The following is a 55,877-nucleotide window of genomic DNA, read 5'->3' as shown; positions in this document are numbered from 1 at the left end:
TCAGCGACGTCCGACTGTCAAGCGAGCGCCAAGCTCACTGCCTTCGGTATCGCAGAAAAATGCTGTCGACAAAACAAAAATCAGCATTATAGTTTTAAGTGAATGGGGCCGAACGAGTCTCGGGAACCAGATGACCAGGCCCGGTCGATTGACCGGATTTGCGCGTAATCATTGGGAGAATGCAGTGAACCGCAGACCTTTGAATAGGTTAGGTACCACAGGCTGGCGGCGAGAGACGAAACGGTGACTCGCGGCTCGACGATTGCCCGCGGGGCCAAACTCTCTTTCATAGAGCGCATCAGCTACGGCTTCGGGGATTTCGGCTACAGCCTACCGTATAACGCCGTCGGCGCGTTTCTGCTCTATTATTACACCGTAGTTGCAAAGATGCCGGCAGCGGCCGTGGGCACAATCTTCCTCACCGCAAGGCTTTTCGACGCCGCCGTCGACATGGGAGTAGGCGTTCTTGTAGACAAGACGCGCACGCGGTGGGGCCAGGCCAGGCCCTACATTCTGTTCACTGCTGTGCCCTACAGCCTTGTCTTCATCATGATCTTCATGGTGCCCGACTGGGGTGAATACGGCAAGCTCGCCTGGGCATTCGTCTCGTTCAATCTTCTGGGCATTCTGATGTCCTTCGGTTCGATACCTTATACTGCCCTGCTTCCGATGATGACGCCGGACACGGGAGAGCGCTTGAAGCTCAGTTCCATGCGCTCGATCGGGACTTCGATTTCCGTCATCATGGGCACCGCGGCAACGATGCCGCTCGTCTCGCTGTTCGGCGGCGGGGATGAACAGAAGGGCTTTCTTTGCGTTGCGCTGCTATTTGCGGCACTGTCGCTGATTGCACTGCTTTCACTGTTCCGTAACTGCCATGAGCGCCATGAACGTGCCGAGGCGCCCGACTTTCCCATCCTGCCGGCCGTCCGCGATATGCTGCGCAACCGCGCCTGGTTGGTCGCCTTCGTGTTCACCCTTCTCTATTTCGTGCGCTTCGGCGCCATGATCTCCGTCACGGCCTTCTTCGCGATCGATGTCCTCAGAAAGCCCTGGATGATCTCTTTCATGCTGCCGGCCATTTCGGGAATGCTTCTGCTCTCAGCATTCATCGCGCCGCCCATCCTGTCACGAACGGGGATACGGGCAGGCTGCGTCGGCGCGCTTCTCGTATCGATTGGCCTTTTTGCACTACTGCCGTGGCTCGAAGCTGCGCCGTTTGCTTTTCTTGCCGTCTATTTTACCGCTTCCATCACGACTTCCCTTACGATCACCGCCATTTTCACGATGATCGCGGAGGCCGTGGATTTCCATGAGCTTCTCTTCGGCGTACGCTACGAAGGCCTGCTGTCAGCGGGGGTGAGCCTGGCAACCAAGATCGGCATGGCAGTGGGATCGGCGGCCATCGCCTACTGCCTGGCTTGGGCCAGCTATTCGCCCGATGCAGTGAGCGAAGAAGCGCGCAGCGTGATTCGCTGGTCTTACTATGGTTGGCCAATCCTGCTTCTCACCCTGCAACTCATCTGCATCCTGTTCTGGCCCATGGGCCGGGCGAACAAGCCACATGGCGAAACCGCCGAGTACGACCAATTGGACTACGTTTCCGCGCAGTCCTGAGATTCCACTATACGGGAGAATCGAGTGAACCTTCTGAAAGGGGCAGCAACCGCGGCTATCATTGCGATGCTCGGTGTTCCGGCCATGGCACAAGTCATCGTCCATCCGCCTTATCGCCCCCCCGAGACCGTGCAGCGCGTCGCGATCCCGGTCGATCCGGCGGAAAAGCGGCTCAAGGTCCTGATCATCAGCGGGCAGAACAGCTATGAGCACGACTGGACCGGCGTTGACAACATGCTGCGCACACTGCTTCAGGACAGCGGCCGCTTCGACGTAAGGGTAACCGAGGATTTCGATCATGGCAGCCTTGCCTTGCTGAAGTCCTACGATGTCGTTCTCCTCAACTATTCCTCGCGATGGGTTTACGACGACAAGGAGGAGCATCGCTGGTCGCCCGAGGCTGAAAGGGCTCTCTTCGATTATGTGAGGCAGGGCGGCGGCCTGGTCGCCTATCACTCGTCATTCACATGGGGCTACAATTGGCCCGAGTACCGCGAACTGGTCGGCGCCGTCATGGAGCCGGGCACGAGCAGGCGATCTCCACCCGGGGCATTCCCGGTGCATATTGTCGACAGGCAGCATCCGATCACGGCAGGCATGCGCGAGTACGTCTGGACCTACAACGATGACATGTACACCAACATGAGCTTCGCACCCGGCGCCAAGATCCACGTCCTGGCTACTGCGCACGATGCCGCGGCGAGTTACGACCCGAAGCTGGCTGGCCCAAAGTATCCGGCAAGTGCCTACACCAAGGAAAAGCTTGCAAAGATGGAGGGCATCGATGCCGATCATCCTCAAGTGTGGACGCAGGACTACGGCAAAGGACGCGTCTTTTCGATCACCATCGGTCATGACGAAGTATCCCTGCATTTCGCCGGACTTCAGACACTGATCCTGCGCGGAACGGAATGGGCCGGAACTGGCAAGGTGACGCTTCCCGTGCCTGAAGATGCGGCGGACTATTCAACCACTCCGTAATACAGGGGCAATGTCGCATCCCACACGTGGGGGTTCCAATAAAGAGAGGCCCACCCTGCCACACAAGGCAAGGTGGGCCTTTTCCGCAAACGCCCCTCGAACTCTTAGTACGCGAAGGTTTCGCTAAACGTGCGATAGGGTTCCGGAGGCCTCGCTTCCAATTTCTGCGCGGTGTCGGTGCGGTAGGTATTGTTGAGAACCGAGGCCGGGCCGTCAGGCTTGGGCATGAATACCGGCTTGCCATCATCACCCATGTACATGAGATCGAAATTGAACGGGTCGTCCTGGGCTGCTGCGGCAAAAGGGATCCAACCCATTCCATAGGGCGCTCGCGCGACCTCGAAACAATGGAAATGCCAGATCTTCCACTGGCCGTCCTGCTTTATGAAGTCGATGCCGTACTTGAGGTAGACGTTGTGCATCCAGACTTTCTTGCCGTCGACCATATCCTTTTCAAACATCCAGTCAGGCATGTTCTTGGCATGCTCAGGATCGGTCAAGCCGGACTCGAGGCCATTGACAATCCATAGGCCCTTGGCCGTCTGACCATCGCCGGCCACTTCGATGATTGGCGTCGTCACATAGTGGAACAATAGCTTCCCGATCGGAGACGGCCGGTCACGGTGGTAGGAGATGATACTGTCCCAATTGGTGTAAACACCAAGGTTCGAATACTGCGCCCGGATGTCAGGAGTGCCCTTCTTGGCCCACAGATCGACAATCTGATTGTCCTGGAAAGCGTTGTGCAGGTACATGTACCGGGAGAACAGGTTCTCGACAGCCGACCGATCCGCATTCGCCTGCGCTGTCTTCTGCAATTGCGCGACCTGGGCTTCGAGAGCGGCAACCTGCCCTGGCTCGGTGCCTGCAGCCCATGCCATCTGGCCGGCAAGGCAGGTTGACGCGAGCATGCTGTACGCCCCGATCCGCCACATCACTTTCTGCAACATTCAAAATTCTCCCTCTTTGACAATTTTCATTCGCCTCGCGCCTAACAGCCCGAATACGCCAAGCAGTGCGAGCGAGAGGACACCGTTCTGCGGAAGAGCACCGAATTCTTCGTGAAGCGCATGAAAAAGCGCCGCGATCACTTGGTTTAAGACGAGCAATATGGCTGCCGCGCGGGCCACTCCCCGAGTGCGCACAGAAATCGCCCCGAGGAGAAGAATCGCGAACAGGATCTCACTAACGCCGACCACACGCCCAAGCCATTCAGGCAGCCAGATCGTCCATGCCCCGTATCGTCGCAAGTCCTCCAACGCTGTGAACGTCTTGTTCCAGCCAACGAAGATGAAGAACGCCGCGAGCGGCAATGCCAGGAGGACTGCGAGCAGGTGGCATACAGGCAGACGGTAAGACTTCATCGTTGGTTGCAAGTCCCGTGCGCTGATTTCGAGTTGCCCCCCACTTCCAGATGGGTTGCTTGCTCTTGCAGGCGACGTGGCGCGGACGTCACGTCCAATCCTTTGCGCATATGCATCCCGGCCCTCTCACACAGTAATGCTATAACTATGATTTTAGTTCAACGCGTTCGACCATTCCTGTCAATCGAAAAGCGCGTCGGCGCACGCATCCGACGGTTTGCGTCCCTTAAGATCGGCTTGATCGGCCCCAAAGCCGGTGGCGCACGGCGAAAAGCCGATCTTGGGGAATCAATATAAATTGACGTTATAGTTATAATATTGTTTGGTCGGCGCATGTCCGATCAAGCCGAAGTCGCAAAGCGCCCCAGAAAGACCACGAGCCGAACTCCACAGCAAAGCCGGAGCAAGGCGGCGCTTGAAAGAATGCTCGCTGCCGCACGCGCACTAATGCTGGAGCGCGGAAGCGAAGAGTTTACCCTGATGGATGTGGAAAAGCTCGGCAACGTCTCCATCGGTTCGATCTATCTGCGCTTCAATTCGAAGGAAAATCTGGTTCGCGCAGTCATTACCGACGCCCTGGCCCAGATCGAGGCAGCAGAAGATCTTCTGATGAACCAGTTGATGTCCAAAGCGACCAACCTTGGAGAATTCATTCCGCCATACACCGATGGGTTTGCCGAAATCCTGAAAGGCAATGCGCCGATACTGCGACTCAGCATGCAGAAGGCAGCCAATGATCCCTTGATTGCGGAATCCGGCCAGTCCGCGGCCCAACACTCAGTCATGCGATGGACGCAGGCGATCACGAATTTCTCCGATGAGATCGTGGGCCAGGCCGACATGAAGATCTTCGCGGCATATCAGATCATATATTCCGTCCTGGCACGCGGGCTGAACCTGTCCCCGAATGGTGGAGCCGAACAGCACTACCAGTGGGACATGCTCAAGCGTGAACTGGGCAAGATGGTCTTGGCCTATCTACACACGGACAACTGATCAACAGCCCCTGAATAGTCCCGTTTACGAGGGACCTCGCCCTGTCGCATCTCGCTGGCAATCAACGGGGCCGTCCTACAGGCCGTACTGACAGGACGATCACGGGATTTCTTGACCTGCAGCCCGGCGCATCTGCCATTTAGAGCAAGCACAACGCCTTGAGCTGCGAATACACTTGTTTTCACATTGCATGGGGCAAGGCGAAGCCCGGATCGCGCGCGAAGAGAAGCGTCGCGCCCAGCACGATACCCCCTGCCAGCAGTAGCGGAACGGCTAGGCCGACCTGAAGCAGAAGAAGAGCGCCCACGGCCGCTCCGGCGAAGATCGACAGTATTGCGCCGACACGGCGCTTGAGGTTTGGAGACCTTCCACCTGTCTGGTCGGCTGCGATACCGGTAATGGTAAGCGTCAGCACGGTAGTTGTCAGGTCTGGCACCTTGAGTGAACGAACCGTGGCGTTGCGCAGGCCCATCGCAAAGCCAGTCAGCGCTATTACCGAAAGCACGGCGATTTCGGGAGTCTGAGCCGCCACGTCGATCTTGGTCGAAATGGCAGCGGCGATCCACAATAGTGCTGCCTCAATTACGGCTGCCCAGAGCAGCCAACGGCGCAGCGGCAATGCGGCGTGCGCCCGCGCAAGATGGCCTGCGCACCACGCGCCGACCATGAAGGCAAACAGTGCCATGACTGCGGGCAACACCTTGAAACCCGGCGTTCCCACCGCTGCAAAGCCGAGGAAGACGACGTTGCCAGTCATGTTGGCCGTGAAGACCTTGCCAAGACCGAGCACCGAAGCGGCGTCCACGAGGCCAGTCGTGGCCGAAAGCAGCAGCAACAAACGGGGTAGAGCGAATGACTTTATGTCGGATGGTGCAATCATATCAATCTCCGAGGCGAGGCTTTGCGAGTGGCGAGTGTCGCGGTCGTTCTTGCAGGCACCGGAAATAATAAAGTCGATCTTTCACAGCGCAGGATAAGTAAGTCAGAATCGGAAATTGCTCTCCAGGCCAAGCATATGGATGGTCTTCGCAGATCCTGTGGCGCGGATGAAGGCGCCCGGCGCAAAGGCCGAAATCGAAGCGGAAAGTTCAAGTTCGGCATTGGCCTGCCACGAGACCACGCCTTCGATAAGGGTACCGATGAAGCGCGCGCGGGTACCGCCGGCGGCGCGAACCAGGTTCCCGGGAATGTCGTAAATGCCGTCCGCCGTCGAATAGCGCCAATAGGCTACCCCTGCGAGGCTGGCGGAAACCTTTGAGGAAAGCCTGAGCCCAAGCGCGGAGTAGGCGTTGACGATATTGTAAGGGCCGACCGGAGAAAGTTCCCCGAAGTACTTTCCCTTGGGAAACATCGCGTTGAAAGTGCCCAGGCGGTCGTCGCTCCGATTGCCGTCACCGCTGATGGCGTTCACACGCAGGGTAAGGTCCGGCGAGAGCGGCGCCTCCGGAAAGGCGTGGCCGATTTCGGTGCCCACCGTCCATGCGGAGATGGGGCCGCCGGCGAAGCGACCGAACTGGTAAACGCCCTCGATATTCCAGTGCCAGTCGTCGCGACTGCCGTGAAAACGGGCGCCCAGGCTGTGGCGGGCCTCCGTGCCTTCACGGTTTCCCCAGCGGGCGGCATCGCTGCGATAGCCGAGGTAATAGAGGTCGAGGCCCGGCAACACGGCATAGGCGCCCCATAGCGACTTGTCGTGCGAGGTACGGTCGTTGATGTCGCCCTTTCGCGCCTGTACCGGCTTCACCGCCAGCAGGCTAACGGTGACTGCTGCGCCCAGCCTTATGTTGGCGCGCAGGCCGTCGAAAGCAAGCGGCACGTTGGGGCCATAGCGCGTACCGATCAGGCGCTCGGTGCCCAGCGAGAGCATCTGCCGTCCGCCGCGCAAGATGACCGGGCCGAACTCGGCCTCGACAAAGCCCTGCAGCAGGTCGATGCCCGTCTGGTCGATTGGCCCCGGTGTGGGGGCGACGCTGGCCGAAGTCGAGGCGATAGGTTGCACGAAAGCGCGCAGCTTGCCAACGTGGAGATCGGCATAAGGCAGGGCGCGAAACCAGACATAGCTATCGCCGGGTGCTTCGGCATCGCCCCACAGGTTGTTATCGAGGTTCTCGTGGCGCACCCGCAGTTCGATTCCGGTCGAGAGCCAGGCATCTTCGCTGATCGGGATGTACTTGAACTGCCCTGTCCAGTGCTGATCACGCACGTCGGAGGCGGCAACGACGGACCAGTCTTCGTCGTAGCGGGTGATCGAAAGAGTTGGTGCCTGCCAGGCTTCGGTGGGCTCGGCATGCGCGGCCGCAGGCAGGAAGATCGCGGCAAGTAACACCAGCAGAAAAGACCTAGGCACTGCGCTGCGACCTGAATGCAAGGATTGCCACAAGCATGAATCCGCCGACCAGCCCCATGTGCTCGAAGAAGGCATTGGTGGCGCCGAAGCGCTCGGGTCCGGCGGGCATGGTCCAGAAGGCATTGGCGACAAGCGCGGCGAAGAAGGTGAACACCCCGAGCATGCCCGCGCCGAGCCAGACAAGGCGGTTCGTCAGGATCAGCAGCGGGCCGGTCAGTTCCAGCGCGATGGTGAGCGCCGCCCAGAGCGTGGGCGGGGTCAGGCCGAAGTGAACTTGTTCCGCGACCGCGCCCTGCCAGTCGGTCAGCTTGGTGAGCCCGCCGACGAGGTAGGCGCCCACCAGCAAGAGGCGGGCGAGGAACCCCGTCGGCGCGAAGTCCAGTACCGATGAAACGAATTTGGGCGTGTCGGTGCCGGACATGGCTCAGTCTACCCCATTCGAGTTCACTTCCGCGGAGTGGATCTCGGCGATGTAACCGCCAGGGAAGCGGACGATGGCGGACTGGCGCTTGCCGGTATCGAAGGGGGCGACAAGCGTCTCCACGCCCGCGGCCGAAGCCCTGGCGAGCGTCGCCGAAAGGTCGCTGACCGTGTAGCCGGTCATGTCGCGGCCATAGGGCCAGGGAAGTTGCCCGTCAGAGACGAAGACCACCATTTTGCCATAGCCGCTGGTGATCGCGACGCGGCGGATGGTCTTGCCGGGCTCGCCGATCTCTCCGCCATCGGCCGCCTTGTCGTCAGCGGTGACCTCGCCGTGGGAGTAACCGGTCCAGCTCTTGATAAAGCTGTCGGCAGCGTCCGCCGTCAGGTAGATGCGGTTCTCCGGCACGGTCTGGAGCGGGGTGTAGCTGGGCTTGGCGGTGTGCCAGTAAAGCTGCATGTTCACGCCGCCCGGCCACTGGATCACGGAATCGCGACCGATCGGATCGGGAAACGTTGCCAGCCGTCGTACCGCGCCGTGGCTCCGTGCCGATTTTACGGCAGCGTCGATGTCGGTCACCAGATAGCCGGTGCGCTCATCGCCGAAGGGATAGGGGATCGGCGTCTTGAAGCCGAATACCGATACGGTGCCCGCTGGCGTCAACACCAGTTGCGACTTGGTGAGGCTCTTGGTCGGCGTCACCTGAAATTCGCCCTGCTTGCTGGTGTTGCCTCCGAACGTGGCGACGAAGCTGGAGACGAACGTGTCGAATTGGCCCTCCGGGACGTAGACGTGGGTGGTGTCATACTGCGGCCCCACCGAATAGTCGGCGGCTGGTGCAGCCACGGCAGGAACGGTAATCGGATTCGCAGCCAGCACGGCGGCGAGGAGGAAGGTAAAACGCTTCATTGAAGGTCTCCTTGGGGGGAATCTTAACGTTGTTTCGGCCTGGTCCTGCTCCCGGTTGCCGAGGCCTCGCTGCGCGGAAGGGCCTTGCGGGATCACACCGCCCAGCAGCCGCAGCCCAGCGATCCCCAGAAGGTCTGGACATCGGCGGCGGGCACGTTTGCGCCGAGCGCGGCGGCATGGTCGTGGCCGTGGACACCGCAGGCGCTGACACACCCGCAGGCAGAGGCCAGCTTCTGCTTGGCTTCGGGCGTCTGGTAATAGCCGCCGAAGGTAGCGACCGGCGACCAGTCGGGCATCGGACGGGGCAATTCGGGGGCGAGCGGGCGATAGTCGCCCTCGCCATGCACAACCTTTCCGCCCAGCACGGTCAGCACCGAGCGGATGTGGACGATGTCGTGCTCGGGCACTGCGAAGTAGTCGTCCGACAGTAGCGCGAGGTCGGCCAGTTGACCCGCCTTGATCTGGCCCTTCTTGCCCACTTCGTTCGAAAACCAGGTGTTCTCGTGCGTCCACATGCGCAGCGCCTTTTCGCGGCTGACGCGGTTATCGCCCCGGTAGAGCGAGAGGCCGCCCACGGTGCGCCCGGTGACAAGCCACGAAAGCGAGACCCAAGGGTTATAGCTGGCGACACGGGTGGCGTCGGTCCCCGCGCCCACCGGAATGCCGGCAGAAAGCATCCTGGAGATCGGCGGCGTGCGTTCGGCGGCCTTGTTCCCATAGCGCTCGACAAAGTATTCGCCCTGATAGGCCATGCGGTGCTGCACGGCGATGCCACCCCCTAACGCGGCGATGCGGTCGATATTGCGGTCGCTAATCGTCTCGGCGTGGTCGAAGAACCAGTTGATTCCCTCGAGCGGGATGTCGCGGTTGACCTTTTCGTAGACGTCGAGCGCGCGGCCGATCGTCTCGTCATAGGTGGCGTGAAGGCGCCAGGGCCAGCGGTGTTCGGCGAGCAGGCGAATGACGGGTTCCAGGTCGCCTTCCATGCTTGGCGGCATGTCGGGGCGCTCGACGCGGAAATCCTCGAAGTCGGCGGCGGAATAGACCAGCATCTCGCCCGCGCCGTTGTGGCGGTAGGTGTCGTCGCCCTGTCCGGGGCTGACCTGCGAGACCCAGCCGGAAAAGTCTGCCAGTTCCTCTTTCGGCTTCTGTGTGAAAAGGTTGTAGCTGATGCGCACGGTCAACTGGTCTTCGGCGTGGAGCTTCTCGATGATCGCGTAATCGTCGGGATAGTTCTGGAAGCCGCCGCCCGCATCGATCACCCCGGTCACGCCCAGTGCGTTGACCTCGCGCATGAAGTGGCGGGTGGAGTTGAGCTGATAGTCCTGCGGCAGCTTGGGGCCCTTGGCCAGCGTCGAATAGAGGATCGTCGCGTTGGGCTGGGCAAGCAGCAGACCGGTGGGATTGCCCGCGGCATCGCGTACGATCTCCCCGCCCGGCGGGTTGGGCGTGTCCTTGGTATAGCCGACCACGCGCAGCGCGGCGGCGTTCAGCAGCGCGCGGTCGTAGAGATGGAGGATGAAGACCGGGGTATCGGGCGCGACGGCGTTCAGTTCCTCGATCGTCGGCAGGCGCTTTTCGGCGAACTGGTGTTCGGTGAAGCCGCCGACGACGCGCACCCATTGCGGGGCGGGCGTGTTGTCGACCTGCTGCTTCAGCATCGCCATCGCTTCGGAAAGCGATGTCACCCCGTCCCAGCGCAGCTCCATGTTGAAGTTCAGGCCGCCGCGAATGATGTGCATGTGGCTGTCGATCAGCCCGGGGATCAGGCGGCGGCCCTTGGCGTCGATCACGGTGGCGCCGGGGGCGGCAGCCTCGCGCGCTTCCTGTTCGCTGCCCACCGCGAGGAATTTACCGTTGCGGATCGCCACGGCTTCGGCCACGGGGTTTTCGCGATCCAGGGTCGAAACCTTCGCGTTGACGATGATTGTGTCGGTGGGGTGGGCCATGCGAATTTCGTCCTTGCTTCGACCCGTTCGGGCCGTGAGGGTTGTGGGCAGAAGCGACGCAGCAGCGGCTCCCAGTAATGTGTGGCGGCGGGTTATCATGCCTCGCGCTTGTCTGTGTCGTCGCCCGGCAGCCGACCGAGTACGTGTTCGCGACAATCGGTCATGACGAATTCTGCTACGTCTTTCTTTGTCATGAACCGGCTCGCCAATGGAATGATCTGCTCGCCGAGCAGGATGCCCAGCAGTCCCAAAAGGGCGATCATCGGTGGCGCAGGCGAACGCACGCCAAGGAGACTGTAGACGACGCCAACCAGCAACCCGGCGGCGATGGAGAGAAGGTAGGCTTTCATGTGTGGTCTCCTCGGCGTGCGCTCTTCGCTCCGGGTGTCCCTTGTTACCGGCAAGCGCGCACGGGGGTCCGCAAATGCCGGAAAAGCCGGAGGGAAGGCGTTCGGATCAGGCCTTTACGAAGGCGAGCAGATCGGGATTGATGGTCTCGGCGTTCACGGTGAGCATGCCGTGCGAGAAGCCCTCGTAGATCTTGAGCGAAGCGTTCGGCAGGATTTCAGCCTGCAGTACGCCAGCGTTCCTGTAAGGCACGACCTGATCGTCATCGCCGTGGAGGACGAGAGTGGGAATAGTGATCGCCTTGAGGTCGTCTGTCTGGTCGGTTTCCGAGAAGGCCTTGATACCGTCGTAATGCGCCTTGGCGCTGCCCATCATGCCCTGGCGCCACCAGTTGTCGATCACCGCTTCCTGCACGTTCGCGCCTTCGCGGTTGAAGCCGTAGAACGGACCTGATGCGACATCGCGGAAGAACTGCGCCCGGTTGGCGGCAAGCCCGGCGCGAAGGCCGTCGAACACGTCTATCGGAAGACCGCCGGGATAGCGATCGGTCTTGAGCATGATCGGGGGCACGGCGCTGACCAGCACGGCCTTGGCAACGCGGCCCTGGGGGATGCCATGGCGCGCGACATAAGCTGCCACTTCGCCGCCGCCGGTCGAATGGCCGATGTGGACCGCGTTGCGCAAGTCCAGGTGCTCCATCACGGCTGCGGCGTCGGCGGCGTAGTGGTCCATGTCATGGCCTTCGCTGACCTGCGTGGAGCGGCCATGTCCACGACGGTCATGGGCAACGACCCTGAAGCCCTTGGAAAGGAAGTAGAGCATCTGCGTGTCCCAGTCATCCGAAGAGAGTGGCCAGCCGTGGTGAAATACGATCGGCTGGGCATCTTTCGGGCCCCAGTCCTTGTAGAAGATCTGGGTGCCGTCCTTGGTGGTAACATAAGCCATGATGCTGATCCTTTGGTGCGAGGGAGAGAGTGCTTGGCTGGAAGTGAATGGGCGGGGACCGACGGCCAGCGGCAAGGGGGCTTGGCCCGCCGGTCCCGAAATGACCTCAGTGCGCGCCTTCGGAAGCGCCGAACATGGTCTTGGCATACTTGATGCCAAGGCCGTAGGCGCCGCCCCATTTGGCTGCGATGCCCGTCGTGCTGTCGTAAGTTTCGGTCCGGGCCCAGTCGCGCTGCAGTTCGAGCACGTACTGAAGCGAGGTCATCGGTACGGCACCGAGCTGGATCATGCGTTCCACAGCCCGTTCATGCGCCTCGGGCGAGATGTCACCGCAGGCATCGGTGATGACATAGGCTTCGAAGCCCTGATCGATGGCCGAGGCGACGGGTCCGACGATGCAGACAGACGTCCACAAGCCGGCGAATACGAGGCGCTTCTTGGCCAGACGGTTGATCTCGGCGATGACAGCTTCGTCTTCCCAGGTGTTCATGCTCGTGCGGTCGAGCATCGCCTGGCCGGCAAAGGCTTCGGTGATTTCGTCGAACATCGGGCCCGAGAAGCTCTTCTCTGCAACCGTGGTGAGAATGGTAGGCACGTCGAACGACCTGGCACCGTTTGCGATCAGCGCGGCATTGTTGCGAAGCAGCTCAGGCGCGATCGACTTGCTGGCGAATGCCATCTGCGACTGGAAGTCGATCAGGACGAGCGCATGGTTCTGAGGCGAGATGAGAGACTTGCCTGGCGTGGCAGTAGCGGTCGGGATTGCAGTTGAGGTCATGGGTCAGGTCCTGTCGTTGCGTGGTGAGAAAAGGGTTAGACGGAAGCAGAATTTCGAAAAATTCACATAAATCGGTCCATTTTGTTCTACCAAATAGAACAAAACCATTTCAGTGCAGGCGGACAAAAACAGCGGTATTTTTGGAGACGGGGGCTCCCGGGGGCAGCAACGCATCCGGTGCTTCCTTATAGAACACTTGTGCCCACATCGGAAATGATCTCCGATAGGCTCGCAAGACCAAGGCACAGCCGCGCATGAATACTGGCAGTAAAGCCGGACGAAGAGCCAGTACTCCTGAAAAACGGCAGCAAACCGGCGCTCATCAGCATTCACGGGTTCCCGCCGCGGTCAACTTCGCACGCGGGCGAAGGGAATCGACGATCAGGGCGAGCGCCGCAATCGTGGAAATTGTGTCGAGGGGGGCCGCCCCCTCCCGACCCGAGTCGGGACAGGGTCTGCAAGACGAGCAAGGCACGCGTGGATTCGATCTGCCGGTCGAGGAATGACTGCATATACGTGCCGAGGACCGACAGTCCGCGGCCCAGGGAGAGAACGATCTGCTTGTCTGGCGCAGCGATATTTGGGAAAGAGGTCATTCCAGCTCTCCAAGGGCCTAAAGCGTTCGGGCCTGCTGTAATGACAATGACGCACTGCGTGCCGAAACGTGAGTGAACGCTTGTGAAGAATTATTAAGAGGCTTCTGCGCCAGTTAAATTCCGGGAAGCCCCGCGAACCAGCGAAGAAGCGTGTCAACCCGGCCAATCCCGCTGCCGCGGCCTGCTGCGATGGCCGCCGAATGCTCCAGACCGTTACATCCGGTATCGACCACGCTCAAAGCCCCTGACTTATGACGGGGCGAACACAGCGTGTTTCAGGCAATCTACAATTGCATCAGCTATAATGAGGAGTGAATCCCGGCACTTCGGTCTTCACGACTGCATTGAACCTTATATCGGTAGTGTTGTTTTCTCGTATTTTCCGGATAGAGGCATCGGAAAACGACGAGATCCCGAAATCCTCCCGGATATGATCGGAAATGGTCGAGGTGGTGAGCAATGCCGTGCCGCAATCCACGACCAGAAAAGGGCCAGCTTTGCCGATGCCTGCCCTGTGCGACGCAAACGCCGGCACGACATGCGATTACTTAAGGCCCTCCTCGAAGCACATTCAACCGCAGGAAAAACTGAAGACACGCAATACCACGGAGCACCGTCAATACCGGTCCACTCCTCCTATTGCCGCCCCTCGACGACCGCCCTTTCCATCCGCCTGTCAGGCACAAACCACAGGAGCGCGAGCGCAATGAAGAATGCCATGCCGATCCAAGGCCGAAAACTCACGGCAAAAGCAATGCCGAGGAAATAGAACAAGGGCGAAAGCCAACCCTTGGCGTCGCTTCCCACCGCCTGCGCGATACGGCTATCTTTACCCGCAATACGAATGAGCCGACCCTGGAAGATCTTGTAGGCTATTGCCGCAAGCAAGAGATTGAGGCCATAAAGTGTGACTGGCCAACGGTCGAAATGATTTTCCCCTATCCAGCCAGTAGTGAACGGCAGCAGCGACAGCCAGAACAACAAGTGAAGATTTGCCCAAAGCACGGCCCCGTCAACCTTCTCGGCCACCTGCATCAGATGATGATGGTTGTTCCAGTAGATACCGACATAAATGAAGCTCAGAACATAGCTGAGAAACACTGGCCACAATTCGGCGAGTGCAGCGAGATCGGCGCGATGCGGCACCTTTAGTTCCAAAACCATTATAGTAATGATAATTGCGAGAACACCATCGCTGAATGCTTCAAGCCGGTTCTTTTCCATGTCTTGCCTTGCCGCTGCTGATCTGGCTGAATGATAGGCGACTTTTCCGACGTCTCAAACTCATATCCCCGTCCCGAATGTCGCACAGTCTCACCCCGTGCCCGCCCGTCGGACACGGCATCTCGCTCCCCTCAGCCTATAGTTGATGGCTGGAAGCGGTCTCCTTCAGCGCAGCCTTGTCCCGAGCCAGTATGTTGTGGAAAGTCCGGCTCAACATGCCTATCCAACCGCTGCGCGCCGGGAGTGCACCTGCGCCCATAGCAAAGGTGGTTTCATGTCTTTGACCGACTTATTGGTCCCCACGTACAAGCAAATGCTGAACGCGCTATCCGGATGGATTGACAAGGCCCGCACAGAATTGCCCGCCGACCAGGCGGAAGCCCTGCTTGCTGCGCGACTTGCTGACGACATGTTTCCTTTGTCCACACAAGTCCGGTTTGCCTGCGTGCAGGCTTACGAGGGCATTTGCCGCCTCAAGGGCGAGGAATTTCCCGCATCCGTCGCGATCCTACTGGACGAAGGGCGCGCTGCGACCGAGCAGCCCGGATCGCTAGCCGATGCGCAGGCCAGAATCCGCGAAACCATCGAAATGCTCGACGGCGTTGGCCCGGGGGCCTTGGACCTCTCGTCCCACCAAGCGATAGCACATGCATTGCCGAACGGCATGATTTTCGATCTGACGGCGGAGCAGTATGCCAGGGACTGGACCTTGCCGCAGTTCTATTTTCACCTGATGATCGCCTATTCGATCCTGCGCAGCGCCGGCGTCAATCTCGGCAAGGCAGACTACGTCACGCATATGTTCGCTTGTCTGCGACCGGGCACAATTCCCTCTCATTGACCTGGGGCAAGCCTCGTCGAATATTCGTACTTTCAAGGTATCGTGAGTTCTTTTCCCTGCCTGCCGTTCCCCCCGGCCACCGCGCAACGGCCGCAATCTGCGGGAGTGGACGTTCTGGTCATCGTTTGAGGCTGCTTTCGGCTGACCGCTCAGCGAATTGATGCAAGGTATTCTTCAATCGGTGCTATTGCCGCCGCATCGCGAGGCATCGGAACCGAGTCCCTCGCGGCTGAGGGATAAAATGTGCCCCCGCTTGACGCAGGAGGGCAGGTTGTGTGTCTCAATGAAGCATTCAAAGATAAGCAACTGGCCATGATGCGTCCATGCCGGACGGAAAGCGCCCGCGACATCGCTGCAGGCCAAGAGCATCTCGCCGATCTGAAGGCCAGATTCCGGTCGTCCCCCTAGCCCCATCACCCATTTTTCTGGCCGGAGCTGCAGGCGATGCCTGCAGCAATCACCACCATCCCTACGGTTTAACGACTGCCCGAACCGGGCACCAAACAGGAAGCATTCTGACATGGCGAAATCGCAAAAGCGCAGCAACCGAGAAATCCGGAAACCCAAGGCATCCAAACCGAAGCACCCGGTTGGGCTCCCACCGGTCGAGGCATCGCCGGTCCTGGCCACCACACGCAGACCCAAAGAGCGGCTCTAGGACAGTCTTTCGCCTTCCAGCCGACGGATTGCTTTCGTCGGCAACGCGTTGGCAGGTCGCTGCAGCATTGCCACGTTTGGAACCGAACCTGAACTTGCCGTGCGCGGCCTCGACGATGCCCCGCGCCTGCTGGTCCCTGCGCAGGTGAATTCGTCCGAAGGCCGGCGATATCACGCACACGGCATGCCGAACATTTGCACCTCGGTTTCCATAATCACCGATGATCAATGACATTCACGGATGGAATCTTCATTCCCGCGAATGTATTCATCGTATTTATCGCTCCGAACCCGCGACCCGCCTCGACCCAAACACCATACACCGCGGCGATGATTGACGATTTGCGCCATCGTTTCGAGTTTCGCTCATGCAGCTCACAGCCAAAGGGAGAGCCACATGAAGTTCAGCACACGATATGGGATTTGCGCGACTATCGGCGCCCTAACGATGACGGCGGGATATGCCCAGGCGCAAGTGCCCGGCGCCGGCGATGCACAGTCGCAGATGTCGGGTCCGGCGGCGCCGGCGCAGCAGCCATCCACTGAGGCCCAGCCTCCCGCGGGCGCTCCAGCACAAGCAGCCGGTTCGTTCAGCGATACCGAACTCGCGCAGTTTGCCGAGGCGGCAAAGGCGGTTCACGACATTCAGGCCGATGCCAGCATCGCCGCAAAGGACAAGCAATCCAAGGCCGCCGCAGCCGTGCAGGAAACGGGCTTGAGTCCGCAGAAGTTCAACGAAATTGCAATGGCATCGCAGTCCGACCCCGCGCTCATGCAGCGCATCCAGTCAGCCGCTGCCAACGGCCCCACTTCGGGCACACCCTGACCTTGTTGGGGACTTCCGGGATGCGCATAGCATCGCATCCCGGAATGCAATCTTCAGCGTAATCTGGGCCGAAAGGTCGGGATAGCGCGGAAGAATGCAGTTGGGTCCTTAGACGACACCTTCTGTGGCGAGCCTTGCAATTTCATCGGGCTCCATCCCCAGAAGCGCGCCGTAGATTTCTTCATTGTCCTGCCCCGGATGGGCTGGTGCAGGTCGACGTATCGATGAAGGCGTTTTCGAAAACTTCGGAAACGCATTCTGCATTCGGATCTTGCCGCGTTCCTGCGTCTCCACTTCCACGATTGCCTTACGCGCTGCGAAATGCGGATCTTCGAGCATATCGGCAGCGGTATACACGCGGCCCGCCGGGATAGAATGCTCGATCATCAGCGCATCGACTTCTTCGATAGTATGGCGGGACGTCCACGCGTTGATCAGGTTGTCCAGCTCCGTCTGGTTTCTGCCGCGCGCCAGGTGCGTGGCGTACCTTTCGTCCTCGGCGAGTTCCGGTCGCCCCATCGCCTTGGCGAGCCGTACGAAGATTGCATCCTTGTTCGCGCCGATCATGAACGGCCCATCCTTGCACGTGTAGACGTTGGAAGGTGCAATACCGGGCAGGATCGAGCCTGAGCGTTCGCGGACAATCCCGTTGTAGTCATATTCGGCGACCAGTCCTTCCATCACCTGCAGTACCGCTTCGTATAGAGCGGTATCGATGACCTGGCCCTCGCCGGTCCGTTCACGGTGATGCAGCGCAGCGAGAATGCCCATGCACCCGTAAGTCGCGCAAAGTGTATCGCCAATGGAGATGCCCATGCGCGAAGGGGGCCGGTCCGGCTCACCCACGACGTAACGCCAGCCGCCCATCGCCTCACCGACTCCGCCGAATCCGGCGCGATCGGAATAGGGACCATCCTGCCCGTAACCTGACATGCGCGCGATGATCAGTCCCGGCTTTTCCTTGAGGAGGTCTTCGGGTGCCAGCCCCCATTTTTCGAGCGTCCCGGGCTTGAAGTTCTCGACCAGAACGTCAGCGGTCAGAATCAGCCTGCGCGCCAACGCCTGTCCTTCAGGAACACGCAGGTTGCAAGTCACCGAGCGCTTGTTGCGGGCAATGACTTCCCACTGGACCTTTTCTTCGCCCTGCCCCCATTCGCGCATAGGATCGCCCTTGCCCGGCGGCTCGACCTTGATGACGTCGGCACCAAGGTCGCCCAGGAGCTGGCCGCAGAACGGTCCCGCCAGAAGCTGGCCCAGCTCGACCACGCGAATACCGGCAATGGAGCCGGAATTGCCCGCTATCATTGCCTCGCCTCCGGCATGGTGCAGTTAGGCCACACCGGTTGAACCGGCGCATCGAGGCCCGTTTCCTGCTTGCAGTGCTGTCGAAGTTCCTCGATCGAAGGGCCGAAATTGAATATCCGGCCCGACCCGCGCTCGCTGCGCATCGTATCGCGCAAGTTCGCCGTCGCTTCGGCGTCGATCTCACCCGCCGCGCTGGCCACGACGCCATAGGCGCGCGCGCCTTGCATGCTCACCAGACCTTCGCGGATTTCGCGTGCGACAACCGCGGGATCGCGTTCAAGCGGATCGCCCCAGCCGCCGCCGCCCCAGGTTATGAAATGGAGCTGGTCTCCTGCCTGCACTTTCACTTCATCGACCTTGTTACCGATGATCTCGGTGCTCCCGTCGGCGCGTTCGAGTATCTTGCGGGCGCGCTTGCCCGGCTGGCCGTCATTGACGCCCCATGGCGGGACGAACCAGCGATCGTCATGGATGGCAATCTGGCCATCGGCAAGGAATCGGTATGTCATGTGGATGCCGTTACCACCGCGATGCAGACCAGCGCCACCGCTGTCTGGCTCGGTTTCGTACCGTTCGATGCGCAGGGGGAAATAGCGCTCGAGGAACTCGTTCGGCACGTTGGTAAACCCCGGCCAAAGCGAATGTCCGTCCGGTCCATCGCCGAGCGGCCTGCCGGGGATGCCCCCGAAGCCGATCTGGAACAGCTGGAACCATTCCCCGCCCCGCCCCGGCCGATTGTCCCAGCCCGAATAGAACAGGTGCGGGGACGAGCTGAAACCCGCGGCATTGAGGAATTCCGGGGTCTTTTGCCCCAGCAATCCACCGAGAATGTCGAAAATCCGCCCGAGCGCATGGGTGCGACCCGACAGGGCTGCGGGAAATTTCGGCTTCAGCAAGGAACCTTCGGGAATGCGGACTTCGATGAGATCGTAGAACCCGTCGTTGAACAGGATCTGCGGATCGAAGACCATGATCATGTAGATGCCGAAGAACATCTTGAACATGTTTTCATTGAGATAGAAATTGATCGAGGCTGCGCTTTGCGGATCGGTGCCCTCGAAATCGAGGACGACCTTGTCTCCCTCGCGCCACATGGTGCACCTGATCCGATAGGGGCCATATCCCAGACCGTCGTCGCAGACATAATCCTCGAAGCTGACTGGTTCCTCGGCCACCGCCTGCGATATCAGCGCCTTCATCGCCCTGTGGTTACGCTTGAGCAGGTCCTGGGTTGCCGAGATGAACACATCGTCCCCAAAGCGGTCGGCAATTTCGGCGACCCGCCGCGCGGCCACTCGGCATGAGGCGATGATCGCATTGAGATCTGCCTGGCACCAGTCCGGCTTGCGGGTCTGGTGCATCACCAGCTTCACCAGGTCCTCGTTGTATTCGCCCTTGCGCCAGATCTTCACCGGAGGAATGCGCACGCCTTCCTCGAAAATGGAGCCGGCATCGATCGGCATCGAGCCCACCACTTTCCCGCCGATGTCCGACTGGTGCCCGAACATCGCCGTCCAGGCCAACAGGCGCCCGTCCTTGAATACCGGCAGAAGGACAAGCCAGTCGTTCGAATGACTGATGGCGCCATCGCAACTGTAGGGATCGGACAGGAAGATCATGTCGCCGTCTTCCAGCGTTCCGTCATAGGACTTGAGGAAACCGTCGATGAAGCTGCCGAACTGGCCGACGATCATCTTGCCGTCAGGGTCCGCGATCAGCGGGAACGCATCGCCCTGCTCGCGTATGCCTGGCGACATGGCCGTGCGCACGAGGGTTGCGTCCATTTCAATGCGCGCGTTGCGAAGCGCGTTCTCGATGATGTCCAGCGTCACCGGGTCGATTGCGACGCTATCGAAGGCCCTCGGGTTTTCCTGGATGATCCTGGCAGGCATAGGTTCACTCCTCAGGCGGGATTGATCAGGATGTTGCCGACAGCGTCGATCACGCCAACGCAGCCGCTTTCAATCAGCGTGGTCGAATCCATTTCCGTGACAATGGCGGGACCGGGAATCGTATCCCCCTGATGCAGGCGCGCGCGGTCGTAGATGGCCGCCTTCTGCTCGCGTCCGTCCATCCACAGTGTGTGATCGCGGATTTTCGCCGCTTCGGGATTGCCATTGCCTTCGGGCAATTCGGCAGCCGGCAATTGCGGCGCTTCACCCAGGGCGACCGCGCGCAGGTTCACGATCTCCTGCGGGGTATCCATGTTGAAGGTGAAAAGGCGATGATGCTCCTCATCGAAGCGCTTGAGGATCCCTTCGATCCCTTCCGAACGCAGCGTGGCCTGATCGATAGTAAGCGGCACTTCGAAGGCCTGCCCGGCATAGCGGACATCGACTTCAAAAGCGCTTGAGATCTCGCCTTCGGGAATGCCGTCCTCGATCAGCTCGGAACGGGTCTGGACGGCCATCTCATCGAGTATGGTCACCAGCTCCTCAATATCGGTGTCACCGGCGAGGCGACTGAAACTGCGGGCCGTTTCGGTCCGCATTCGAGTCGTGGCATCGCCCAGAGCGCACAGGACGCCCGGAGAGACGGGAGAGACCGCAGGCCAGCTTCCCATCAGCTTCGCCACGGCATTGACATGGAGCGGCCCGGCACCGCCGAAGCCCATCAGCGCAAAGTGGCGCGGGTCGTAGCCCTGCTGCACGCTGATCATGCGCAGTGCGCCGAACATATTCTCGTTGACGATGTCGATGATGCCGCGCGCCGCGTCCATCAGCTCGATGCCAAGGGCATCGGCAATTGTCTGCACCGCAGCCTTCGCACCTGCCCGGTCAAGCTTGAACGATCCGCCCAGCAGGTCCTCCGGCAAATAACCGAGCACGACATTGGCGTCGGTGACGGTCGGCTGCACTCCGCCCTTGCCATAGGCGACCGGCCCGGGCATCGCGCCGGCCGATTGCGGACCCACGCGCAGCGCTCCGGTCAGTTCTGGGACATAGGCGATCGATCCACCGCCTGCGCCAACCGTTTTCACGTCCAGCGAGGATGCCCGCACCGACAAGTGCCCCACCTCGGTCGTGCGCACGCGTCGCGGCTCGAGGTTCTCGACCAGCGCCACATCGGTCGAGGTCCCCCCGACATCGAGCGTGAGGATATTCTTCAGACCCGCATTCTTCGCGACCCAGAGCGCACCCGTCACGCCCCCGGCCGGCCCCGACATGAGGATATTGACCGGCTCCTCTTCCGCCTTTTGCGAACTCATCAATCCGCCGTCGGAGCGCAGCAGGGACAGCTTCCCCTTCACCTTGGCGAGCGAGAGCTTGTCGCGCAGACTGGAGACGTACTTGCCCACGACCGGCCGGACCGAAGCGTTGGCAACTGTCGTCAGGGTCCGTTCGTACTCCTGCATCTCGGGCAACACTTCATGGCTGAGCGAGATCGGAATGTCGGGCATCATTTCACGCGCAATCTCACCGATCCGCGTCTCATGGGCGCCATTGACGTAGGCATTGATCAGGCTGACGGTTATCGCCTCCACCCCGTCATCACGCAAGCCCGCCAGCTTCTCGCGGATCTCGGTTTCGTCGAGCGGCCTGATCTCCTTGCCGTCCGCGTCCATGCGTCCCTTGACGGTCACGGTATCCTCGAGAGAGGCGAGAGGCTGCGGCTTGGGCCAGACTATCCAGGCTGCCAGACCCCCGGGCACGAAACTGCGCCCGATCTGCATGATGTCGCGAAAGCCATCGGTTGTGATGAGACCGACGCGCGCGCCCTTACCTTCCAGCACGGCATTCGTGGCCACGGTCGTACCATGCAGGAAGTATTCGATCTGACCGGGATCGACATTGGCCGCACGGGTAATTGCATCCACACCGGTGAGGATGCCTTCCGAGCTGTCGCTGGGTGTCGATGGCGTCTTGTGCCGCCAGAAATTGCCCGTTTCGTTGTCGAACAGAAGCAAGTCGGTAAAGGTTCCGCCAACATCGACGCCCAGCCGATAACGCATCAGGCAAGCTCCTTGGGTTGTTGATCACGCGGGGGAAAGAGCCGCGCCTTGGCGACCATGGCTGGGAGCTGCTTTTCCATGACAGAGGCCAGCCATCCGTTGGTCTCGATCAGTGCTTCGAGATCCAGACCTGTCGAAATCCCCGCCCTTTCGAGCATATAGACGACATCCTCGGTCGCAACGTTACCGGCCGCGCCGGGTGCGAAAGGGCATCCGCCCAGTCCACCGATCGATGCATCGACGATACCGGCGCCTGCCTCGATGGCGGCCCAGACATTGGCAAGGCCAGTGCCGCGGGTATTGTGGAAATGAACGCGCACCGGGAGGGGATCGACAAGCTTGCCAATTCGTCCCACAAGCCGTGCGACATGTGCCGGATTGGCCACTCCGATGGTGTCCGCCAGGCAAATTTCCGTCGGGTTCGCCTCGGCAATGGCCTGCGCCATGGCGACCACGCGATCTTCAGCAACCTCGCCTTCGAACGGACAACCGAAACTGGCAGCGATCGTGGCCTGACCGGTCAGGCCGGCCGCCTTCGCCGCAGCGATGATGGTTCGGCATGCCTCGACCGAACCGTCGCTGGTCTGCCCCTGGTTCGCCATGGCGAACCGGTCTGTCGCCACGGCGACCGCACCGAGCTGGTCGATCCGGCCCGTGGCAATGGCCCGATCGGCACCGCGCCGGTTCATGACCAGCCCGATGTATGTCACATCGTCACGCTGCGGCAAGCCGGCGCAAACCTCCTCCGCATCGGCCATCTGGGGCACGGCGCGCGGGTTGACGAAGCTGGTCGCCTCGATACGGCGCGAACCGGCGGCAATGGCCCGATCGATCAGCGCCAGCTTGTCCGCAGCAGAGACCTGCAGCTTCTCGTTCTGGAGTCCGTCTCGCGGACCGACTTCGACCATTTCAATCGATTTTGTATACATCACTCAGCAGCCTCTTCCAGAGCATCGGCCAACAGCGCGCCCTTGTGGGCATCGGCGTAGGCATGGAAGGCGCGCCGCACATGAGCCGCCATGATGGCCTCTGCCCAGCCCCCATCCGCTCTTTCGAATGCCGCGATTAACTCGTCATGTTCGTGGTGCGAGCGCATCAATTCCTCGCGCCCGTAATGGTGCGCCGTGCGCCACACCACCGGCTGCTCGATCAGCGTACCGAGCAGGGCCGCCAGACGGGGCGAATCGGCCGTCTTGAGTATGATCGCATGGAACTCCCGATTACCGTCAAGGAATCCCCCGACATCGGGCTTCTTCGCGCAGATCGCCGCTTTAATCGCGAAATTGCAAGCACGAAGCTGCTCCAACGTCTGCGAATCGATTCGCTCGGCAGCGCGCCGCGCAACCATGCTTTCGAGGACCGCGCGCAAGTCGAAAGCTTCGGCTACATCGTCCAGAGACCAGTCCGCGACGTACATGCGCTGGGTGGCGCTGCGCTTGACGAGAAGCTCTGCCTCCAGCCGCCGCAGGGCCTCTCGAACAGGGGTTCGCGACACGCCGCAACGCTCCGCCAGAACCTCCTCGACGAGATGCGCGCCCGAAGGAAGCTCGCCGGATAGGATCATTTCGCGGACTTGTGCGTATGCCCGGTCCGAGGCGCGTGACATGCAGACTCCCAAATCACTTGACCAACCCAGTTTGTATACAATACAACTAGCGCCACGCAAATTGCAAGTTCCTTGAGGTGCCAGAACTACGCTCGATTACGAACCAACAGGGGGTCCGTTCATGCGTCCGATCAATCTGCTTCTTTCCACTTCCGTCGCCAGCCTCGCTCTGTTGAGCGTTCCGGCCATCGCCCAAGAAAGTGCGAACGACACAAACGCGAACAGTTCGGGCGACACGATCATCGTCACCGCACGCCGCGTGAACGAACGACTTCAGGACGTCCCGGCATCGGTTTCGGTTCTCACCGCTGCGGATCTTGCCAAGACCGGCGCCGAAAGGGCGCAGGATTTCGTATCCCTAACCCCGGGCGTGACGATCGTCACCGGTACCGCGGAAGCGGGCGACACCCAGATCAACATTCGCGGCATCAACGGCGCACGCGATGCCGAAAGCTCGGTTGCACTGGTCGTCGACGGCATTCTCAAGACGAATACCGCGCAGCTCAATCAGCAACAGGGAACGCTGCAGCAGGTGGAGATCCTGAAAGGACCGCAGGGCGCGCTCTATGGCCGCAACGCAGCGGCCGGCGCCATCGTGATCCAGACCCTCAAGCCCGGCAACTATTTCGAAGGCGGCGGCCGTGCCTCTTACGGCGAAAACAACACCTGGTCTGCAACGGCCTATGTTGCCGGACCGGTCACGAGCAATATAGGCGCGGTTCTGTCCGGCTACTACGCAAAGTCAGACGGCTTCTTCAAGAATATCCTCACAAACAATTCGCATACGATAGACGACAAGGAAGACTGGTCCGTCGACGGCCGCATCATGGTCGGTCGCGATACCGCAACCCAGTTGGACATAAAGGCCCGCTACGGCGAATTCCACGGCGCCTCCCTGCCCTTCAACGCCGCCTTCCACCTGCCCGGTTTCGCCGCTGTGAACCCGGCTTTCAACGAAGACGTGAACAGGCATCCGTTCAGCTTCTACAACAACATCCGTGCCACCAATGACCAGTCGAGCTTCGATGTCTCGGCCAAGGTCGATCACGATTTCGGCAACATCAAGTTGGTTGCCTGGGCGCTCTATTCGGACATCAAGCAGGATCTGGTCGCCGACGGAACGTCCGCGGACTTTGCACGCTATACCAGCGCCGTCGACCCGGCAGTGGCTTCCTCGGTCGCTTCGTGCTTCAGCTCCACTGCCGCGCTCACCGGTTTCCCGGTCAATCAACCGGGATTCATCGGCACGACGCCCATCCCTTTCATTTTCGATCCCGCGAATGGATCGACTTTCGGCCCCTATAGCCCGACCACTTGCGACGGCACGCAGTACCAGGTGCGAAACCAGAAGGACGTGAGCGGAGAAATTCGGCTCATGTCGGACAGCGGCGGGCCACTCGAATGGCAGGTCGGGGGCTACTTCTTGCACATCGACCGCAAGGTGGGTGTCAGCCTGGGCGCAGATACCGGCAACGGAGTGATCAAGCAGCTCTACAATGCGCCGGACTCGGCCAATCCAACCTCGCTGCTACTTGCCGACAAGTTCAAGACCGACGTCTATGCCGCATTTGGCTCGCTGGAGTGGAAACCTACCGATCAGCTGCGTACGGGGCTTGCGCTGCGCTATGATGTCGAGAAGCGCAAGTCGTCGTCGCTCGTACCCGGCGCGGCCGATCCGTTCACCGGTGGCCCGATCAATCCGGGCCAGGCTTTCGGTCCTCTGACACCGCAATCCGCGACATTCAAGCAATTGCAACCCAAGGTCACCGTGAACTGGGAGCCGACGCCGGATATCAACCTCTATGCCAACTGGGGCATCGGCTTCAAATCGGGCGGCTTCAATAACCAGGGGTCGGCCGCACTGATCGACCAGAACTTCAACGCCTTCATCAATGCCGATGTGACGATCAGGGACCAGTACGACAAGGAATGGTCGAGCGCATGGGAAGCGGGCGTCAAGGCCCAGTTCCTGGATAGCCGACTGACTTTCGACCTCGCCGGCTACTATACGCGCGTGCACGACATGCAGTTCTTCGAATTTTTCGTGGGCAGCTTCGGTCTGCTGCGCGTGGTTTCGAACATCGACCTTGTCGAGATAAAGGGCGCGGAGCTGAACGTGACGGCCAAGGTACTGCCGACCTGGAAGTTCTACGGCTCGCTCAACGTCACCGATAGCGAGATCAAGAGGAACAGTTCGCGCACTTATACCGTGGGCAACAAGTCGCCCTACACCGCAGACTATACGATCAACCTCGGCACCGAGATCAATGCCCCGCTCAACGACACGTTGAATGTCCTGGTCAGGGCCGACTACCGCATTACCGGTCCCACCTGGTTCAGCACGGTGCAGGATCAGACGCGGCCAACCCTGTTCTCCGGCCTCCTGCCGATCTCCGCGCTGGGACTGCCCGCCGCAGTTGGCGACGCGAACTACTCGACCGCCAAGCGCGACGCGTTCGGCGTCCTCAACTTGCGCGCGGGGATTCAATCCGACCGCTTCAGCATCGCCGTCTTCGCGGACAATATGCTGAACCGCAAATACCTTGCCGAAGTCATCCCCGCGATCGAGTTCGGCGGATCGTTCATTTCACCGGGAGCGCGCAGGGTCGTCGGCGTCGAGGCCGGTTTCAACTTCTGAGGAGAAGCGTGCCGGCTGGCTCGTAACGGAAAAGCGGGCCGGCAGGCACTTCATTTCGCATGTCCAGAGCCCGGATAAGTCTCAACCAACGAAATGAACGAGTGGATGGCGATCTTCCCTATCGCCGGCATGCGGGGCTCGAATGGCTTCTCATGGCCTGCGAAAGGGGTCGTGCCTTCCATCGAGACCGAGATGAACAGGGCTATGCATTCACGATCTTCCTGATGAAGATCGGGCCGCATTTCGCCGATAATCTCGATAAGAGGCGCGCGGGCCCTTCGATAGAGGTCCTGGACGCGGGCAAGGACGAAAGGATCGTGGTTGGAAAGGGCCCATAACTCGGGGAAGATCCGCGTCGTCTTCTTCGTGCGAATGTCCTCAAGGATCAACTCGCACATCTCGGTGAGGCGCTCGCGCGGATCAACGCCAGGCCGATGTGATATCTCGTCGAAGGCAAGCTCGTAGCTGCTGATCACAGCGTCCAGCAATTCGCGCACGAGATCTTCGCGAGTGGGAAAGTGGTATGTCAGGTTTCCGAACTTCATGCCGCACTCGGTCGCGACTCGACGCATGCTCATGGCCCGGTACCCTTCGTCGACCAGGATCTGAAGCGCCGATCGCAGGATTTCCTCGCGTGTTTCGTGGCCCTTGGTGTAGCCGCCCAGTCGCGGCGGGAAGGCCAGATCTTCGACAGTGATAGTCAATTTATTGCTATCGGCCATGCACTTAATCCCCCTTAATGATTTGCAGCGAATACACCTAACCTATACAATTTAGGTCACTTGACAGATTTTGTCAAAAAGCAGCACTATTCGAGCAACACAGAGCATGAGCTCGTATTTGAGGGGGGTTGAATAGATGCGCCTGACGCATGCCTCGATTGCACTTGGCTTATTGTCGCTAACGCCTTCTCCAAACGCCTCCGCCCAGGACCCGGGCAAGTTCGCGCAGCCGCTGCCGGTGGAAGAGGTTCCCAGCGTTCAGTCATTGCCTCCCCTCTATCCGAAGGACTGGGTCCTTATTCAGGATTTCCACTTCAACGCCCTGATCGACGGGCGCCTGGCGATTGTCGATACGAAATCGCCGGACTTGCCACTCAAGGGTACTTTGCGGGCTGCGCAGTTCGCGAACGTTTTGTATTCACGCTCGAAGAACGAGATCTACACCTCGGAAACCTTCTATTCGCGGCTTACCCGTGGCGAACGCACCGACGCGATTACGATCTGGGATACGGCTACGCTGCAACCGAAAGGTGAAATCGTACTGCCAGGCGGCAAGCGCCAGCAGTCGGTGACCTATACCGGGGTCTTCCAGTTCACCAACGCCGAGAAATGGGCACTCATCGCCAATTTCACGCCGGCACAATCGGTCACGGTAGTCGATCTCGACGGCCGCAAGGTCCTCGGAGAAATCGACCTTCCCGGCTGCACGCATATCTACCCAACGGGCAACCGCGGCTTCAGCAGTCTTTGCGCCGATGGCTCGATGATCTCGGTCGCCCTCGACGAGAACGGCAGCGTTGCCAGCTCGGCGACGATCGCAAACGTCCAGGACATCGACAAGCAGCCGCTCTTCGGAATGCCAGCCATGGTCGGGCGCACGGCGTGGTTCGTCAGCTACTACGGCGAACTGCGCGGGTTCGATCTGTCGGGCGATGTAGCCCGACCGACCGGCTCGGCCAGCGTCGGCACTGCTTCCGGCGGCGATCCAGAGTGGCGTCCCGGCGGCTGGCAGGTTATTGCCAGCGATGCCAGGGGTCTGCTCTACGTCCTGATGACCCCCCATGGCCGCGAAGGCAGCCACAAGGACGGCGGCACGCAGGTCTGGGTGATCGATCCCGCGACCGGCACGCGGGCACGCCGGATTGACCTTGAGGGCATGGCAACATCGATCGCGGTTACCCGCGAGGACGCGCCGCAACTTGTCATTGCCCGGCCCGATGGCGCAATTGCCGTGTTCGACGCTGCAACCGGAAAGCCGGTGCGCAATCTCGGCGCGACCGTTGCCTTCAACCCGCTCGTCATCATGCCGGTGCAGTGATGAGTACGCTGACCCTGTTCCTCGCAATCGTGCTAGCCGTATCCGCCGGGCACAAGTTTGCGTCCCCGCACCGATTGGGGCAAGCGGCAGCGCGCCTCATCGGCATCCCGGAAGCAATGGCGATCGTTGCGGCCTTCGCTGCCGCAGGCCTTGAAGGGACGGCAGCTGTGGCGCTACTGCTCGAACCTACCCGCACTGGCGGCGCCATGGCCGCAACTGCACTGTGGTGCGGCTATGGCGCCCTCCTTTTGAAACGCCGCGGCCAGACTCTCGACTGCGGCTGCGACCTTGCCCGGCGCGCCAAGCGGATCGACGTATTCTCGATCTGCCGCCCCTTCTTCCTGGCTGGCCTGGCCCTCTTCGTCGCCGCGCAGCCCACTCCCTTCCTCTGGACCGTCGATGCGCCGTTTGCAGCCCTCGCCATGCTGGCGCTGTGGTTTGCCTCGGCCGAACTCGGCGCGCTCCCTCTTAGTGCAAGGACCCGGTGATGATATTGACATCGCAAATCCTGCTTTGGGCCGTCGTAATCGTGCTCGCCGTCATGGTTGGGGCCCTGGCCCGACAGGTCGGAATTCTCCATGAACGCATTGCCCCGGCCGGCGCCCTGACGCTGCACCAGAAGGTTTCCGTCGGGGAAGTTCCCACCGCGCTGACCCTGCAGGCTATCGACGGCAGTGCCGTTACCGTCGGCGGCAAGCGACAAGGCAGGAGCCAGCTGGTATTTTTCGCCGCGCCCGATTGCCCGATGTGCAAGTCGCTGCTGCCGGTGCTGCGCTCTGCCGCCCGGGCCGAGAAGGATTGGCTCGATGTCGTGCTGGCCGGGGACGGCGATGCAGGCGCCTATGGCCGCATGGCTTCCGAGCACGGCCTGGCCGGTACGCCGATGGTCCTTTCGGAGGCACTGGGCCGTTCCTTCGGGGTCTCCAAACTGCCTTATGCCGTCCTTCTCGATGAGACCGGCCGCGTGGCATCGCTCGGCCTCGTGAACAGCCGGGAACACCTGGAAAGCCTCTTTGAAGCCAAGGAACGCGGGGTCTCCTCGATCCAGGAATTCCTCGGCCGCCGCAACGGGAGCGCATGACGATGTCCGGTATCGACAAACTCACCGAGACCCTTTCCCGGCGCCTTGCCAAGGGCACTTCGCGGCGCAGTTCGCTGGCATGGCTTGGCGGGCTGGTAACGGGAACGGCAGCCCTGCCGCTGCTTCCCGTGGCCCGCGCGGCAACCCCGCATGGCGGCGGAACCGGCCGCCCCCCAATCACCTCGGGGACCCCGCAGGATCCGGGCGACCGCGCCTCGTGCGACTACTGGCGCTACTGCGCGATCGATGGCTTCCTGTGCAGCTGCTGCGGCGGCACAGTCAACAGCTGCCCACCGGGGACGGAGATGTCGCCGATCACCTGGATCGGCACCTGCACCAATCCGGCCGATGGGCGCGCCTATGTCATCAGCTACAACGACTGCTGCGGCGCAAGTTCCTGTGGCCAGTGCCTGTGCAACCGTAACGAAGGCGACAGACCGCAGGTCCGCCCGCAGTCCAATAACGATTACAACTGGTGCCTGGGGACCGAAAGCAGCGTCTACAACTGCTCGGTCGCCGCGATCGTCGGTGTCGCACTGGAGGATGCGCAGTGATCCCCCGCGCGCAACTTCTGGCTTCCCTCACAGCCCTCGCCACGATCGCGGCGGGAGGTCTTGCCGCAGCGCAGGCCTCCTCCCCCACTCCTACTTCAGCCCAGGACGGTGCGGTGGTGTACAAGCGCTGCGCTGCCTGTCACACGGCCACGGGAGCCGGCATTCCCGGAGCCTTCCCCCCACTCCAGAGCGATTTCCGCGAACTCGCGGCGAGCAAGGACGGCCGGCGCTACCTATCGCTGGCGGTCATGCGCGGCCTTTCCGGCCCGATCGAAGTGGAAGGCAAGACCTATCGCGGCATGATGCCCGCGCAGTCCGGCCTAGACGACGGCGACATTGCGTCCGTCCTCAATCATATCGGCACGAAAATTGCCAGGTCGGGACCTGCATTCAGGGCTTTCACCCGCGCAGAAGTGGCAGCGGCACGCAAGTCGGGCGCATCGCTGAGCGCCGCGCAAGTGGCCAAGCTTCACGCCGATGCGGGATCGCAATGACACGCGCGCTGCGGCTCATCCTCCCCCTCGCACTGGGCTCGATCGTTGCGACCGTGCTGGCGACCCGAGTGGATGCAGGCGCGGCGTCAGACGCAGACTATCCAGGCGTACCCAATGTCGCGCAGGCCCGCGTAGACTACATGCTCAAATGCCAGGGTTGCCACCAGCCGAACGGTCAGGGCAATCCCGCGAACACACCGCCTCTGGCTGGAGAAGTGGCCCGCTTCCTCTCGGCACCGGGCGGACGCGAGTTTCTCGGCCGCGTGCCGGGAGTGGCCAGCGTCGACCTCGACAATGTCCGGACGGCGCAAGTGCTGAATTACGCCTTGTTCAAGTTCGACCGGGAACACGTTCCCACGGGCTTCAAGCCCTACACGGCAGACGAAATCGGCCGGCTGCGTAGCAGGCCGCTGCGACTGGAGCGCGCGACCGTGCGTGCGCAGCTGATCGAGCACCTCGAGGCAGGCAAAGAGGTGCCCAAGACACATCAGGAATAACAAATAAACTCAAACAGGGATCACAGTCACATGTCCAGGAAAACGTTGCGTCTGCTACCTTCCGGCTTCGCACTTGCCATCGCACTCACGTCCGTACCGGCCCTCGCACAGGCCACCGATGAAGATAGCGATCACCCGAACGGTGAAATCGTCGTCACCGCGGCCAAGCGCAGCGAAAACCTTCAGGACGTTCCGATCTCGATCTCGGCGATCTCGGGCAATGCCCTCGCAGCCTCGCGCACCAACAGTGTCGATGATCTCGTGACCAAGGTCGCTAACCTGCAGCTCACCTCCATCGTCGGCGACAACACACCGATCTTCGCCCTGCGCGGCGTGTCGATGTCCGACTACAGCCTCAATCAGTCAAGCCCGGTCGCCACTTATTACGACGAAGTCTACAAGGGCAACTTCGCCTTCCTCGGCGTCGCCATGTACGACCTGGAGCGCGTCGAGGTGCTGCGCGGCCCCCAAGGAACGCTCTACGGCAAGAACACCACCGGCGGGGCGGTCAACATCATCAGTCGTACCGCCAAGCTGGGCGAAACTACCGGCTATGTGAACCTGGGCTACGGAAACTACAACCGCATGGAAGCGAGCGGGGCCGTCAATGCACCGCTGGGCGACAATGCCGCGATCCGCCTGGCCGGCACTTTTGCGCGCGCTGACGGCTGGTTCAAGAATGTCGTTCCCGGCATGCCGGACCTCGCCAGTACGCGCGAATACGGCCTGCGCGGCTCGATCCTGTTCGAACCCACCGACACCGTTCGCTTCACCCTGCGCGCCTCGACCAGCTACCAGAACCCGCGAAACTACGGCATCTATGCGCAGCCGGAAGATATCAACCGGCCGGGCCTCAGCAAGTTCGAGATCGCCTCGAACATCGCGCAGCGTCGCCGCGCCCGCACGTATTCGGTGGCGCTCACAACCGATATCGACGTGTCCGACACGCTTGGGATCACCAGCGTTACGTCATGGGACAAGGGCAAGCTGTCCTTCTACGAAGATACCGACGGCACGGCGAGCCAGCTTCTCGAAATCCCCTATTACGACCGCGCCTCCCAGTTCGCGCAGGACCTGCGCCTGACCAGCGACACCGGCGGCCCCTTCGATTTCATCCTCGGCGCCTATTTCAATCGAGAAAAGGTGTTCAACCGCACGACCTTCGAGATCGGAAAGGACATCGACCTTACCGGCGACAACACGGTCACCGTCGACGATTGCGTCGAGGGCCTGACCAATGCCGATCCCACCGACGACGGTATCGCCTGCCTGTTCCGCAACAGCTTCACCCAGGTCAAGAAGAGTTATGCGCTCTACACCGACCTCAAGTACGAGCTCAGCAGCGCGATCACACTGCGCGGCGGACTTCGCTATACCCACGATACCGGTAAGCAATCGGAATTTCAGGCCGACGCCCTGGGCGTGGACGAGAGCCTCGTCGCCACTTTGATCCCGACGTCCAGCCTGTCCTACAAGACCGACAATCTCTCGGGCAAGATCGGCTTCGACTACAACCTGGCCGATGGCAACATAATCTATATTTCGGTCAGCCGCGGCTTCCGTGCGCCCAGCTTCAATGCCCAGGCCTTCTTCGATCCCTCGGAACTCTCGGTCGCCAAGGCGGAGAAGGTCACTTCCTACGAATTGGGCGCCAAGACGCAATTCGCCGGCCGTAGCATCACGCTCAACATGGCCGCGTTCTATTACGATTACCGCAACCAGCAATTCATCAACGTCGATCCATCCACCGCGGCGCAGACCCTGCTCAACTTCCCCAAGTCGCGGATCTACGGCGCCGAGGCGGAGCTGACCGTGCGCGCCAACGACATGATCTCGATCCATTCGGGGGTCGGCCTGCTGTCGAGCAAGATTATCGACGGCACGGTGAGCGGGACCGTGGTCGACGGCAACCGCCTGTCGAACGCGCCCAGCCTGACCTTTAATGCCAGCCTCGACCTGGCGATTATGGATAACGATACGGGCAAGCTCAGCCTGCACCCGGAAATGGCCTACCAGTCGTCGCAGTATTTCGAGGTCATCAACGTACCGCGCCTCCAGCAGTCCGGCTATGCCATCCTTGGCGCGCACCTCGATTTCGAGACTGCCGACGGGCGCTGGACGGCCTCCATCTGGGGCAAGAACCTGACAAACAAGCTCTATTTCACATCCCGTGTCGACCTACTGGCCGGCTTCGGTTTCGACTATAATCACATCGGCACTCCGCGCACTTATGGCGCCAGCGTCGGCATGAAATTCTGAGACGGACACCGTCCAGGGAGAGGATGAAGATGGCTGACTACCGCATGTTGATCGGCGGCGAACTCGTCGCCGGCGACGCGACTCTCGACGTCGTCAATCCTGCAACCGGAAAGCCGTTCGCCACGGTTCCCCGGGCTTCGCAAAGACAGGCCGACGAGGCTGTCGCTGCGGCCAAGGCCGCTCTGACAGACTGGGGTGCAACGCCGCTGGAAAAGCGTCGCGCATGTATCCTGAAGCTTGCCGATGCGATTGCCGCGAATGCAAGCGAACTGGCCCGAAAGCTCACGCTCGAACAGGGCAAGCCGCTTGCCGAGGCCCAAGGAGAAGTCGACTGGAGCGAAGGCTACTTGCGCCACTATGCGACCCTGGAGCTGCCCGACCGGATCATCCAGGATGACGAGAAGGGCTACATCGCAGTCCAGCACAAGCCGCTGGGCGTGGTCGTAGGCATAACCGCCTGGAACTTCCCGCTGCTGCTCGCTTGCTGGAAGATCGGCCCGGCCGTCCTCGCCGGCAATTGCATCGTGCTGAAACCCGCGCCGACGACGCCTGTCTGTGCGCTGCTGCTCGGCGCGCTGTGCCGCGACGTATTCCCGGCCGGCGTGGTCAACATCTTGACCGATGCCAATGACCTCGGCCCGCACCTCACCGCCCATCCCGATGTGGCCAAGATCGGCTTCACCGGATCGACCGGCACCGGCAAGGCCATTCTCGCCAGCAGTGCGGCAGGCCTCAAGCGCGTCACGCTGGAATTGGGCGGCAACGATCCGGCCATCGTTCTGGACGATGTCGATGTACGCGAAACGGCGCAGGCAATCTTCGGCAACGCCTTCCTCAACTGCGGCCAGGTGTGCCTCGCAATCAAGCGCGCCTATGTGCACGAAGCCATCTACGAAGCCATGTGCGACGAACTTGCCCGGCTCGCCGAGGAAGCCGTTGTCGATGACGGCCTCAAGCAAGGAACGCGGATCGGCCCGATCCAGAACCGCCAGCAGTTCGAGAAGGTCAAGGATTTCCTGGAGACCGCGCGGAAGGAAGGCCGAATCGTCGCGGGGGGCAAGGTGCTCGAGCGGGAAGGCTACTTCACCGAGCCCACGATCGTACGCGACGTGCGCGATGGGGACCGGATCGTCGACGAGGAACAGTTCGGCCCGATCCTGCCTGTCATAGCCTTCAGCGACATCGACGATGTCGTGGCGCGTGCCAATGCCAGCGAGTACGGCCTCGGCGGATCGGTATGGTCGCAGGACGTTTCCAAGGCGGCCGATATCGCCGGGCGGATCGAGAGCGGTCAGGTCTGGGTCAATCAGCACATTGCCATCGGCCCGCACATTCCCATGGCCGGATTTCGCAGTTCCGGGCTCGGCGTCGAGCAATCGGCCGAAGGTCTTGCCGAATATACCCAGCTCAAGGTTGTGAACATTGCACGATGAACGGGATGAGTTACGCCAGAGGGCCGGTCGACACACCGCTGCTTGAAACGACCATCGGCGAAGCCCTGCGCAATGCCGCCATGCGTTGGGGTGCGGGGCTCGCCCTCGTCTCGTGCCATCAGGGGCTTCGCTATACCTGGCAGGAACTCGACGAGGAAGTCGACCGCATCGCCACCGGGCTGCTGCGCCGCGGCGTGCGCAAGGGCGATCGCGTGGGGATATGGGCACCCAATTGCGCCGAATGGACCGTGATCCAGTTCGCTACGGCGCGGATCGGGGCGATTCTGGTGAACATCAATCCGGCCTATCGTCTTTCCGAAGTCGAATATGCCCTTAACAAGGTCGGCTGCTCCATGCTGGTGACTGCTGCCAGGTTCAAGTCGAGCGACTACATCGCCATGCTGCGCGAGCTTGGCGACGCACGCCTGCCGACATTACGCCACCTCGTTTCGCTGGGCGAGGAACGTTTCGATGGCTTCGAACCATGGCCGGACCTGCGCGAAGATCCCGAGGCGGGGCTCCTTGCACTGGCCGATGCTGCGCTTGACCGCAACGATGCGATCAATATCCAGTTTACCAGCGGCACCACGGGATTTCCCAAGGGGGCTACCCTCACCCACCGCAACATCCTCAACAACGGCTACTTCGCCGGCCGAACGATCCACCTTTCGCCAGAAGACCGGATCTGCGTTCCGGTGCCGCTCTACCATTGCTTCGGCATGGTGCTCGGCAACCTCGCTGCCCTTACCAGCGGCGCGGCGATGGTCTATCCCGACGAGGCCTTCGATCCCGGCAAGGTTCTGGCAGCAGCCACAAGGGAAGGCTGCACGGCGCTTTACGGCGTGCCGACGATGTTCATCGCCATGCTGAACCATCCCGGGTTCGACGCTTTCGACGTCTCGAGCCTGCGCACAGGGATCATGGCCGGGGCGACCTGCCCTGTCAGTCTCATGCGCAACGTCATGGGCCGGCTCAACATGCGCGAGGTCACGATCGGCTACGGCATGACGGAGACCAGCCCCCTCACAACGCAGACGGCCACCGACGACCCGGTCGAGGAACGCGTCGCATCGGTCGGGCGAGTCCATCCCCATGCCGAAGCGCGGATAATTGGACTGGACGGCCAGACCCTGCCGATCGGCGAGCAGGGAGAATACTGTTCGCGCGGCTACGCCGTCATGCTCGGCTACTGGGAGGACCCTGAGCGCACGGCCGAGGCGATCGACGCCGAGGGATGGATGCATTCTGGCGACCTCGCAGTGATGGATGCGGACGGCTACGTGCGCATCACCGGGCGGATAAAGGACATGATCATCCGCGGCGGCGAGAACATCTATCCGCGCGAAATCGAGGAATTCCTGCTCACCCACCCCCAGATCCTCGATGCGCAGGTCTTCGGCGTCGACGACGAAAAGTTCGGCGAAGAAGTCTGCGCCTGGATCATCGCCAGACCGGATGCCGATCTGAGCACGCAATGCGTGCTGGACCACTGCAGGGGCCGCATCGCTCACTTCAAGGTCCCTCGCTACATACGATTCGTCGAACGTTTCGAGATGACCGTCACCGGCAAGGCGCAGAAATTCGCCATGCGCAAGATCATGGAAGATGAATTGAAGCGGGAGGCATATCGTCCTGGCAAGGCTCAGAGCGGCTGAACAGGATCTCCTGACGCACCTGAAGCACGGCAGGCGCCCACTCTCGATTTCATACCCGCACGCGCCCCGCAAATATCGGCATTAGTCAAATTATCCTGTTAGAATTGCGGGACAAAAAAAGGCTTCTCGAACGCAGCGCTCGAGGGCCTCCAACAGCAGCCACTTCGCTATCCTCGCGATAAATGAAGATGCCGATTAACTTATGGCAGCTTACGAAATGCCCCACGCAACTTACTGTGTCTCAGGACATGAACGAAGACTCAATTTTTTCCTATATTAATAGTGATGCGTTTTAATTGTTGCATCGCACCGAAAAGAACTCATAATGCCAACGATTGCGGTCTTGCTCGCAAATTGGGGGGAGCAAGACCGTCTGGCGGGGGCCAGCAGTCACAGGTTTGACGAGGTGACCCTCCTCGGGGCATGTCTGCCGGTGGGCGGGCGTGTTTCGAGGAACGTGGAGCGGGTTCGTGAAGGGGTCCCTTCTTCTCGAACCCGCTTCATTTCCGGGCAATTGCCGGGTTCCCAAGTCTATCGGACGTTCAAGCCCAGTTCGCCGAGTAACTGGCCTGCCTGTTCGCGCGAGATCGTTGCACCGCGAAACAGGCTGGCATCGACGAGACGCACGCCGCCCAGATCGGCCCCGCGCAGATCGGCTCCCTCGAAGCGCGCGCCCTCCATGCTGGCTTCACGCAGGCTGCACTCGGTAAAGTGTGCTTGCCGAAAATCGCATTTGCGCAGATCCGCCTGGGAGAAATCGGTCCGCTTCAGGTTGGCCCTGCGAAAGGAATGCCCGGCAAGGATGGCATTCACGAGCAACGTTTCCTCGAAAGCGATATCGATACCGCGCAATTCGCTCAGTTCGGCACCGGTCAGCTTGCAACGCTCGAAGCGCGCGGACTGCAGGTTCGCGCGCTTAAAGGTTGCGTTGTTGAAGTCGCAGGCGACGAACCGCGCATCGCCAAGGTCGCTGGCAAGGAAATTGGCAAAGGCGCCGCGGCACGACTGCCAGACGGTACCTTCAAGATTGGCGCGCGTCACGTCGGCGTGACGCAGGGCGCAGCGCTCGAAAGTCCATCGTGCAAGATCGAGCCCGGAGAGATCGGTTTCCTCGAGCTCGCAGTCGATGAGCACTTGTTTGGTCCCCTGCATCGCCTCGAGATCGGTGCGCGAGAGGGTCTGGTCGCGCACGGCGCGATCGGAAAACAGATCATCCATCAGCTGACGCTAGCGCCTGTGCCCGTCTCGAACCAGCAGGCTCTATCGTCTTTGACCAGATTTTGCGGTTCTCCGTCCTGATCGGGAGGGCCAGCATACTGAGCGAGAGGCGAGCCCTGCTTAAATTCCTGGGCGCAGGGCCCTATCTTGAGGGCATGGACCGCATTCGCAGATCGATCGCCGGACAAGTCCATGCCCTTATCGGTTCAGGTTCGGGCGCGATCGACATTGAGCGCGCGGCGGGAGACGACGGGCTCTTCGGTCCGTCCTCCGTGACATGGCGGGTCCACAGCGATTTCACGACGATGATGATCGGCGGCCTTTCCGCACTGCTGCTCCAGATGCTCCACCCCAGGGTGCTTGCAGGCGTCTGGGATCATTCCAACTTCCGGGACGATCCATTGGGGCGGCTGCGTCGGACGGCGCAGTTCGTGTCGGGAACGACATACGGCTCGACCACAAAGGCCCTCGCGCTGATCGAACAGATCAATGCCATCCACGATCGCGTCCTCGGACATCTTCCCGACGGCTCACCCTACAGCGCGCGCGATCCCGAATTGCTGACATGGGTCCATGTCTCCTCCGTTACCGGCTTCCTGCGCGCTTATGTGCGTTATCGCGATCCGTTCCTGTCCTTCGCAGATCAGGACAGATACCTTCAGGAGATGTCAGAGATCGCTCGCAGGTTGGGGGCGATCTCCATTCCGGTTAGTCTCACCCAGTGCGAGCTCTACTTCGAGGCGATACGCCCCCAATTGCGTGTCGACATGCGAACGCGCGAAGTGGCCCGGGCACTGCTGTCACCCCGCCCGTCCCGGCTTGGCCCCCGGCTGTTCCGCACTGTCAGCAGCAAGGCAGCCATCGACCTGCTTCCCGGCTGGGCGGCCCGCATGCACCAGCTGACGCTTCCAGGGCCGGAGCGGCTGCTGGTGCGAACCGGCGCCCAAGGCGCACAAGCCCTGCTGCGCTGGGCCCTGCAGGATCGCACCGTCCGCCGCGCGAGGGAGACATCGACCGCAAGCTAGCATCATGCGCCCATCGAATGCACGACAGGCTTACGCAATTTCTTCATCGGCGAATGCACCGATATCACCGGGTTTGCGCAGCATCTTGTCCACTTCGCTCGCGTGGACCTCCTCGGCGTAGATCATCTTGCGCGCATATTCCTCCAGCGTGACGGACTTGCCGTCCACCGCCTCGAGCAATTGGCGATAGAGCTGCAGCGCTTCGCCTTCCGCCTCGAGGGATTCACGCAGGATCGCGCCGATGTCGTGCTCGTGGCTCTCCAGCAGAGGCCCGATCCGCAGCGAGGGATGGCTTCCCAGAAGAGTCACCATTTCGCCTGCTTCCTGCGCGTGCAGCAGGGACTCGTCGGCCTGACTGCGCAACCACGAAACGATCGGGATGCGACCGAAGCCGAAGACGAGGAACGAGTAATGCGTGTAGCGCACGACGCCTGCCAGTTCCTGCTCGAGAATGTTGTTGAGGAGGCCAATGACGCGCTCCTTGTCGATCTGCGACATGGGAGTCTCCTTTTCGGTCAGATCCCCCGCAGGCCTTTGCCGGACCCAAGCGGCCTCTAAGGCAAAAGCGCGGAGCCGACCGTACCATGAATTCGCTCCCGGCGCAGCACGAAGCGCGCCTGCATATCGGCACGAAAAGTGCCCCCGGCCTCGCCAAACGCCCTCCTCTCTGCCAAGGGCTGATCAAACTGGAGACCAAGACATGTCGGGCGACTCAGAGGACTACATCTACGACGAGGACAGCGGCGAATGGCTTCCTGCCTCGGAACTGGCGGCGAAGCGCGCGGCGGAGGACGTCGTGGAAGTACGCGATGCCGTCGGCAACCTGCTGGCCGATGGCGACGCCGTAACGCTGATCAAGGACCTCGACGTGAAAGGCGCCGGCCAAACGCTCAAGCGCGGTACGCTGATCCCCTCGATCCGGCTCACCGGCGATGCGCAGGAGATCGACTGCAAGTATCCCGGGATCAAGGGCCTGGTGCTGCGGGCGGAGTTCGTGCGCAAGCGCTGATCACACCTCGCCGCTGCACGAGACATCATCTGCTGCAAGTGTCCTTGCCGAACCTCGTCCTCGGGCATGATCGGCAAGGATCCCCAGCGTAGCCAGCGTCCCGCCGGTCAAGCCCGCGACACTGAACGCGATGATGGCAGGCTCGGCGATATTCGCGAGCTGCCTGGCGCACATACCGATCGGTTCGAAGTACTTGCTCATGGGGGCATCTCCAGTGGGTGCCAGCATCTATGCCGATGCCCGGACCTCAGGAGAATTCGGATAAATCCAGCCTATTCGTTCAGGTTTTTCGAACACCCGCCTTGCGACGGGGCCGCGCAAGGCAACCGATCGCAAGCCTAGCCGATGGCCCTGCCTTCAGTTTCCTTCAGCGGGGCCATCGCGACCCGGTTGCGACCGTTTCGCTTGGCCTCGTACAAGGCCGCATCGGCGGCCTGAACCAACGCATCGCGGTTACAGTGAGCCGGCGCGCAGGCAACCCCGGCCGATACGTTGATTTGTCCCAGGATCCTGTCCGCGTGACGCAGGCGCAGTCCGGCGATCGAAGCCCTGATGGATTCGACCCGTCGCCCGGCCTCTTCGGGGCCGAGGCCGGGCATAAGGAGCAGGAACTCCTCACCGCCATAGCGAAAGACATGGTCGTCGGAACGCACAGCGTCCTTCAGGGCCTTCCCGACTGCGCGCAGAACCGCATCGCCCGCATCGTGTCCATGTTCATCGTTGAAGCGCTTGAAGTGATCAATGTCGATCATGGCGCAGCTGATCGAAAGGTCAGGCCGGGCGCCTGCCACATGGCTTTCGAGGGCGACCTCGAGCTTGCGCCGGTTCGAGAGGCTGGTCAGGGGATCCGCCATGGCCATGTCCTGCAAGGCGTCGCGCAGGCGCAAGTTATCGAGGGCCAGTCCGACATTTTCGGCCAGGATATTCAGATAAACATCGGAGACGGTTGCGGAAGCACCGCCGGCAGCGAACTCGAAATAGAGCAGGCCCAGCGTCCCGCGCCGCGCGACCAGCGGAAGACAGATCGTCTCGGTGACGCCCTGTCCGGTAGGCTCAAGGTGATCGCAGGGCACATCGATCACACCGCCTGCCGCCTTGTGCAGGCCGCCGCGCCGCAGGGCCCAGCACGCGCTGACCGGGAATCTCGACCGTGACTGCTTCGGTTCGATCCATGAGCAGAATTCGACCATCTCGTCCCGCTCGGAATCGAGCAGGAACAGGCTCCCCGCAGCCGATGGGACAATGCTGGGAATGAAGCGTTCGACGATGCCGCGAAGGTCGCCGATCGTGTCGCAGTTCTGCATGCGCTGCGTCATACGCGAGAGCAGGTCACGCACGCTGCGGTCCGCATCGCGCTCCCGTTCGAGCCGTTGCCGTTCGATGCCGTTCTCGCGAAAGATCCGCAGGGCCTGTGCCATATCGCCGATTTCGTCGATCTGGTCATAGACCGGGGGTTCGACCGCGTAGTCCTGCGCTGCCAGCCTCGTCACGACGTCGCTGAGCTTCACGACCGGATGAAGGACGCGGCGACGGAATATGAAATAGAGAACGCAGAGGAACAGCAAACCGGTTACGCCCAGCATGATCTCCGACGTGGTCCGCCAAAGCCGCGAGGTGCGCACGGCTTCCTGCATCACCGCTTCGGTGCGCTGGTCGATCCGGCTCTGGAACTTGACGACCCCGACCTGGATGCGCTCCAGCTCGCGCTCATACTCGGGCGAGAACAGGACGGCGATGGCCTGGTCGCGTTTCCCTTCGCCGCGAACCTTGATGGCAGCATCCTGTTCGTCCAGCAGGGCGTCGGCCTGCCGGAACACCTGCCGCAGGTCGTACAGCTCCGCAGTGCTCGCACCTGCATCGCGAATGTGACGGGCGCGATCCTTAACTTTCGCGAGTTCCTTGAGCTCATGCCGATAGGCAGTGAGGTCGGCCAGGCTGCCACTGATCGCGTACTGACGCGCGAGGCCGCTCAGAACACCGATATCTTCCGCAACGAGCGATGTCGCATGATCGAGTTCGTAGCGTTGCTGTACGGCATCGCGCTCCTGTTTCTGGGCGGCCGACGCCATGAGCATGGTCGCACCCGATAAGAGCGTGAGCGCAACTGTCGCTCCATATGCCCAGTTGGTGATGGTCGATAAGCGCATGATGCAAGCCTATAGTCCACACCGGATACTCAAAGGTTAAAGGTTCGTTCGGATCTCCGGACCGGCAGGCATGCCCGTCACCGGGCCCGCTTCAGGCCGCGATCAGGACGCCCTTGTAAATCGGATCTTCCAGCGCCAGCCCTGCACCATTCGCCACGCACAGCAGCGGATTGTCAGCAACGGTTACGGGAAGCCCGGTCCCGCGCGAGAGGATCACGTCGAGGTGATCGAGCAAAGCGCCTCCGCCCGTCATCACGATCCCCTGGTCTACGATGTCCGCGGCCAGCTCCGGCGCGGTGTTCTCCAGCGCGTTCAACACGGTCTCGACGATCTGGTTGACTGATTCAGAGATCGCCTCGGCAATCTCGGCCTGACTGATTTCGATTTCCTTGGGCACACCGTTCACCAGGTCCCGTCCCTTGGTGCGGATCACCTGCCCACAACCATCGTCGGGCATGCGCGCGGTGCCGATGGCCAGCTTGATGCGTTCTGCGGTCACTTCGCCGATCATCAGGTTGTGCTTGCGCCTTACGGCAAGAGCGATCGCCTCGTCGAGCTTGTCTCCGCCGATGCGAACGGAGGTGCTGTAGGCCGATCCGCGCAGGGAGAGGACCGCGACTTCTGTCGTCCCGCCGCCGATATCGACTACCATCGCGCCAACCGGCTCGGTGACAGGCATGCCCGCACCGATAGCCGCAGCCATCGATTCCTCGACGAACCAGACCTTCGATGCGCCGGCCTGGCTTGCCGCATGTTGAATGGCACGACGCTCCACCGGCGTCGAACCGGAAGGTACGCAGATTGCGATTTCGGGCCGGCGCGGCAGGCGGCTTGGCCCATCGTGCGCCTTGTCGATGAAATGCTTGATCATCAGTTCGGCAACGTCGATGTCGGCGATCACACCCCCGCGAAGAGGCCGGATCGTCGAAACGTTGTCAGGCGTCTTGCCCATCATCAGCTTCGCATCGCTGCCGATCGCCCGCACGCGCGGAATTCCACCCAGCGTTTCTAGCGCCACGACCGAGGGTTCGTTCAGGACGATGCCCCGGCCCCGGACGTACACGAGCGTGTTCACGGTCCCCAGATCGATCGCCATGTCGTGAGATGAAAAATTGAATAAGCGCGATAATCGCATTCTGAAATCCGGACCCTAAAGGTGGCTTATTGCGCGTTGTCGATCCACGCTGCCTTGACCGGACGGCGCGTGTGAGGGCCCGGGCACGGCGTCAACCACCCGTGCGTCCGACTGCCAGTTGCATGCGATGGCTGGCCCGCAGCAGATGCAGGCGCAGTGAAAAACGCGGCAGTTCGAGACTCCCGTCCGCCCGGCCGGGGAATCGCCCGGGCTGCGCAATTGGACGAGGAAAGCCGCGACCTCGTGGATTTTAAAATGGCAGCCCGCGCAATTGCGTCACGCTGGGTTCGACAAACGATCGGGCAGTGACAGAACAGATCGACCTGAGGTGCGATTGAAGCAGACGCCCACTTGGCACCGACCGGTGGCTTTGCCGAGGGGCGAACCAGGCGGGCAATCGAACCTCACTTCTCCTTGGGTCCATAAGCCAGGAAGACATTGCCCGGCATCTTGCCCGCAAAGCCATAGCCCGAGGTAATGAAGAGCATTCCGTCATGCGGCATGGGTGCTGACCCACCGCTCATCGATCCGCCGTGGCCGATTTCCCCGTTCAGGGCCTTGTAGTCGACCGTGGTATCGAGATCCCACAAAACCGCGCCGTCGGCAGTCGCATAGGCGCGCATGTGCCCGTCGTTCGCCCCGGCGAAGACCAGGCCCGGTGTCGCGGTGATGGCTGCCGAATAGCCCGGGTAGCATAGCGCCTTGCCATTGCAGACGTCGGCCGCAGGTGCCTGCCAGACGTATTTGCCTGTCGCAATGTCGAGCGCGTAGAGGCCTGGCCTGGGCTGGATATCATATTCGTTGCCATCGGGGACGTCGGAAACCGGCACGAAGACCACGCCGTTGGCCGCGGCCATGCCGAAGTGGATGCCGCCTACGACGCCCCCGCGACCGACCCGGTTCTTCCACACCAGCTTGCCGCTGTCTGGATCGACGCCATAGGCGATGCCCGATTTCTGGCCGAGCAGGATCATCTCCCTGCCATCATGCGTCGCGGCCAGCACCGGAGGCGCTCCGAAGTCGAAGTCGGGTCCGTCCTCTTCGGGGCAGTTTGCCCGGTCGGACTCTTCACAGGCGCCGTTCCAGACGTCGGCGCCCAAGGCCTGATAATGCCAGGCAACCGCGCCGCTATCGATCTCGAGTGCCACCAGCGCATCGCTGAGATCTGTGCCCGGGCCGGTGTAATTGTCGCCCGTCGCCACATAGATCCGGCCACGCCTGGCATCGATCGTCGGTGCGGACCAGACCGGGGCGCCGGAGGGGCCATACAGGGCCTTTCCGGTCACGCCGGGGGAGCCCACTTTCGGCTCCGGCACAAGATAAGTCCGCCACCTGGTCTTGCCGGTTGCCGCATCCACCGCCAGCAGCGAGCCGCGAAAGGTGCAGCACGGATACCCCGCGCTCGAAGCTGCCCCTTCTTCGAGCGAGGAAACCGGGATGTAGACCACACCTTCGTGGACTGCCGGCGTGCCGGTCAGGGTCGTCGAGGCATGGTCGTCGGCGGAGATCTTCCAGACCTGCTTTCCGGTGAACGCCTCGACGGCGTAGGCATTGCCGGTGACATCGCCGAAGAATGCAAGCGGATTGGCCTTTGCGTCATCCCTATCCCAGCTCTGAACTACAATGCCCGTGCGCACTTCGGCATCGCTTTCGAACGACCAGCGCAGGCAGCCCGTCTTCTCGTCGAAGGCACGCACGGCATTGTCCTGCCCGCCGAGAATCACGGCGCCACCGGCGAAGGCGGGCTGCGAGCGCACGCGCGTCGCATTTGGAATGGCAATGGCCCACTTCAATTCCAGATCGCCTACGTCTTCCGGCGAAATTCCGGCCTTGTCTTCGGGGATGAAATGCGTGTTGCCCCGGTCGACGCCCCAGTACGGGTAACTCGTTGGCGCCGAACGATCAAAGATCGCAGCTTCTCCCTCGCACTTGGGCATGGCTGCGACATCGGTCGAACCGAAGGGACGACCGGCAATATATTCGGAAACGACCCGCTTCTCGCCATCATCGAGCGAAGTGGTCATCGGTACCATGACGCCGCTGGTCAGGACCTTGAAGATCGCTTCGGGCGTCATCTGCTGTAGAATGATCCGGGCCGGCGCGCGGGCCATGCCGGTGTCGTGACAAGCGGCACACGTCCCGCTCCAGATCGCGCTGCCCTTCGCTTCGATCTCTTCCGGCAACGATGAGGTGTCGCGATAGCTGTCGGCAGCCACGGCCTGATCCTTTGTCGGCGCGGCAGCCTCAAGGCTGCCACCGAACATCAACGCAGCCCCCAGGGCCGTCGCGGCGAACGCCAACGCCCCCATGCGAAGACTGCGCGCCTCTCCCCCGAACTTCATCCACGCTCTCCCAAGGCCATGAATATCTTCGCTTTCTCGACGTGCGATCACGACAAGATCTCTGCGGATCGCTGCCGGTAACACTGTCATGGCAGGCCCATTTGCAGGACCCGCCGGTCCCTTGCTACGGTCCGGCGCATCGCGCGAACAACTAGCTGAACGATGAGTACCGAAGCGCCGCGGCGCAAATGTGCGTCACCAGCGGTTGTCGCGCCACGCATCCCGGGTCGCGCGTGCTCTCATCGCTTCGATGAAGGCGCGCACGGCGGGCATTGCCGCACGGCTGGGATGGTAGAGCAGTTGCACGGCCAGGGGCGGGGGCGCCCGATCTTCAAGGAGGCTGACCAATCGGCCGACCCGCAGCGCCTCTGCCACCTGATAACTGAGCACATTGACCACACCGGCTCCCGCCTCGGCAGCCGCGATGCGCGCGGCAATGTCGTTGATCAACAATCGGGGTTGCACTTCGACCTTGAGCGACCTGTCCTCACCGAACCGCCAGACATTGTCCGGCCGAATAGAGGAACCGTCGATGCAATCATGCCCAGCCAGTTCGGCAGGCTCGGTAGGCGTTCCGCGCTGTTCAAGGTAACTGGGGCTGGCCACGATCACCTGCCGTACCGCGCCGAGCCGCACCCGCATCAGCGTGCTGTCAGATAGTTCTCCGATGCGTACGGCGACGTCGATACCTTCCTCGACTATGCGCACATTGCGGTTGAGCAGCATCATCCTTGCCGACAGACCGGGATGGTCAGCCAACAGCCCAGCAACGACGGGCAGGACATGCATGCGCCCGAACAGCACAGGTGCGGTCACGCGCAGTTCCCCCTGCGGCGCGGCGCCGCGGCCCATCACCAGATGCTCGGCCTCGCGCAAGTCTGCGAGCAATCCCCTCGCGCGCTCGAGCAAGGCGGCCCCCTCGTGCGAAAGTGCTACGCTCCGGGTTGAACGGTGAAACAGGGTGACGCCAAGATGCGCCTCTAGCGCCGCGATGGTCCGCGTCATCTTTGCCGGTGACTGGCCAAGCGCCCGAGCCGCACCGGCAAAACTCCCGTGCTCGGCAATCTCGACGAAAGTGCTCAAGGCCTCGAAGCGATCCATCTATTATTCTATATTATGAAATAGTGACTGTCATATTTTGATCATTATCACAAAATCGGGCGAGTGGTAATTGTCCCGCCATGACGGCGAACTTTCTCACGACAATGCTCGGGAAGGCAGCACGGGCCATGCAGGCGCAGGCCGGATCGCGCGCTTCCTATGCGGCAATGGAATCGCGATCTGACGCACTTCCCGATCCCCTTGGGCAACGGGAGGCCGAATTCATCGCCGCACGGGACAGCTTATACATGGCCAGTGTCACCGCAGACGGCTGGCCCTACGTTCAGCATCGCGGAGGGCCGGCGGGCTTCCTGCGCCAACTTGGCGCCAATCGGATCGGATTTGCCGACTTTCGCGGGAACCGCCAGTACATGTCGGCCGGGAACGTCGCAGAGGAGGATCGCGTCGCTCTCATCCTTGTCGATTACCCGGCGCGGCGAAGGCTCAAACTGATCGGCCACGCCAGCCGCATCGCGGTTTCCGAGGATCCCGAAACGGTCCTTGCGCTGATGCCGGAAGGTTATTCGGCAATTCCGGAAGGCGCCTTCGTCATCAACGTCGTCGCCTTCGACTGGAATTGCCCGCAACATATCACGCCGCGCTGGACGGCGCAGGACATCGCCAACATGCAAAGGAGCGGAGAGTGGCCACAGATCTGACCCCCACGAAGCTTACAAAGGGCGCCCATCACGTAGGTCTTGCCGTGCGCGACCTGGAGGAAGCCTGCGGCTTCTTCCTCGATGCCCTCGGCTTCGAACGGGTCGGCGAAGTGCCGGACTATCCTGCAGCTTTCGTATCCGATGGCACCACCTTGCTGACCTTGTGGCAAGTGGCGGATCCGCGGTCGGCGCGAGACTTCGACCGACGCAGCAACATCGGCCTTCACCACCTTGCCCTGAGCGTACCGGACGAGGAACGCCTGGACATTGTATTCGAACGCGTCCGCAACCATCCCGGCACGCGTATCGAATTTGCCCCCGAACCGATCCGCGCGGGATCGCGAACAAGGCATTTCATCTGCGCGATGCCCGGCGGCATTCGCATCGAATTCGCGACACCTTTTGCATGACCGGAGGCCGAACCGTGACCCGACCGCCCTTGCCCCCGTTTTCCGCCGCCAGCGCCGCCGATAAGGTGCAGGCCGCCGAAGACGGCTGGAACAGCCGCGATCCCGCCAAGGTCGCCCTCGCTTATACGCCCGGCAGCATCTGGCGAAATCGCAGCGAGTTCCTGCAGGGTCGCGAGGCCATCCTGGCGTTCCTGACACGCAAGTGGGAGAAGGAAAACGACTACCGTCTGATCAAGGAACTTTGGGCCCACGACGGCAACCGCATCGCCGTGCGCTTTGCTTACGAATGGCGCGACGATGCCGGGCAATGGTTCCGCAGCTATGGCAACGAGAACTGGCAGTTCGATGCGGAGGGGCTAATGGAACGCCGCATTGCCAGCATCAACGACCTGCCGATCGCAGAAGAGGATCGCCTGTTCCGCTGGCCCATCGGTCCTCGACCGGCCGATCATCCCGGCCTTTCCGATTTGGGCCTTTGAAAGCTTCTCATGCAGGGGGCTCGGGGGCGACAGAAGCCGCGAAAAGGGGCATAAGGCAGGGCTAATGGGCGATGCGCGTAAGGAGTCCTGCGCGATGGGCATGACCAACAAGGAAACCCGCACCAACATTGGCGAGGTGGCAGAGGGGATCTGGCGCATCAATACGCCGGTGGCGATAGACGAAAATACGGCCTTCTCCTTCAACCAGTACCTTGTAGAGGCGGAACGCCCCCTCCTCTTCCATACCGGTCCGCGCCAGCTTTTCCCGGTCGTGCGCCAAGCTGTCGAGCAGGTCATGCCCTGCTCGCGGCTTCGCTATGTCGGCTTCTGCCACATGGAGGCGGACGAGTGCGGTTCGCTCAACGAATGGCTCGCCTGCGCGCCCGACGCCGTGCCGCTGTGCAGCGCGGTAGGCGCCATGACGTCGATCGGAGACATCGCCAGCCGCCCGCCGAAGGTCCTGTCCGAAGACGAGGTGCTCGATCTGGGCGGCCGGGACGTGCAGTGGTTCGATGCACCGCACGTGCCCCATGGCTGGGACAACGGCTTTCTGTTCGAAAGGAGCACGCGCACCCTGTTCTGCGGCGACCTGTTCACACAGCCCGGCGAAGGCCGTGAGGTCCTGACCGAAGGCAATATCCTCGGCCCCAGCGAGGCGTTCCGCCAGGTCATGGACTATTATGCCCACGCACCCGAGACCGGGCCGACACTGGCTCGTCTGGCTGCCAGCAGGCCGCAGGTCCTGGCCTGCATGCACGGCAGCGCCTGGCGCGGCGACGGCGAGCGGCTTCTGGGTGACCTTGCAAGGGCCCTGGCCGCCTGAGCCATGCGCGCAACGGCGACGGGCGATCAACCGCGGGCATATTCCGGGCCCGCCTGTTCCAATCTGAAGGCGTGCCCTTTCTGCGGCTCACGTGATGTGGGTTACTTCGAGCATGTCTATGCGCGGCAATTCTCGGTCATGTGCAAGACATGCGGCGCGGAAGGCCCGCCCCGGTCGGAGCACGAGGAAGCCGCGAAGCTGTGGAACGGGAGAGTGTAAGAGGATACAGGCCCTGACTGGCTATCACATTGCCAGCAAGAGGTCTCGCCAGCCGGTTGCGAACCTTGCCGACGATTGCTTTTCGAACAATAGCATGAGCGTAAGCATCGGCCGATGCGGCGCGCAGGCGACTGAAATTGCACGGCAGATCAGGGCACCCACTGCAAATGAACGGTGAATCGCATCAATCGCGTCCGGCCGCATGGCTGTGGCTCCTTGCAGGCCTGTGTTACCTGTCAGCCGAGATGATCTCCGCTGCCGCCTTCCCGGGCTATAGCTATGCGAGCAACTACGTCAGCGATCTTGGCGTGCCTTATGCCGATGTCATCGACGGCCGCGTGCTGCGCTCCGGTCTTGCCTGGGTCATGAACTGGTGCGGGTTCATCCTCGACGGCGCGCTGTTCGCCGCGGCGAGCGTGGTCGCTGTCTGGCTCATGCCAAGAACGAAAGTCGGAGCGACGAGCAGCGTAAAACCATGGGCCGCAATCTTTCTGGCGCTGGCCCTCATTCACTCAGCCGGAACGGTACTGGTCGGGCTCGTTCACAGCGGCAGCCGCGAGCTGGTTTCAGGCATCGGTCAATACCATGTCCTTGGCGCAGCCCTGGCGATACTGGGCGGAAACTTCGCACTGATTGCCGCGGCCATGCTTGCACGGCGCCTGGGCCTGCCGCTGGCCTGGCAGAGGGCGAGTGCAGCGCTTGGCCTGTTCGGACTGGGCAGCCTTGCCCTGCTCGAATTCAATCGGATCGGGGGTGCGGCCGTCCTGCCCGACGGCGTACTGGAACGAGCCAGCATATACCCGATCACCGCTTGGGAGATCGTGACAGGCCTGACGCTTCTAGTCGCCGGCTCAAGGTTCGAAACAGCCGCGCCGGCCGAAACCGGCGCGACCTGATCGCGTCAAACGATCGCGGCGATACCCGCCTTGGCGATCTGGGCGTCCTGGTCGGACTTGACGCCGGAGACGCCCACCGCGCCCACGAAATCGCCATCGACCACGATCGGCACGCCGCCCTCGAGCAGCGCCCCCATGGCCGGTGCCGACAGCATCGACACGCGGCCGTTGCGGATCATCTCCTCGTAGACATTGGATTCGCGCCGGCCCATGATCGAGGTCAGCGCCTTGGCCGGGGCCATGTGCGCAGTGCTCGGGGCGGCCCCGTCGAGGCGCAGCATACCAAGCAGGTGCCCCCCGTCATCGACGACGGCGATCGCCACGGCCCAGCCGTTCGTGACGGCTTCGGCTTCTGCGGCAGCAAGGATCGCCTTGACGTCGGCGGCTTCGAGACTGTGCTTGGTTTTCATGACTTTCCATTCCGCTTGCACGCTCCGACCAGGATAATCGGAGCGGTTCTGGTGAGGTGCAGGGCAGAGCCCTTAGCAGCGCGGACGCCGCACGCCAGAACGAATGTGCCTCCGGTTTGGAGACCCTTCGCTTGAAAGCATCGCCGCGCTCGATCCCGCTGGCATCCCTGCAAGGATGGGCCTAGGGGGCCCGCATGTCGATTGCCCGTAATCTCGCCGAGCTTGGAAAGCTCGTATCCATCGACCATGGATGGCCCGCAGCCAAGGCATTCAAGGCCTACCGGATGTCGGACAGCGATCGCGCCGCGCTGTCGGCGCGCGCGGTCGACCTGCTCAAGGTATTTCCTCCAATCCCGGGTGCATGTGCCCTGATGAGCGCCGCCCTCGCCGTAAGCCTTGAAGGGCGCCTGAGCGCGCCGGTCTATCTTGTCGCAGGCACGCTGACAGTGGAAGGTGTCCCGGTCTTCGGCAAGCGAGAACCCATTGACGGAGCGCAGGTCTTCGCGGCGTCCAATCCGGATTGGGACGGCCACGTCTGGGCAATGATCGGCCCCTACATCGTCGACATATCGATTTTCCGCACGGCCTATTCAAGCACGGGGCCGGCCAGGCTCGCCCGGCATATCCTCTCTACGTTCGGTCCCAACAAGGGGCTATACGTCGATCTCTGGCGACACACCGGGCGGGTGGGCCTTGGCTACGAACCGCATCATGTCCTGAGCAACGACGAAGTCACCGCCCTGATGCAAGGCGCCTACAAGGTCATGACGCAGGCTGCCCCCGACAAAGACCAGGCGAACGACTAGGGCGCTGCCCGTTCGAGGGCTGGGTAACGATCGAGCAGTGCGCTGGCGACGCCGTTGGTCCAGCCGAATCCGTCCTGCAACGGGTATTCTCCGCCGCCGCCGGGAAGGCTTTCCTCAACGTCGTACTTCTCCAGCATCTTGCCCGTCCCTTCATAAGTGCGTTCAACGGTCGCGGTCCAGCGCATGGCAATCGTTCGGGCAAGCCCTCCATGGCCATTGCGATCGAGGCCGCTCACCGCGATCCACTGCAGCGGCGCCCAGCCGTTCGGAGCATCCCATTGCTGCCCGGTACGTGTCAGCGTCGTCCTGAGTCCACCGGGCGCGAGGAGTTTTGCGCGGGTGAGCTCGGCAACGGCATCGGCCTGCTGCCTTGAAGCCATACCGACAAAGAGCGGATAGAGCGTTGCGGCCGATAGCGTGGCCGAAGGCTGCCCTTCGGCAAGCAGCCAGTCGGCATAGCGGCCTTCGCCTGCCTGCCACAGAAAGCGATCCATAGCCCGCTTGCGACGATCCGCGCGATGCGCGAAGTCCTGCGAGCAAGGAGCATCGCCTGCCTCACCGCAGCCCCGGGCAATGCGCCGCTCCATCGCCCAGAGCAACGCATTGAGATCGACGGGGACGACTTCGGTCGTGCGTATCGTGGGAAGCGTCCTGCCATCGGCCAGCCAGCGCGAGGAGAAATCCCAGCCGCTTTCCGCAGCGGCGCGCAAATCGCGATAGATCTGCCCGGAAGGTCGCCCCGAAGCCGCGTTTGCGCTCGCCCGGTCCTCGGCAAAGGATTCATCGCGCGGGCTGTCGCGGTTGTCCCAGTAACGGTTGAGGAGGCTGCCATCGGGCATGCGCACGACGCGCAAGCAAGCCCTCTGCCGCCCGGCGCACGCACTTCCTGCCATCCAGAACGCGTATTCGCTGCGCAGCGCCTGCAGCCGGCGTGCCTGCACTGCCGCATCGGGCTCCTTCGAAATGTCGAGCATCAGGGCGAAGAAAGGCGGCTGCGATCGACTGACGTAGTAGGTGCGCGTGCCGTTCGGGATATGGCCGAAGCGCTCGATCAAGCTGGTAAAATCGTCAAGCATCGATTCCACCAGCGCATGTTCGCCATCCGCGGCAAGACCCAGCATGGTGAAATAGCTGTCCCAGTAATAGATCTCGCGGAAGCGCCCGCCGGGCACGACATAGGGGCCCGGAAGCGCAATGCGCGATTCGCCCGGGATCACGGGTGCTGGCTGGCGAACCAGTTGCGGCCAGAGGTTGCGAATATGCGCGCGCAGGCCCGCTTTCCCGGAATCGTTGACACCGGGCACGGTAAAGCGTTCGAGGACGAAAGACCTGAGCGCCTTGTCGTCCACTGGGGGCGCAGCGCGGTAGTCGGTCATGATTTCGGCAGGCGGCTTTTGCGGGATGGCATCGGCAAAGGTCTTGTTGTCATCGAAGATACGGCGCTCCTGCACCGCTATGAAGAGGTTGCCGAAAAGCTCGGCCGGCGATGGCGGCGGCGCATTGCCCAGCGCAGCGCAAGCCAGCATGAGAGCGGCCAGTCTCGAAAAACGGCGCAAGGCCTGCCTCATCGCGTCATCTCCTCCATTGACCTTGTAAAGCAGTGGCATAACGCAAAGTGCAGGATCAGAGAAATCGTCCGCAGGGGCCTTCCTCCAGGTGCGAGGCAAGGCATAGCGGCGGGCGGCTTTGCCAACCACAGGATAACCCGCCGTACCGACTGGACGCGGCAATCGCGGCCCGGCTAACGGCCGGACATGAGTATCATTGCCACGATCATGAATTCGACCACGGGTCTTGCGATCCAGAAGATGAAATTCGAACGGATGCCCAAGCCCTGGGTCACCTTTCACCTTGAGAATGGTGAACAGGTGACCGCCGACCGTGTCCATGTCGGCAAGCCTGCTCCCGGCAAGTTCATCACTCCTGTCGAAGTCTGGGTTACGCCCAAGAGCTGATCACCGCGCCGGAAAGCGGATACGAGACACTCCCATCCATCATGAGGCAGGGTGCGAGCCCTGCCTCTAGCGGGTCAAGCGCACCGGTCGCAGACCGTCCGCTTCAGGCAAATCTGCTCTTCGCGCCGTGAAAGTGAATCTCCATTTGTCTATTACATAGGTAGAGTTTAAACCACGCAACAGGGATTCCGGGCGGACGAGCACCGATGCTCTTGCGCGCGCCGGGATTTTTGGGGGTCTTGGAACATGCTTGATCAACTGGATCTGCTTCATGCCCTGGCGGGGCTTCTGGTCGGCCTGCTCGTTGGCATGACCGGCGTTGGCGGCGGTTCGCTGATGACACCGCTGCTGGTCCTGATGTTCGGGGTCAGCCCCCAGACGGCGGTAGGTACCGACCTGCTCTATGCCGCGATGACCAAGATTACCGGTACGGCAGTACACGGCTGGCGTGATACGGTGGACTGGAAGATCGTGCGCAGGCTGGCCTATGGCAGCGTTCCCGCCACGATCCTGACGCTTGCGATCATTGCCAATCTTGGCAAGGTCAGCGACCGCAGCCAGCATATCATCCTGTTCTCACTGGCCCTTCTGCTGGCGATCACCGCATGCACCGTGATCTTCCGCAGCCGTCTCGCCCGTTTTGCGAAAGACCGCGGACCGCTTGAGCCGACATCTCGGGTGACCGGCGCTACCGTCGTGCTCGGCGCGGCGATCGGCACCGCCGTCTCAATCTCTTCGGTGGGTGCAGGCGCGATCGGCGTAACGATCCTGCTGATGCTTTACCCGCGCCTGCCTATGGTCCGCATCGTCGGCTCGGACATCGCCCATGCCGTGCCGCTCGCCCTGATTGCAGGCTTCGGCCACTGGATCATCGGAGATGTCGACGGCACCTTGCTGACGAACCTCCTCGTCGGCTCCATTCCCGGAGTGATTGTCGGAAGCCTGCTGTCCACCCGCGCACCCGAAAGGATCCTGAGGCCCTTGCTCGCAATCGTCCTGGCGCTTTCGTCGTGGCAGCTTTTCGTCAAGGCGTCTTCGCCTGCCGAAGCGGGGGCAAAGTCATCCGCAAGTTCCGCCACCGGCACTCTTGCGGCGCCGGGGAGCTCGGGTCAGAAGTGACGCCGGTGACCCGATGGCCCGCCGGTTGAAGGCTTGAACACATGGACGTGCAACTCGTGGTCATCTGTCTGCTCACTGCAGGCATCAACCTGATCGGAACGCTGGCCTACGCAGCGCGCATCGCCGGGGTGCGCACGCGCAGGATCGCGATGAGCTTTGCCCTCTTCAACATCCTCGTCCTCGTCAGCCGCACCTCGAACAGTTTCCTTGGGCCCTTCCTTGCCAAGCGGATCGAAAGCCGGCTGGCGATCGGCGGCGGCGATGCACTGCTGGGCGACTTCCGCATGGTGCTGATGTCGGCAACACTCGCCGTTGCCCTCGGGATCGCACTGATCCCGACTAGCCAGCGCCTCTTCGTCAATGCCATCGGCTATTTCCAGCGCCACCGCTCGACCAGCCGCATGTTGCTGCGTGCCGCATCTCCAGCCGGCTTGCGCTCGATCCGCACATCGGTGCGCGCCCCGCGCCTTGAGCATTTGCGCGAGCTGGCCAGGCCGCGGGGCGTTGGCTGGGGTGTCCTGTTGGCCAATTGCCTGGCACAGGCACTGATCACAGTCGGTGTACTGGCCTCGCTCTATGCCGGTTACCTCAATCCGCAATATCGCGTGACCGCCTCGCAGCTATCTGCCGTGATCAACGGCTTTGCGACGATCCTGCTCTTCGCGCTGATCGATCCGCAGCTCTCGGTGATGACCGACGACGTCGTCGAAGGCCGGGTCAGCGATCCGCTTTTTCGCCGCACGATCGTCTGGATCAGCTTCAGCCGCCTCGCCGGAACCGTGCTCGCGCAGGCCTTCTTCGTACCTGCCGCCCACCTCGTCGCCTGGATCGCCTTCGCAGTCTGATCGCAGCGGCCGCGAGCGCATTCTTGCCGCGGATCCTGTCCTTCCCCAGTGCCTGTTGCTGCAGCTCGCTGAAAGCATTGGGGAATGCAGGTCGCCGCGTCAGCTCATCGCAAAAGCTGACTCCGCGGGCAGTTTTACGCTATCCTGAACCCTGCGCGAGATCACCGATTCTCCCGCCGCAAGGGTTGCCAATATCCGTGTTGAAACCCGGCTCGCCATCACTTTGCGCGGGCCATGGCGAGGAGGGCATTATGGCATCCGTGATCGAAGCCTACAGAGACGAAAAGGGCAATCTCCACTACGAACCGTCGAGCGCCATCGTGGCCGACATCGCGGCCGCACTGGGGCGCGTGGGCGATGAAGGCGGCCTGACCGAAGGCGTCGCGCGCCTGATCCTGGAAAAGCGCGTCGCCATCGAAAAAGCCTTCAGCGATCTCGACCGGCTGGAAGGCAATTCGCTGACGGTCATCGATGTAAGCGACCACTTGCGGGTCCAGTCGATTTCAGCCTGACCTGCACAGAGCAGGGCCGGATCACTCCTCCTCCTGCGGCCTCCTGACGGAAAGCTCCTGAGCCCATGCGCGCGATCGACTAGCCATTTGGCAGGTTGCGCGCTCTTCGGGCCTCCCCTCAACTGAACCCAGCAGCAAGGCCGCGCGAGCGGCGAGCGCTGCAGCGAGAGGAGAGGGATCATGCATCTGGTCGAGAACGCGCGTGCCAACCTGTCACACGTCCTGTCGCCTATCGCGATCGGGCCGGTCCGCGTTCCGAACCGTGTGGTGCGCACCGGGCATGGCACCGGAATCGGCAAGGGGACGATGAATCCGGCCCTGATCGCCTACCACGTCGAGCGCGCAAAAGGCGGCGTGGGGCTGACCATCATCGAAGCCCTTGCCGTGGGCTCCAGCGCTTACCCCTTCCTCGTTTCCGGCGCGCCGGGTCTGGTCGAAGGCTACCGGGATCTCG

At 61.7% G+C, this 55,877-nt stretch carries 55 protein-coding genes (1 of these 55 running past the window's edge); 29 read left to right on the top strand and 26 right to left on the bottom strand.

Going from position 1 to position 55,877, the window contains the following annotated elements; translation table 11 throughout:
- Positions 1–243: 243 nt before the first annotated feature.
- Both PP1Y_RS04345 and PP1Y_RS04340 read left to right on the top strand, forming a co-directional pair.
- Positions 244–1,617, top strand: coding sequence for an MFS transporter (locus tag PP1Y_RS04345; protein WP_013836869.1), 1,374 nt, complete (start codon positions 244–246; stop codon positions 1,615–1,617).
- 24 nt (positions 1,618–1,641) lie between these two features.
- Entirely contained in the window at positions 1,642–2,598 is a 957-nt protein-coding gene (locus PP1Y_RS04340) for a ThuA domain-containing protein (RefSeq protein ID WP_013836868.1), read from the top strand.
- A 104-nt stretch (positions 2,599–2,702) separates the two neighbouring features.
- On the opposite strand, the gene PP1Y_RS04335 is transcribed toward PP1Y_RS04340, so the two are convergent.
- A complete protein-coding gene (locus PP1Y_RS04335) occupies positions 2,703–3,548 on the bottom strand; it encodes a nuclear transport factor 2 family protein (protein ID WP_148274829.1) in 846 nt (281 codons plus the stop codon).
- Positions 3,549–3,962 (bottom strand): DoxX family protein, encoded by a 414-nt coding sequence (locus PP1Y_RS24580; RefSeq protein WP_013836866.1) that lies wholly within the window; start codon positions 3,960–3,962, stop codon positions 3,549–3,551. It abuts the gene before it with no gap.
- A gap of 333 nt (positions 3,963–4,295) precedes the next feature.
- On the opposite strand from PP1Y_RS24580, the gene PP1Y_RS04325 reads away from it, so the two are divergent.
- Positions 4,296–4,958, top strand: coding sequence for a TetR/AcrR family transcriptional regulator (locus PP1Y_RS04325; protein ID WP_013836865.1), 663 nt, complete (start codon positions 4,296–4,298; stop codon positions 4,956–4,958).
- 181 nt (positions 4,959–5,139) lie between these two features.
- Here PP1Y_RS04325 and PP1Y_RS04320 read toward each other — a convergent pair whose 3' ends face one another.
- The 9 genes from PP1Y_RS04320 to PP1Y_RS04280 form a co-directional block, all read right to left on the bottom strand.
- Positions 5,140–5,838, bottom strand: a complete 699-nt coding sequence (locus PP1Y_RS04320) for a YoaK family protein (protein WP_013836864.1) — start codon at positions 5,836–5,838, stop codon at positions 5,140–5,142.
- 102 nt (positions 5,839–5,940) lie between these two features.
- Positions 5,941–7,305, bottom strand: coding sequence for an alginate export family protein (locus tag PP1Y_RS04315; protein ID WP_051009942.1), 1,365 nt, complete (start codon positions 7,303–7,305; stop codon positions 5,941–5,943).
- Positions 7,298–7,726, bottom strand: coding sequence for a DoxX family protein (locus tag PP1Y_RS04310; protein ID WP_013836862.1), 429 nt, complete (start codon positions 7,724–7,726; stop codon positions 7,298–7,300). The genes PP1Y_RS04315 and PP1Y_RS04310 overlap by 8 nt, the downstream gene beginning before the upstream one ends.
- A 3-nt stretch (positions 7,727–7,729) precedes the next feature.
- Complete coding sequence (locus PP1Y_RS04305) at positions 7,730–8,635, bottom strand: VOC family protein (protein ID WP_013836861.1); 906 nt, start codon at positions 8,633–8,635, stop codon at positions 7,730–7,732.
- Between the two features lie 92 nt (positions 8,636–8,727).
- Positions 8,728–10,683 (bottom strand): amidohydrolase, encoded by a 1,956-nt coding sequence (locus tag PP1Y_RS04300; RefSeq protein ID WP_173364714.1) that lies wholly within the window; start codon positions 10,681–10,683, stop codon positions 8,728–8,730.
- Entirely contained in the window at positions 10,680–10,934 is a 255-nt protein-coding gene (locus tag PP1Y_RS04295; protein WP_041558376.1) for a DUF1427 family protein, read from the bottom strand. Before PP1Y_RS04295 ends, PP1Y_RS04300 begins: the two co-directional genes overlap by 4 nt.
- 106 nt (positions 10,935–11,040) lie before the next feature.
- Entirely contained in the window at positions 11,041–11,877 is an 837-nt protein-coding gene (locus tag PP1Y_RS04290; RefSeq protein ID WP_013836858.1) for an alpha/beta fold hydrolase, read from the bottom strand.
- A 106-nt stretch (positions 11,878–11,983) separates the two neighbouring features.
- Complete coding sequence (locus PP1Y_RS04285) at positions 11,984–12,655, bottom strand: hydrolase (protein ID WP_013836857.1); 672 nt, start codon at positions 12,653–12,655, stop codon at positions 11,984–11,986.
- Positions 12,656–13,887: 1,232 nt separating this feature from the next.
- Complete coding sequence (locus PP1Y_RS04280) at positions 13,888–14,475, bottom strand: TMEM175 family protein (RefSeq protein ID WP_013836856.1); 588 nt, start codon at positions 14,473–14,475, stop codon at positions 13,888–13,890.
- A 274-nt stretch (positions 14,476–14,749) separates the two neighbouring features.
- Between PP1Y_RS04280 and PP1Y_RS04275 the strand changes: the two genes are divergently transcribed.
- Both PP1Y_RS04275 and PP1Y_RS04260 read left to right on the top strand, forming a co-directional pair.
- A complete protein-coding gene (locus tag PP1Y_RS04275) occupies positions 14,750–15,316 on the top strand; it encodes a DUF1993 family protein (RefSeq protein WP_013836855.1) in 567 nt (188 codons plus the stop codon).
- Between the two features lie 1,054 nt (positions 15,317–16,370).
- The gene (locus PP1Y_RS04260) at positions 16,371–16,799 is read left to right on the top strand and encodes a DUF4168 domain-containing protein (protein ID WP_148274828.1); all 429 of its coding nucleotides are present in this window, start codon (positions 16,371–16,373) and stop codon (positions 16,797–16,799) included.
- A gap of 108 nt (positions 16,800–16,907) precedes the next feature.
- Here PP1Y_RS04260 and PP1Y_RS04255 read toward each other — a convergent pair whose 3' ends face one another.
- From PP1Y_RS04255 to PP1Y_RS04235, 5 genes are read right to left on the bottom strand one after another with little or no spacing between them, the layout of a single operon-like run.
- The gene (locus PP1Y_RS04255) at positions 16,908–18,104 is read right to left on the bottom strand and encodes a CaiB/BaiF CoA-transferase family protein (RefSeq protein ID WP_013836853.1); all 1,197 of its coding nucleotides are present in this window, start codon (positions 18,102–18,104) and stop codon (positions 16,908–16,910) included.
- The gene (locus tag PP1Y_RS04250) at positions 18,101–19,996 is read right to left on the bottom strand and encodes a hydantoinase B/oxoprolinase family protein (RefSeq protein WP_013836852.1); all 1,896 of its coding nucleotides are present in this window, start codon (positions 19,994–19,996) and stop codon (positions 18,101–18,103) included. Before PP1Y_RS04250 ends, PP1Y_RS04255 begins: the two co-directional genes overlap by 4 nt.
- 11 nt (positions 19,997–20,007) lie before the next feature.
- On the bottom strand, positions 20,008–22,056 hold the full coding sequence (locus PP1Y_RS04245; protein ID WP_013836851.1) for a hydantoinase/oxoprolinase family protein: 2,049 nt from the start codon (positions 22,054–22,056) through the stop codon (positions 20,008–20,010).
- Entirely contained in the window at positions 22,056–22,985 is a 930-nt protein-coding gene (locus PP1Y_RS04240) for a hydroxymethylglutaryl-CoA lyase (RefSeq protein ID WP_013836850.1), read from the bottom strand. The genes PP1Y_RS04245 and PP1Y_RS04240 overlap by 1 nt, the downstream gene beginning before the upstream one ends.
- Positions 22,985–23,662, bottom strand: coding sequence for a GntR family transcriptional regulator (locus PP1Y_RS04235; protein ID WP_013836849.1), 678 nt, complete (start codon positions 23,660–23,662; stop codon positions 22,985–22,987). Before PP1Y_RS04235 ends, PP1Y_RS04240 begins: the two co-directional genes overlap by 1 nt.
- A gap of 121 nt (positions 23,663–23,783) precedes the next feature.
- On the opposite strand from PP1Y_RS04235, the gene PP1Y_RS04230 reads away from it, so the two are divergent.
- Positions 23,784–26,300, top strand: a complete 2,517-nt coding sequence (locus PP1Y_RS04230; RefSeq protein ID WP_013836848.1) for a TonB-dependent receptor — start codon at positions 23,784–23,786, stop codon at positions 26,298–26,300.
- 50 nt (positions 26,301–26,350) lie between these two features.
- On the opposite strand, the gene PP1Y_RS04225 is transcribed toward PP1Y_RS04230, so the two are convergent.
- Complete coding sequence (locus PP1Y_RS04225) at positions 26,351–27,022, bottom strand: TetR/AcrR family transcriptional regulator (protein WP_013836847.1); 672 nt, start codon at positions 27,020–27,022, stop codon at positions 26,351–26,353.
- A 136-nt stretch (positions 27,023–27,158) separates the two neighbouring features.
- Between PP1Y_RS04225 and PP1Y_RS04220 the strand changes: the two genes are divergently transcribed.
- The 9 genes from PP1Y_RS04220 to PP1Y_RS04180 are packed head-to-tail and all read left to right on the top strand — an operon-like array spanning position 27,159 to position 36,313.
- Positions 27,159–28,340: an amine dehydrogenase large subunit gene (locus PP1Y_RS04220; protein ID WP_013836846.1), complete on the top strand. Its 1,182-nt coding sequence runs from the start codon at positions 27,159–27,161 to the stop codon at positions 28,338–28,340.
- Positions 28,340–28,828, top strand: coding sequence for a MauE/DoxX family redox-associated membrane protein (locus PP1Y_RS24575; protein ID WP_013836845.1), 489 nt, complete (start codon positions 28,340–28,342; stop codon positions 28,826–28,828). Before PP1Y_RS04220 ends, PP1Y_RS24575 begins: the two co-directional genes overlap by 1 nt.
- On the top strand, positions 28,828–29,421 hold the full coding sequence (locus PP1Y_RS04210; RefSeq protein WP_013836844.1) for a redoxin family protein: 594 nt from the start codon (positions 28,828–28,830) through the stop codon (positions 29,419–29,421). The genes PP1Y_RS24575 and PP1Y_RS04210 overlap by 1 nt, the downstream gene beginning before the upstream one ends.
- A 2-nt stretch (positions 29,422–29,423) precedes the next feature.
- Complete coding sequence (locus PP1Y_RS04205; RefSeq protein ID WP_041558370.1) at positions 29,424–29,975, top strand: methylamine dehydrogenase light chain; 552 nt, start codon at positions 29,424–29,426, stop codon at positions 29,973–29,975.
- Positions 29,972–30,469, top strand: coding sequence for a cytochrome c (locus tag PP1Y_RS04200; protein ID WP_013836842.1), 498 nt, complete (start codon positions 29,972–29,974; stop codon positions 30,467–30,469). The genes PP1Y_RS04205 and PP1Y_RS04200 overlap by 4 nt, the downstream gene beginning before the upstream one ends.
- Positions 30,466–30,966: a cytochrome c gene (locus PP1Y_RS04195; protein ID WP_013836841.1), complete on the top strand. Its 501-nt coding sequence runs from the start codon at positions 30,466–30,468 to the stop codon at positions 30,964–30,966. Before PP1Y_RS04200 ends, PP1Y_RS04195 begins: the two co-directional genes overlap by 4 nt.
- A 30-nt stretch (positions 30,967–30,996) precedes the next feature.
- On the top strand, positions 30,997–33,225 hold the full coding sequence (locus PP1Y_RS04190; RefSeq protein ID WP_013836840.1) for a TonB-dependent receptor: 2,229 nt from the start codon (positions 30,997–30,999) through the stop codon (positions 33,223–33,225).
- Positions 33,226–33,254: 29 nt separating this feature from the next.
- Entirely contained in the window at positions 33,255–34,658 is a 1,404-nt protein-coding gene (locus tag PP1Y_RS04185) for an aldehyde dehydrogenase family protein (protein WP_013836839.1), read from the top strand.
- Positions 34,655–36,313, top strand: coding sequence for an AMP-binding protein (locus PP1Y_RS04180; RefSeq protein WP_013836838.1), 1,659 nt, complete (start codon positions 34,655–34,657; stop codon positions 36,311–36,313). Before PP1Y_RS04185 ends, PP1Y_RS04180 begins: the two co-directional genes overlap by 4 nt.
- Positions 36,314–36,844: 531 nt before the next feature.
- Here PP1Y_RS04180 and PP1Y_RS04175 read toward each other — a convergent pair.
- Positions 36,845–37,531: a pentapeptide repeat-containing protein gene (locus tag PP1Y_RS04175; protein WP_013836837.1), complete on the bottom strand. Its 687-nt coding sequence runs from the start codon at positions 37,529–37,531 to the stop codon at positions 36,845–36,847.
- Between the two features lie 155 nt (positions 37,532–37,686).
- Here PP1Y_RS04175 and PP1Y_RS04170 point away from each other — a divergent pair, with 155 nt between their 5' ends.
- On the top strand, positions 37,687–38,556 hold the full coding sequence (locus tag PP1Y_RS04170; protein ID WP_013836836.1) for an oxygenase MpaB family protein: 870 nt from the start codon (positions 37,687–37,689) through the stop codon (positions 38,554–38,556).
- Positions 38,557–38,586: 30 nt separating this feature from the next.
- On the opposite strand, the gene PP1Y_RS04165 is transcribed toward PP1Y_RS04170, so the two are convergent.
- The gene (locus PP1Y_RS04165; protein ID WP_013836835.1) at positions 38,587–39,054 is read right to left on the bottom strand and encodes a bacterioferritin; all 468 of its coding nucleotides are present in this window, start codon (positions 39,052–39,054) and stop codon (positions 38,587–38,589) included.
- A 202-nt stretch (positions 39,055–39,256) separates the two neighbouring features.
- Here PP1Y_RS04165 and PP1Y_RS04160 point away from each other — a divergent pair, with 202 nt between their 5' ends.
- Positions 39,257–39,565, top strand: coding sequence for an alkylphosphonate utilization protein (locus PP1Y_RS04160; protein ID WP_013836834.1), 309 nt, complete (start codon positions 39,257–39,259; stop codon positions 39,563–39,565).
- On the opposite strand, the gene PP1Y_RS04155 is transcribed toward PP1Y_RS04160, so the two are convergent.
- The 5 genes from PP1Y_RS04155 to PP1Y_RS04135 all read right to left on the bottom strand — a co-directional run bounded on the left by PP1Y_RS04155 (position 39,566) and on the right by PP1Y_RS04135 (position 46,290).
- The gene (locus PP1Y_RS04155) at positions 39,566–39,766 is read right to left on the bottom strand and encodes a hypothetical protein (protein ID WP_148274827.1); all 201 of its coding nucleotides are present in this window, start codon (positions 39,764–39,766) and stop codon (positions 39,566–39,568) included.
- Between the two features lie 137 nt (positions 39,767–39,903).
- Positions 39,904–41,712 carry a diguanylate cyclase gene (locus PP1Y_RS04150; protein ID WP_013836832.1) on the bottom strand — a complete coding sequence of 603 codons (1,809 nt, stop codon included), beginning with the start codon at positions 41,710–41,712 and terminating at the stop codon, positions 39,904–39,906.
- A gap of 91 nt (positions 41,713–41,803) precedes the next feature.
- On the bottom strand, positions 41,804–42,847 hold the full coding sequence (locus PP1Y_RS04145) for a rod shape-determining protein (RefSeq protein WP_013836831.1): 1,044 nt from the start codon (positions 42,845–42,847) through the stop codon (positions 41,804–41,806).
- A 404-nt stretch (positions 42,848–43,251) separates the two neighbouring features.
- The gene (locus PP1Y_RS04140; RefSeq protein ID WP_232512245.1) at positions 43,252–45,189 is read right to left on the bottom strand and encodes a PQQ-binding-like beta-propeller repeat protein; all 1,938 of its coding nucleotides are present in this window, start codon (positions 45,187–45,189) and stop codon (positions 43,252–43,254) included.
- Positions 45,190–45,384: 195 nt separating this feature from the next.
- Positions 45,385–46,290 carry a LysR family transcriptional regulator gene (locus tag PP1Y_RS04135; RefSeq protein WP_013836829.1) on the bottom strand — a complete coding sequence of 302 codons (906 nt, stop codon included), beginning with the start codon at positions 46,288–46,290 and terminating at the stop codon, positions 45,385–45,387.
- 80 nt (positions 46,291–46,370) lie between these two features.
- Between PP1Y_RS04135 and PP1Y_RS04130 the strand changes: the two genes are divergently transcribed.
- The 6 genes from PP1Y_RS04130 (at position 46,371) to PP1Y_RS04110 (ending at position 49,776) form a co-directional block, all read left to right on the top strand.
- Positions 46,371–46,949, top strand: a complete 579-nt coding sequence (locus PP1Y_RS04130) for a pyridoxamine 5'-phosphate oxidase family protein (protein ID WP_013836828.1) — start codon at positions 46,371–46,373, stop codon at positions 46,947–46,949.
- Positions 46,934–47,359, top strand: coding sequence for a VOC family protein (locus PP1Y_RS04125; RefSeq protein ID WP_013836827.1), 426 nt, complete (start codon positions 46,934–46,936; stop codon positions 47,357–47,359). Before PP1Y_RS04130 ends, PP1Y_RS04125 begins: the two co-directional genes overlap by 16 nt.
- On the top strand, positions 47,356–47,838 hold the full coding sequence (locus PP1Y_RS04120; RefSeq protein WP_013836826.1) for a nuclear transport factor 2 family protein: 483 nt from the start codon (positions 47,356–47,358) through the stop codon (positions 47,836–47,838). The genes PP1Y_RS04125 and PP1Y_RS04120 overlap by 4 nt, the downstream gene beginning before the upstream one ends.
- A 94-nt stretch (positions 47,839–47,932) precedes the next feature.
- Positions 47,933–48,661, top strand: a complete 729-nt coding sequence (locus PP1Y_RS04115) for an MBL fold metallo-hydrolase (protein WP_041558561.1) — start codon at positions 47,933–47,935, stop codon at positions 48,659–48,661.
- 3 nt (positions 48,662–48,664) lie between these two features.
- Positions 48,665–48,880 carry a Lar family restriction alleviation protein gene (locus PP1Y_RS26600; protein WP_083835157.1) on the top strand — a complete coding sequence of 72 codons (216 nt, stop codon included), beginning with the start codon at positions 48,665–48,667 and terminating at the stop codon, positions 48,878–48,880.
- 167 nt (positions 48,881–49,047) lie between these two features.
- Positions 49,048–49,776 (top strand): DUF998 domain-containing protein, encoded by a 729-nt coding sequence (locus PP1Y_RS04110; RefSeq protein WP_013836824.1) that lies wholly within the window; start codon positions 49,048–49,050, stop codon positions 49,774–49,776.
- Positions 49,777–49,781: 5 nt separating this feature from the next.
- On the opposite strand, the gene PP1Y_RS04105 is transcribed toward PP1Y_RS04110, so the two are convergent.
- Positions 49,782–50,186: a heme-binding protein gene (locus tag PP1Y_RS04105; RefSeq protein ID WP_013836823.1), complete on the bottom strand. Its 405-nt coding sequence runs from the start codon at positions 50,184–50,186 to the stop codon at positions 49,782–49,784.
- Positions 50,187–50,380: 194 nt separating this feature from the next.
- On the opposite strand from PP1Y_RS04105, the gene PP1Y_RS04100 reads away from it, so the two are divergent.
- On the top strand, positions 50,381–50,992 hold the full coding sequence (locus PP1Y_RS04100) for a hypothetical protein (protein ID WP_013836822.1): 612 nt from the start codon (positions 50,381–50,383) through the stop codon (positions 50,990–50,992).
- Here PP1Y_RS04100 and treF read toward each other — a convergent pair.
- Positions 50,989–52,560, bottom strand: coding sequence for an alpha,alpha-trehalase TreF (treF, locus tag PP1Y_RS04095; RefSeq protein ID WP_041558560.1), 1,572 nt, complete (start codon positions 52,558–52,560; stop codon positions 50,989–50,991). The two genes, PP1Y_RS04100 and treF, sit on opposite strands and share 4 nt — an antisense overlap.
- A gap of 186 nt (positions 52,561–52,746) precedes the next feature.
- Here treF and PP1Y_RS04090 point away from each other — a divergent pair, with 186 nt between their 5' ends.
- From PP1Y_RS04090 to PP1Y_RS04070, 5 genes are all read left to right on the top strand, one after another.
- Complete coding sequence (locus tag PP1Y_RS04090) at positions 52,747–52,947, top strand: hypothetical protein (protein WP_007014665.1); 201 nt, start codon at positions 52,747–52,749, stop codon at positions 52,945–52,947.
- A 246-nt stretch (positions 52,948–53,193) separates the two neighbouring features.
- Complete coding sequence (locus PP1Y_RS04085; RefSeq protein ID WP_041558367.1) at positions 53,194–54,066, top strand: sulfite exporter TauE/SafE family protein; 873 nt, start codon at positions 53,194–53,196, stop codon at positions 54,064–54,066.
- 41 nt (positions 54,067–54,107) lie between these two features.
- Complete coding sequence (locus PP1Y_RS04080; RefSeq protein WP_013836819.1) at positions 54,108–54,911, top strand: lipid II flippase Amj family protein; 804 nt, start codon at positions 54,108–54,110, stop codon at positions 54,909–54,911.
- A gap of 251 nt (positions 54,912–55,162) precedes the next feature.
- On the top strand, positions 55,163–55,423 hold the full coding sequence (locus tag PP1Y_RS04075) for a hypothetical protein (RefSeq protein ID WP_013836818.1): 261 nt from the start codon (positions 55,163–55,165) through the stop codon (positions 55,421–55,423).
- 180 nt (positions 55,424–55,603) lie between these two features.
- A protein-coding gene (locus tag PP1Y_RS04070; protein ID WP_013836817.1) for an FAD-dependent oxidoreductase crosses the window boundary here: on the top strand, positions 55,604–55,877 show its 5' end (the start). It continues 1,715 nt past the right edge of the window; the window shows 274 of its 1,989 coding nt (coding positions 1–274); its start codon is at positions 55,604–55,606; its stop codon lies beyond the right edge, outside the window.

Origin of the sequence: Novosphingobium sp. PP1Y, assembly GCF_000253255.1 — a bacterium.
In the GTDB taxonomy this organism is placed as follows: domain Bacteria; phylum Pseudomonadota; class Alphaproteobacteria; order Sphingomonadales; family Sphingomonadaceae; genus Novosphingobium.
This window is presented reverse-complemented; position numbering and strand designations above follow the sequence as displayed.

What these genes read in the sequence shown, in the direction of transcription:
- PP1Y_RS04335 (WP_148274829.1), bottom strand. Translation starts at nt 3,548, where the DNA reads ATGTTGCAGAAAGTGATGTGGCGGATCGGGGCGTACAGCATGCTCGCG.
- PP1Y_RS24580 (WP_013836866.1), bottom strand. Translation starts at nt 3,962, where the DNA reads ATGAAGTCTTACCGTCTGCCTGTATGCCACCTGCTCGCAGTCCTCCTG.
- PP1Y_RS04325 (WP_013836865.1), top strand. Translation starts at nt 4,296, where the DNA reads ATGTCCGATCAAGCCGAAGTCGCAAAGCGCCCCAGAAAGACCACGAGC.
- PP1Y_RS04320 (WP_013836864.1), bottom strand. Translation starts at nt 5,838, where the DNA reads ATGATTGCACCATCCGACATAAAGTCATTCGCTCTACCCCGTTTGTTG.
- PP1Y_RS04310 (WP_013836862.1), bottom strand. Translation starts at nt 7,726, where the DNA reads ATGTCCGGCACCGACACGCCCAAATTCGTTTCATCGGTACTGGACTTC.
- PP1Y_RS04305 (WP_013836861.1), bottom strand. Translation starts at nt 8,635, where the DNA reads ATGAAGCGTTTTACCTTCCTCCTCGCCGCCGTGCTGGCTGCGAATCCG.
- PP1Y_RS04300 (WP_173364714.1), bottom strand. Translation starts at nt 10,683, where the DNA reads ATGATAACCCGCCGCCACACATTACTGGGAGCCGCTGCTGCGTCGCTT.
- PP1Y_RS04295 (WP_041558376.1), bottom strand. Translation starts at nt 10,934, where the DNA reads ATGAAAGCCTACCTTCTCTCCATCGCCGCCGGGTTGCTGGTTGGCGTC.
- PP1Y_RS04290 (WP_013836858.1), bottom strand. Translation starts at nt 11,877, where the DNA reads ATGGCTTATGTTACCACCAAGGACGGCACCCAGATCTTCTACAAGGAC.
- PP1Y_RS04285 (WP_013836857.1), bottom strand. Translation starts at nt 12,655, where the DNA reads ATGACCTCAACTGCAATCCCGACCGCTACTGCCACGCCAGGCAAGTCT.
- PP1Y_RS04280 (WP_013836856.1), bottom strand. Translation starts at nt 14,475, where the DNA reads ATGGAAAAGAACCGGCTTGAAGCATTCAGCGATGGTGTTCTCGCAATT.
- PP1Y_RS04275 (WP_013836855.1), top strand. Translation starts at nt 14,750, where the DNA reads ATGTCTTTGACCGACTTATTGGTCCCCACGTACAAGCAAATGCTGAAC.
- PP1Y_RS04260 (WP_148274828.1), top strand. Translation starts at nt 16,371, where the DNA reads ATGAAGTTCAGCACACGATATGGGATTTGCGCGACTATCGGCGCCCTA.
- PP1Y_RS04255 (WP_013836853.1), bottom strand. Translation starts at nt 18,104, where the DNA reads ATGATAGCGGGCAATTCCGGCTCCATTGCCGGTATTCGCGTGGTCGAG.
- PP1Y_RS04250 (WP_013836852.1), bottom strand. Translation starts at nt 19,996, where the DNA reads ATGCCTGCCAGGATCATCCAGGAAAACCCGAGGGCCTTCGATAGCGTC.
- PP1Y_RS04245 (WP_013836851.1), bottom strand. Translation starts at nt 22,056, where the DNA reads ATGCGTTATCGGCTGGGCGTCGATGTTGGCGGAACCTTTACCGACTTG.
- PP1Y_RS04240 (WP_013836850.1), bottom strand. Translation starts at nt 22,985, where the DNA reads ATGTATACAAAATCGATTGAAATGGTCGAAGTCGGTCCGCGAGACGGA.
- PP1Y_RS04235 (WP_013836849.1), bottom strand. Translation starts at nt 23,662, where the DNA reads ATGTCACGCGCCTCGGACCGGGCATACGCACAAGTCCGCGAAATGATC.
- PP1Y_RS04230 (WP_013836848.1), top strand. Translation starts at nt 23,784, where the DNA reads ATGCGTCCGATCAATCTGCTTCTTTCCACTTCCGTCGCCAGCCTCGCT.
- PP1Y_RS04225 (WP_013836847.1), bottom strand. Translation starts at nt 27,022, where the DNA reads ATGGCCGATAGCAATAAATTGACTATCACTGTCGAAGATCTGGCCTTC.
- PP1Y_RS04220 (WP_013836846.1), top strand. Translation starts at nt 27,159, where the DNA reads ATGCGCCTGACGCATGCCTCGATTGCACTTGGCTTATTGTCGCTAACG.
- PP1Y_RS24575 (WP_013836845.1), top strand. Translation starts at nt 28,340, where the DNA reads ATGAGTACGCTGACCCTGTTCCTCGCAATCGTGCTAGCCGTATCCGCC.
- PP1Y_RS04210 (WP_013836844.1), top strand. Translation starts at nt 28,828, where the DNA reads ATGATATTGACATCGCAAATCCTGCTTTGGGCCGTCGTAATCGTGCTC.
- PP1Y_RS04205 (WP_041558370.1), top strand. Translation starts at nt 29,424, where the DNA reads ATGTCCGGTATCGACAAACTCACCGAGACCCTTTCCCGGCGCCTTGCC.
- PP1Y_RS04195 (WP_013836841.1), top strand. Translation starts at nt 30,466, where the DNA reads ATGACACGCGCGCTGCGGCTCATCCTCCCCCTCGCACTGGGCTCGATC.
- PP1Y_RS04190 (WP_013836840.1), top strand. Translation starts at nt 30,997, where the DNA reads ATGTCCAGGAAAACGTTGCGTCTGCTACCTTCCGGCTTCGCACTTGCC.
- PP1Y_RS04185 (WP_013836839.1), top strand. Translation starts at nt 33,255, where the DNA reads ATGGCTGACTACCGCATGTTGATCGGCGGCGAACTCGTCGCCGGCGAC.
- PP1Y_RS04180 (WP_013836838.1), top strand. Translation starts at nt 34,655, where the DNA reads ATGAACGGGATGAGTTACGCCAGAGGGCCGGTCGACACACCGCTGCTT.
- PP1Y_RS04175 (WP_013836837.1), bottom strand. Translation starts at nt 37,531, where the DNA reads ATGGATGATCTGTTTTCCGATCGCGCCGTGCGCGACCAGACCCTCTCG.
- PP1Y_RS04170 (WP_013836836.1), top strand. Translation starts at nt 37,687, where the DNA reads ATGGACCGCATTCGCAGATCGATCGCCGGACAAGTCCATGCCCTTATC.
- PP1Y_RS04165 (WP_013836835.1), bottom strand. Translation starts at nt 39,054, where the DNA reads ATGTCGCAGATCGACAAGGAGCGCGTCATTGGCCTCCTCAACAACATT.
- PP1Y_RS04160 (WP_013836834.1), top strand. Translation starts at nt 39,257, where the DNA reads ATGTCGGGCGACTCAGAGGACTACATCTACGACGAGGACAGCGGCGAA.
- PP1Y_RS04155 (WP_148274827.1), bottom strand. Translation starts at nt 39,766, where the DNA reads ATGAGCAAGTACTTCGAACCGATCGGTATGTGCGCCAGGCAGCTCGCG.
- PP1Y_RS04150 (WP_013836832.1), bottom strand. Translation starts at nt 41,712, where the DNA reads ATGCGCTTATCGACCATCACCAACTGGGCATATGGAGCGACAGTTGCG.
- PP1Y_RS04145 (WP_013836831.1), bottom strand. Translation starts at nt 42,847, where the DNA reads ATGCGATTATCGCGCTTATTCAATTTTTCATCTCACGACATGGCGATC.
- PP1Y_RS04140 (WP_232512245.1), bottom strand. Translation starts at nt 45,189, where the DNA reads ATGAAGTTCGGGGGAGAGGCGCGCAGTCTTCGCATGGGGGCGTTGGCG.
- PP1Y_RS04135 (WP_013836829.1), bottom strand. Translation starts at nt 46,290, where the DNA reads ATGGATCGCTTCGAGGCCTTGAGCACTTTCGTCGAGATTGCCGAGCAC.
- PP1Y_RS04130 (WP_013836828.1), top strand. Translation starts at nt 46,371, where the DNA reads ATGACGGCGAACTTTCTCACGACAATGCTCGGGAAGGCAGCACGGGCC.
- PP1Y_RS04120 (WP_013836826.1), top strand. Translation starts at nt 47,356, where the DNA reads ATGACCGGAGGCCGAACCGTGACCCGACCGCCCTTGCCCCCGTTTTCC.
- PP1Y_RS04115 (WP_041558561.1), top strand. Translation starts at nt 47,933, where the DNA reads ATGGGCATGACCAACAAGGAAACCCGCACCAACATTGGCGAGGTGGCA.
- PP1Y_RS26600 (WP_083835157.1), top strand. Translation starts at nt 48,665, where the DNA reads ATGCGCGCAACGGCGACGGGCGATCAACCGCGGGCATATTCCGGGCCC.
- PP1Y_RS04110 (WP_013836824.1), top strand. Translation starts at nt 49,048, where the DNA reads ATGAACGGTGAATCGCATCAATCGCGTCCGGCCGCATGGCTGTGGCTC.
- PP1Y_RS04105 (WP_013836823.1), bottom strand. Translation starts at nt 50,186, where the DNA reads ATGAAAACCAAGCACAGTCTCGAAGCCGCCGACGTCAAGGCGATCCTT.
- PP1Y_RS04100 (WP_013836822.1), top strand. Translation starts at nt 50,381, where the DNA reads ATGTCGATTGCCCGTAATCTCGCCGAGCTTGGAAAGCTCGTATCCATC.
- treF (WP_041558560.1), bottom strand. Translation starts at nt 52,560, where the DNA reads ATGAGGCAGGCCTTGCGCCGTTTTTCGAGACTGGCCGCTCTCATGCTG.
- PP1Y_RS04090 (WP_007014665.1), top strand. Translation starts at nt 52,747, where the DNA reads ATGAGTATCATTGCCACGATCATGAATTCGACCACGGGTCTTGCGATC.
- PP1Y_RS04085 (WP_041558367.1), top strand. Translation starts at nt 53,194, where the DNA reads ATGCTTGATCAACTGGATCTGCTTCATGCCCTGGCGGGGCTTCTGGTC.
- PP1Y_RS04080 (WP_013836819.1), top strand. Translation starts at nt 54,108, where the DNA reads ATGGACGTGCAACTCGTGGTCATCTGTCTGCTCACTGCAGGCATCAAC.
- PP1Y_RS04075 (WP_013836818.1), top strand. Translation starts at nt 55,163, where the DNA reads ATGGCATCCGTGATCGAAGCCTACAGAGACGAAAAGGGCAATCTCCAC.